General features: G+C 45.6%; 51 protein-coding genes, 5 tRNA genes and 1 riboswitch (1 of these 57 running past the window's edge). Of the genes, 15 read left to right on the top strand and 41 right to left on the bottom strand.

The window, feature by feature from the left end:
• The 7 genes from BS19_RS12355 to BS19_RS12325 all read right to left on the bottom strand — a co-directional run.
• Positions 1–902, bottom strand: partial view of an ABC transporter substrate-binding protein gene (locus BS19_RS12355; RefSeq protein WP_038175599.1) — the 5' portion only. It extends 649 nt beyond the left edge of the window; 902 of the gene's 1,551 nt are visible here — the first part of the coding sequence; its start codon is at positions 900–902; the stop codon falls past the left edge of the window.
• A gap of 86 nt (positions 903–988) precedes the next feature.
• On the bottom strand, positions 989–2,704 hold the full coding sequence (locus tag BS19_RS12350) for a dipeptide ABC transporter ATP-binding protein (RefSeq protein WP_038175598.1): 1,716 nt from the start codon (positions 2,702–2,704) through the stop codon (positions 989–991).
• A gap of 788 nt (positions 2,705–3,492) precedes the next feature.
• Positions 3,493–3,569 (bottom strand) — tRNA-Pro (locus tag BS19_RS12345).
• Positions 3,570–3,692: 123 nt separating this feature from the next.
• A tRNA-His gene (locus tag BS19_RS12340) sits at positions 3,693–3,768 on the bottom strand.
• A 79-nt stretch (positions 3,769–3,847) separates the two neighbouring features.
• Positions 3,848–3,924, bottom strand: a tRNA-Pro gene (locus BS19_RS12335).
• 153 nt (positions 3,925–4,077) lie between these two features.
• Positions 4,078–4,153: transfer RNA gene (locus BS19_RS12330), tRNA-His, on the bottom strand.
• Between the two features lie 34 nt (positions 4,154–4,187).
• Positions 4,188–4,264 (bottom strand) — tRNA-Arg (locus tag BS19_RS12325).
• Positions 4,265–4,574: 310 nt separating this feature from the next.
• On the opposite strand from BS19_RS12325, the gene BS19_RS12320 reads away from it, so the two are divergent.
• Positions 4,575–4,988 (top strand): c-type cytochrome, encoded by a 414-nt coding sequence (locus BS19_RS12320; protein ID WP_038175597.1) that lies wholly within the window; start codon positions 4,575–4,577, stop codon positions 4,986–4,988.
• An 81-nt stretch (positions 4,989–5,069) separates the two neighbouring features.
• Here the strand turns inward: BS19_RS12320 and rep are convergent, their stop codons facing one another.
• Entirely contained in the window at positions 5,070–7,088 is a 2,019-nt protein-coding gene (gene rep / locus BS19_RS12315) for a DNA helicase Rep (RefSeq protein WP_038175596.1), read from the bottom strand.
• 230 nt (positions 7,089–7,318) lie between these two features.
• Here rep and BS19_RS12310 point away from each other — a divergent pair, with 230 nt between their 5' ends.
• From BS19_RS12310 to ubiK, 4 genes are all read left to right on the top strand, one after another.
• Positions 7,319–7,885 carry a TetR/AcrR family transcriptional regulator gene (locus tag BS19_RS12310; RefSeq protein ID WP_038175595.1) on the top strand — a complete coding sequence of 189 codons (567 nt, stop codon included), beginning with the start codon at positions 7,319–7,321 and terminating at the stop codon, positions 7,883–7,885.
• An 18-nt stretch (positions 7,886–7,903) separates the two neighbouring features.
• Positions 7,904–9,010: an efflux RND transporter periplasmic adaptor subunit gene (locus tag BS19_RS12305; protein WP_038175594.1), complete on the top strand. Its 1,107-nt coding sequence runs from the start codon at positions 7,904–7,906 to the stop codon at positions 9,008–9,010.
• Between the two features lie 11 nt (positions 9,011–9,021).
• Positions 9,022–12,144: a multidrug efflux RND transporter permease subunit gene (locus BS19_RS12300; RefSeq protein ID WP_038175593.1), complete on the top strand. Its 3,123-nt coding sequence runs from the start codon at positions 9,022–9,024 to the stop codon at positions 12,142–12,144.
• Between the two features lie 161 nt (positions 12,145–12,305).
• Positions 12,306–12,557 (top strand): ubiquinone biosynthesis accessory factor UbiK, encoded by a 252-nt coding sequence (ubiK, locus tag BS19_RS12295; protein WP_038175592.1) that lies wholly within the window; start codon positions 12,306–12,308, stop codon positions 12,555–12,557.
• A gap of 112 nt (positions 12,558–12,669) precedes the next feature.
• Here the strand turns inward: ubiK and ilvC are convergent, their stop codons facing one another.
• Positions 12,670–14,154 carry a ketol-acid reductoisomerase gene (gene ilvC / locus BS19_RS12290; protein ID WP_038175591.1) on the bottom strand — a complete coding sequence of 495 codons (1,485 nt, stop codon included), beginning with the start codon at positions 14,152–14,154 and terminating at the stop codon, positions 12,670–12,672.
• Between the two features lie 143 nt (positions 14,155–14,297).
• Between ilvC and ilvY the strand changes: the two genes are divergently transcribed.
• Positions 14,298–15,188: an HTH-type transcriptional activator IlvY gene (gene ilvY, locus BS19_RS12285; protein ID WP_038175590.1), complete on the top strand. Its 891-nt coding sequence runs from the start codon at positions 14,298–14,300 to the stop codon at positions 15,186–15,188.
• 92 nt (positions 15,189–15,280) lie between these two features.
• On the opposite strand, the gene hemN is transcribed toward ilvY, so the two are convergent.
• From hemN to BS19_RS12260, 5 genes are all read right to left on the bottom strand, one after another.
• Positions 15,281–16,669 (bottom strand): oxygen-independent coproporphyrinogen III oxidase, encoded by a 1,389-nt coding sequence (hemN, locus tag BS19_RS12280; protein WP_038175589.1) that lies wholly within the window; start codon positions 16,667–16,669, stop codon positions 15,281–15,283.
• Between the two features lie 175 nt (positions 16,670–16,844).
• The gene (locus BS19_RS12275) at positions 16,845–17,333 is read right to left on the bottom strand and encodes a DUF2489 domain-containing protein (protein WP_038175588.1); all 489 of its coding nucleotides are present in this window, start codon (positions 17,331–17,333) and stop codon (positions 16,845–16,847) included.
• Between the two features lie 9 nt (positions 17,334–17,342).
• The gene (gene yihI, locus BS19_RS12270; RefSeq protein WP_038175587.1) at positions 17,343–17,903 is read right to left on the bottom strand and encodes a Der GTPase-activating protein YihI; all 561 of its coding nucleotides are present in this window, start codon (positions 17,901–17,903) and stop codon (positions 17,343–17,345) included.
• Entirely contained in the window at positions 17,903–18,541 is a 639-nt protein-coding gene (locus BS19_RS12265; RefSeq protein ID WP_038175586.1) for a class I SAM-dependent methyltransferase, read from the bottom strand. Before BS19_RS12265 ends, yihI begins: the two co-directional genes overlap by 1 nt.
• A gap of 712 nt (positions 18,542–19,253) precedes the next feature.
• Positions 19,254–19,871, bottom strand: a complete 618-nt coding sequence (locus tag BS19_RS12260) for a c-type cytochrome (protein ID WP_038175585.1) — start codon at positions 19,869–19,871, stop codon at positions 19,254–19,256.
• A 148-nt stretch (positions 19,872–20,019) separates the two neighbouring features.
• On the opposite strand from BS19_RS12260, the gene yihA reads away from it, so the two are divergent.
• Complete coding sequence (gene yihA, locus BS19_RS12255) at positions 20,020–20,712, top strand: ribosome biogenesis GTP-binding protein YihA/YsxC (RefSeq protein WP_038175584.1); 693 nt, start codon at positions 20,020–20,022, stop codon at positions 20,710–20,712.
• A 502-nt stretch (positions 20,713–21,214) separates the two neighbouring features.
• Here yihA and spfP read toward each other — a convergent pair.
• The 4 genes from spfP to hemB all read right to left on the bottom strand — a co-directional run bounded on the left by spfP (position 21,215) and on the right by hemB (position 26,422).
• Complete coding sequence (spfP, locus tag BS19_RS20785) at positions 21,215–21,262, bottom strand: small protein SpfP (RefSeq protein ID WP_438356636.1); 48 nt, start codon at positions 21,260–21,262, stop codon at positions 21,215–21,217.
• Positions 21,263–21,455: 193 nt separating this feature from the next.
• Complete coding sequence (polA, locus tag BS19_RS12250) at positions 21,456–24,251, bottom strand: DNA polymerase I (RefSeq protein ID WP_038175583.1); 2,796 nt, start codon at positions 24,249–24,251, stop codon at positions 21,456–21,458.
• Positions 24,252–24,871: 620 nt separating this feature from the next.
• Positions 24,872–25,306, bottom strand: coding sequence for a GNAT family N-acetyltransferase (locus BS19_RS12245; protein WP_038175582.1), 435 nt, complete (start codon positions 25,304–25,306; stop codon positions 24,872–24,874).
• Positions 25,307–25,372: 66 nt separating this feature from the next.
• Positions 25,373–26,422, bottom strand: a complete 1,050-nt coding sequence (gene hemB, locus BS19_RS12240; RefSeq protein ID WP_038175625.1) for a porphobilinogen synthase — start codon at positions 26,420–26,422, stop codon at positions 25,373–25,375.
• A gap of 149 nt (positions 26,423–26,571) precedes the next feature.
• On the opposite strand from hemB, the gene BS19_RS12235 reads away from it, so the two are divergent.
• Together BS19_RS12235 and BS19_RS12230 are read left to right on the top strand one after the other, a co-directional pair.
• Entirely contained in the window at positions 26,572–27,342 is a 771-nt protein-coding gene (locus tag BS19_RS12235; RefSeq protein WP_038175581.1) for a TatD family hydrolase, read from the top strand.
• Positions 27,343–27,378: 36 nt separating this feature from the next.
• Positions 27,379–28,581: a cation:proton antiporter gene (locus BS19_RS12230; RefSeq protein WP_038175580.1), complete on the top strand. Its 1,203-nt coding sequence runs from the start codon at positions 27,379–27,381 to the stop codon at positions 28,579–28,581.
• A 58-nt stretch (positions 28,582–28,639) separates the two neighbouring features.
• On the opposite strand, the gene tatC is transcribed toward BS19_RS12230, so the two are convergent.
• From tatC to rmuC, 7 genes are all read right to left on the bottom strand, one after another.
• Positions 28,640–29,392 (bottom strand): twin-arginine translocase subunit TatC, encoded by a 753-nt coding sequence (tatC, locus tag BS19_RS12225; RefSeq protein ID WP_038175579.1) that lies wholly within the window; start codon positions 29,390–29,392, stop codon positions 28,640–28,642.
• A gap of 63 nt (positions 29,393–29,455) precedes the next feature.
• Positions 29,456–29,887, bottom strand: coding sequence for a Sec-independent protein translocase protein TatB (gene tatB, locus BS19_RS12220; RefSeq protein WP_038175578.1), 432 nt, complete (start codon positions 29,885–29,887; stop codon positions 29,456–29,458).
• 3 nt (positions 29,888–29,890) lie between these two features.
• Positions 29,891–30,145 (bottom strand): Sec-independent protein translocase subunit TatA, encoded by a 255-nt coding sequence (gene tatA / locus BS19_RS12215; protein ID WP_038175577.1) that lies wholly within the window; start codon positions 30,143–30,145, stop codon positions 29,891–29,893.
• Between the two features lie 50 nt (positions 30,146–30,195).
• A complete protein-coding gene (gene ubiB, locus BS19_RS12210; RefSeq protein WP_038175576.1) occupies positions 30,196–31,830 on the bottom strand; it encodes a ubiquinone biosynthesis regulatory protein kinase UbiB in 1,635 nt (544 codons plus the stop codon).
• The gene (locus tag BS19_RS12205) at positions 31,827–32,432 is read right to left on the bottom strand and encodes a ubiquinone biosynthesis accessory factor UbiJ (protein ID WP_038175575.1); all 606 of its coding nucleotides are present in this window, start codon (positions 32,430–32,432) and stop codon (positions 31,827–31,829) included. The genes ubiB and BS19_RS12205 overlap by 4 nt, the downstream gene beginning before the upstream one ends.
• An 11-nt stretch (positions 32,433–32,443) precedes the next feature.
• The gene (ubiE, locus tag BS19_RS12200) at positions 32,444–33,226 is read right to left on the bottom strand and encodes a bifunctional demethylmenaquinone methyltransferase/2-methoxy-6-polyprenyl-1,4-benzoquinol methylase UbiE (RefSeq protein WP_038175574.1); all 783 of its coding nucleotides are present in this window, start codon (positions 33,224–33,226) and stop codon (positions 32,444–32,446) included.
• Positions 33,227–33,281: 55 nt separating this feature from the next.
• The gene (rmuC, locus tag BS19_RS12195) at positions 33,282–34,832 is read right to left on the bottom strand and encodes a DNA recombination protein RmuC (protein WP_038175573.1); all 1,551 of its coding nucleotides are present in this window, start codon (positions 34,830–34,832) and stop codon (positions 33,282–33,284) included.
• Between the two features lie 167 nt (positions 34,833–34,999).
• Between rmuC and BS19_RS12190 the strand changes: the two genes are divergently transcribed.
• Positions 35,000–35,905, top strand: coding sequence for a DMT family transporter (locus tag BS19_RS12190; protein WP_038175572.1), 906 nt, complete (start codon positions 35,000–35,002; stop codon positions 35,903–35,905).
• A gap of 25 nt (positions 35,906–35,930) precedes the next feature.
• Here the strand turns inward: BS19_RS12190 and BS19_RS12185 are convergent, their stop codons facing one another.
• The 4 genes from BS19_RS12185 to ftnA form a co-directional block, all read right to left on the bottom strand.
• Positions 35,931–36,755, bottom strand: coding sequence for an HDOD domain-containing protein (locus BS19_RS12185; RefSeq protein WP_038175571.1), 825 nt, complete (start codon positions 36,753–36,755; stop codon positions 35,931–35,933).
• Between the two features lie 86 nt (positions 36,756–36,841).
• Positions 36,842–38,035, bottom strand: a complete 1,194-nt coding sequence (locus tag BS19_RS12180) for a BaiN/RdsA family NAD(P)/FAD-dependent oxidoreductase (RefSeq protein ID WP_038175570.1) — start codon at positions 38,033–38,035, stop codon at positions 36,842–36,844.
• Positions 38,036–38,140: 105 nt separating this feature from the next.
• The gene (uspB, locus tag BS19_RS12175) at positions 38,141–38,464 is read right to left on the bottom strand and encodes a universal stress protein UspB (RefSeq protein ID WP_038175569.1); all 324 of its coding nucleotides are present in this window, start codon (positions 38,462–38,464) and stop codon (positions 38,141–38,143) included.
• A gap of 74 nt (positions 38,465–38,538) precedes the next feature.
• On the bottom strand, positions 38,539–39,066 hold the full coding sequence (ftnA, locus tag BS19_RS12170; protein WP_038175568.1) for a non-heme ferritin: 528 nt from the start codon (positions 39,064–39,066) through the stop codon (positions 38,539–38,541).
• A 156-nt stretch (positions 39,067–39,222) separates the two neighbouring features.
• Here ftnA and uspA point away from each other — a divergent pair, with 156 nt between their 5' ends.
• Both uspA and BS19_RS12160 read left to right on the top strand, forming a co-directional pair.
• Positions 39,223–39,648 carry a universal stress protein UspA gene (gene uspA, locus BS19_RS12165; RefSeq protein WP_038175567.1) on the top strand — a complete coding sequence of 142 codons (426 nt, stop codon included), beginning with the start codon at positions 39,223–39,225 and terminating at the stop codon, positions 39,646–39,648.
• Positions 39,649–39,720: 72 nt separating this feature from the next.
• Complete coding sequence (locus tag BS19_RS12160) at positions 39,721–40,602, top strand: carboxylate/amino acid/amine transporter (RefSeq protein WP_038175566.1); 882 nt, start codon at positions 39,721–39,723, stop codon at positions 40,600–40,602.
• A 49-nt stretch (positions 40,603–40,651) separates the two neighbouring features.
• On the opposite strand, the gene BS19_RS12155 is transcribed toward BS19_RS12160, so the two are convergent.
• The 3 genes from BS19_RS12155 to BS19_RS12145 form a co-directional block, all read right to left on the bottom strand.
• Positions 40,652–41,221, bottom strand: a complete 570-nt coding sequence (locus BS19_RS12155; RefSeq protein WP_038175565.1) for a hypothetical protein — start codon at positions 41,219–41,221, stop codon at positions 40,652–40,654.
• Between the two features lie 100 nt (positions 41,222–41,321).
• A complete protein-coding gene (locus BS19_RS12150; RefSeq protein ID WP_038175564.1) occupies positions 41,322–42,101 on the bottom strand; it encodes a class I SAM-dependent methyltransferase in 780 nt (259 codons plus the stop codon).
• A gap of 63 nt (positions 42,102–42,164) precedes the next feature.
• Positions 42,165–45,302, bottom strand: a complete 3,138-nt coding sequence (locus BS19_RS12145; protein ID WP_038175624.1) for an EAL domain-containing protein — start codon at positions 45,300–45,302, stop codon at positions 42,165–42,167.
• 101 nt (positions 45,303–45,403) lie between these two features.
• Between BS19_RS12145 and asnC the strand changes: the two genes are divergently transcribed.
• Entirely contained in the window at positions 45,404–45,868 is a 465-nt protein-coding gene (gene asnC / locus BS19_RS12140) for a transcriptional regulator AsnC (protein WP_038175563.1), read from the top strand.
• Between the two features lie 50 nt (positions 45,869–45,918).
• On the opposite strand, the gene tsrA is transcribed toward asnC, so the two are convergent.
• Both tsrA and BS19_RS12130 read right to left on the bottom strand, forming a co-directional pair.
• A complete protein-coding gene (gene tsrA / locus BS19_RS12135) occupies positions 45,919–46,206 on the bottom strand; it encodes an H-NS-like global regulator TsrA (protein WP_038175562.1) in 288 nt (95 codons plus the stop codon).
• A gap of 83 nt (positions 46,207–46,289) precedes the next feature.
• Positions 46,290–47,483 (bottom strand): multidrug effflux MFS transporter, encoded by a 1,194-nt coding sequence (locus BS19_RS12130; protein WP_038175561.1) that lies wholly within the window; start codon positions 47,481–47,483, stop codon positions 46,290–46,292.
• A 110-nt stretch (positions 47,484–47,593) separates the two neighbouring features.
• Here BS19_RS12130 and BS19_RS12125 point away from each other — a divergent pair, with 110 nt between their 5' ends.
• The gene (locus tag BS19_RS12125) at positions 47,594–48,562 is read left to right on the top strand and encodes a LysR family transcriptional regulator (RefSeq protein WP_038175560.1); all 969 of its coding nucleotides are present in this window, start codon (positions 47,594–47,596) and stop codon (positions 48,560–48,562) included.
• A 70-nt stretch (positions 48,563–48,632) separates the two neighbouring features.
• Positions 48,633–50,423 (top strand): aminopeptidase P family protein, encoded by a 1,791-nt coding sequence (locus tag BS19_RS12120; protein ID WP_038175559.1) that lies wholly within the window; start codon positions 48,633–48,635, stop codon positions 50,421–50,423.
• A 78-nt stretch (positions 50,424–50,501) separates the two neighbouring features.
• Here the strand turns inward: BS19_RS12120 and thiH are convergent, their stop codons facing one another.
• The 7 genes from thiH to crcB form a co-directional block, all read right to left on the bottom strand.
• Positions 50,502–51,614, bottom strand: a complete 1,113-nt coding sequence (gene thiH, locus BS19_RS12115) for a 2-iminoacetate synthase ThiH (RefSeq protein WP_038175558.1) — start codon at positions 51,612–51,614, stop codon at positions 50,502–50,504.
• A 14-nt stretch (positions 51,615–51,628) separates the two neighbouring features.
• Positions 51,629–52,393, bottom strand: a complete 765-nt coding sequence (locus BS19_RS12110; protein WP_038175557.1) for a thiazole synthase — start codon at positions 52,391–52,393, stop codon at positions 51,629–51,631.
• 4 nt (positions 52,394–52,397) lie between these two features.
• The gene (thiS, locus tag BS19_RS12105; RefSeq protein ID WP_038175556.1) at positions 52,398–52,607 is read right to left on the bottom strand and encodes a sulfur carrier protein ThiS; all 210 of its coding nucleotides are present in this window, start codon (positions 52,605–52,607) and stop codon (positions 52,398–52,400) included.
• Between the two features lie 3 nt (positions 52,608–52,610).
• The gene (locus BS19_RS12100) at positions 52,611–53,378 is read right to left on the bottom strand and encodes a HesA/MoeB/ThiF family protein (protein ID WP_038175555.1); all 768 of its coding nucleotides are present in this window, start codon (positions 53,376–53,378) and stop codon (positions 52,611–52,613) included.
• Entirely contained in the window at positions 53,368–54,630 is a 1,263-nt protein-coding gene (locus BS19_RS12095) for a thiamine phosphate synthase (protein ID WP_038175554.1), read from the bottom strand. The genes BS19_RS12100 and BS19_RS12095 overlap by 11 nt, the downstream gene beginning before the upstream one ends.
• Positions 54,630–56,570 (bottom strand): phosphomethylpyrimidine synthase ThiC, encoded by a 1,941-nt coding sequence (gene thiC, locus BS19_RS12090; protein ID WP_038175553.1) that lies wholly within the window; start codon positions 56,568–56,570, stop codon positions 54,630–54,632. Before thiC ends, BS19_RS12095 begins: the two co-directional genes overlap by 1 nt.
• A 125-nt stretch (positions 56,571–56,695) precedes the next feature.
• A riboswitch (TPP riboswitch) is annotated at positions 56,696–56,794 on the bottom strand.
• Between the two features lie 68 nt (positions 56,795–56,862).
• Positions 56,863–57,246 carry a fluoride efflux transporter CrcB gene (gene crcB / locus BS19_RS12085; RefSeq protein ID WP_038175552.1) on the bottom strand — a complete coding sequence of 128 codons (384 nt, stop codon included), beginning with the start codon at positions 57,244–57,246 and terminating at the stop codon, positions 56,863–56,865.
• Positions 57,247–57,671 lie beyond the last annotated feature (425 nt).

Genomic DNA, 57,671 nt, shown 5'->3' with positions numbered 1-57,671 from the left:
TCGTTGTTGATTGCGTGAACAATCGCTTGACGAACGCGAACATCTTTCAGTGCTTCGTTGCTGTTTTGGTTCATTTGGAACGTGATGATACGAGTACCAGGCAGCGTGACTAGATCAACATTTTTTGCGTCTTTCACACGTTTGTGGTCGTTAGGCGCTACAGGTGCGATCATGTCCACATCACCAGATAGAAGCGCGGCAACACGCGTTGCGTCTTCTTTGATTGGTACCAGCGTAAGCTTGTCGACATTACCTGTGTTTTTATCCCAGTAATCGCCAAAACGCTCGAACGTGACTTTTACGCCCTGTTCACGTTGCGTGACGATAAATGGGCCAGTACCAGAAACGTTAGTGGAAGCGAATGAGTTACCGTGCTTAACCACTTCGCCTTTCTCTTTACCGTCTTCTGTCATGCCCGAGTAGAACTTGCTGTCCATTGGGAAGATATAAGTAGCGGTTTGAAGTACCAGAGGGTAAGCCCCTTTTGATACTAGTTCGACTGTGTAGTCATCCACTTTTACCATCTTCTCATATGGTTCGAAGATAGCTTTAAAGTCTGGAGAGTTCTTTAGACGCTCAAAAGTCCAAACAACGTCATCTGCAGTTAGCTCGTTACCAGAGTGGAACTTAACGCCTTTGCGTAAAGAGAAGCGGAAAGTCGTGTCATCAACACGTTCCCATTTTTCAGCCAAGCGAGGTTCAAAATCTAATTTTTGTGTGTAACGAACTAGTGGATCAAATACCATGTGAGACATTTGCAGTGTGCCGCCAGACAGCTGCTCGTGTGGATCAAGTGACACTGGATCAGCATCATAAGCGACGGTGATATCTGCTGCTGCTGCACTAAAACTTAGGCCAGCTGCCATTAAAGCCACTGCTAGTTTGCTTTTCATGGTTTTCATTGCATAACTCCTTATGCGGGATTCATCCCTAGTTGTTGTGTTTGCTTCTGTTTATTCACCCAAAAGCTCTGGGTAAGATCGACGACTTACGCCGTTTCTACATCTTCTCTTAAGCCAGTAAATTCCGGCATTAAAGAAATCAGTTGTTTGCTATATTCATGCTGAGGCGTCTTAAACAGCTGTTCAGTTGGAGCGACCTCTAATAAGGTCCCCATTTGCATCACACCAACGCGATCACACATTTGGCGAATCACAGGTAAATCGTGACTGATAAACAGCATGGTTAGATTAAGCTCATCTTGTAAATCTTTGAGCAGGTTAAGAATTTGAGCCTGTACCGACACATCAAGTGCAGAGGTCGGCTCATCACAAATCAGCAAACGAGGACGTGTTGCCAGCGCGCGTGCAATCGAAATACGCTGGCGCTGACCGCCCGAAAACTCATGGGGATATTTAAGCCCAGCCATACGCCCTAGACCGACGTGATCCAGCAGATCATTAACGATCTGACGCGTCTCAGTTTCATTCTTGGTTAGCTTATGAAATCGAATTGGCTCTGCGATGATATCCAGTACCTTCATGCGCGGATTCATCGATGTATAAGGGTTTTGGAACACCATCTGCATCTGACGACGCATTGGACGACGTTCTTTTTCTGATTTCAGTGCGGTAAGGTCGATACCTTCAAAGGTCACTCGCCCTGAATTCGGCGAATAAAGACCAGCAATGACACGAGCAATGGTTGACTTACCAGAACCTGACTCACCCACCAGACCAAAGGTTTCACCTTCAAACACTTCAAAACTCACATCGTTCGAGGCCTGAACGTACTCGCGACGACTTTCGAACAGAGAATCTTTGGTCACAAAACGTAGATTGACGTTTTCGACATTGAGCAAAGGACCACTGTATTCGCGCTCATCTTGACTCTGTCCTAACCAGTGGTTTTTCACATCAAGAGGCTTCATCTCTGTCGCTTCTTCGATATAGCTCACCAGAGGGAATCGATCGAGTTTCATGTCTGAACGAGGAACCGCAGAAATCAAACTACGGGTATAGGTATGATCAGGGTCGCCCAAGACTTTGGCGGTTGGGCCAAACTCAACCAAATCACCGCGGTACATTACCGCAACGCGATCGGTCACATTCGATACCACGCCCATATCGTGGGTAACGAGCATACAACCGACATTGTTCTTGATACACAATTCACGAATCAAACTCAGGATCTGATCTTGAATCGACACATCGAGCGCGGTCGTTGGTTCATCGGCAATGATAAGATCTGGCTCACCAGCCAATGCAATCGCGATAACCACACGCTGACGCATACCACCAGAAAATTGATGCGGATACTGCTTAAGACGGTTTTCTGGCTGGGGAATTCCCACTTGCTGCATCAATGACAGCGCACGCTGGTACGCTTCTTCATCCGATACCTTCATATTGGCGTGGATGGTCTCTTTCAACTGCTGCTCTACGGTGAACAGAGGATTTAGAGAGGTCATTGGATCTTGGAAGATGAATCCAATTTTAGAGCCGCGTACTTTACGCATTTGCTCTGGGCTCAAACCAGAAATAAGCTCGCCATCAAGGTAGACATCGCCAGTAGCGATACGTCCCGGAGGGCTAAGTAGATCGATGACTGCATTGCCGACTGTCGATTTACCAGCGCCAGATTCGCCAACCACACCAACGATTTCACCGCGTTCAATATTAAATGACAGCGATTTGACTGCGGCATGCACCCCATGACGCGAAGGGTATTCAATGCGAAGGTTTTTTACTTGTAAAAGTGACATTAACCAGACCTCTACTGCTTTGGCAGCTTTCTGCCCTGTCTGAAAAGTGAATCCATTCAAGCCAGAAGAATAGTGTTCCGGCAATTTATAAGGTCATCAATTTGGCAAATAATTCACACAAAAGCAACAAATATAGAATAAAAAGTCGAAATCGCATAAAAACCAAGCACTATAGCCAAATAAATATGCAAACAAGCTAGATCATCATTTGGTCATACCTGTGGTATAAATGATTTAAAACACGGATAAAACAAGAGTTTTAGTTATTAAATACTGCTTTTAGTTATAAGCCCCCTCCACTAACAAAAAGAATAAAAATTCACTTAAAACACAGCAAGTGGCTTTAACAAAAAAAACACATAAGACTGTTAAAGATGACTTATTAAGACAATGATTCGATATTGATCACATATACGCCAAACTATATTCTAAATAAATGCGATATTTATAGATTTATCAACCTAAGAATTTTTGTAGTCAAAGATTGTACTAGCGCCAAATTCATGCAAAAAGGTCAAACAACGGCACTCACTTTCAATAAATAGCCAATATCAACCCAAAGATCAGTCACTTCACTAGGAGAATAAAGACATAAACAGAGTAATAAAGGTGGATATTTCTAGACTTGAGAGGGGAGGAGACAAAACGGCAACCTTACTGTTGCTGCTCTTTAACGTTGTTCAGTGGATGAGGAATTCGGCTAGGCTTCTGACCCCGAACCTCAGATTCAAGTCGCTAGTCGCTAAACGCAAAAAAGGCTCTGCATTTCTGCAGAGCCTTTTCAAAGATGGTCGGTGAAGAGGGATTCGAACCCCCGACCCTCTGGTCCCAAACCAGATGCGCTACCAAGCTGCGCTATTCACCGATAATATATTTTTTTACTTGGTCTACGTTTCTGAGGTTCAACCCTCTGGTTCCGCTTATTCCAAGTGCCGAGATGCGCTACAAACACGCTATTCACGGAAATTTCATTCTTTCTAAGGAAGAATGGGGTGGCTAACGGGACTTGAACCCGCGACAACCGGAATCACAATCCGGGGCTCTACCAACTGAGCTATAGCCACCATCAAATTGTTGTCGTTTACTGCCAAGTCTAGCTATAAACCCAACTCTAATCCCGCTGATGCAGAATTATAGTAATAGTGGTCGGTGAAGAGGGATTCGAACCCCCGACCCTCTGGTCCCAAACCAGATGCGCTACCAAGCTGCGCTATTCACCGACGATATATTTTTTTACTTGGTTTACGTTATAGAAGGTCAACCCTCTGGTCCCGCTTATTCCAAAAGCCGAGATGCGCTACAAACGCACTATTCACCGACTTATATTTTTTCTCGATCTTGAATCAAGAAAGGAAGCAAAGCTACCTGAATAATGGGGTGGCTAACGGGACTTGAACCCGCGACAACTGGAATCACAATCCAGGGCTCTACCAACTGAGCTATAGCCACCATTGAAACTTCTACCGATTAAACCTTTGGCGAATGGTACGCCCGAAAGGATTCGAACCTTCGACCTTTGGCTCCGGAGGCCAACGCTCTATCCAACTGAGCTACGGGCGCATGCCCCATCGGCGGAGTGGAATAATACGTAGTTCACACTATGCCGTCTAGTACTTTTTAAAGTTTTTTTATCGTTTGGTGCCTTTTTGGGCAATTAAAGTGTGATAAACCCCTATTTCCCATTAGATAACCGCCATAAAGCAAGTAACTTGTTGTTTATTGCAACAAGTTAACAGGATATAATCACCCATTATTTACATTGATTTAACAGCAACACTGGTGTTTTACGCACTTTGGTTCGATGTTGATCAAATCCCACTCTAATAACGGGTAAGCACGCACTTACCTTCAGGAATGTAAAGTGAGTTTAATGGATATGTCTCGAAAAATGTTAACCGCTTTGGTCGCTGCAATCACCTTTTCTAGCGCCTCTTTTGCAGCCAATGTAAGCCAAGAACAATATGACGCTATTGCAGAACGCATTAAACCTGTCGGTGATGTTTACCTAGCCGGTGCAGAGCCAGTGAAAGCGGAACCAACAGGGCCACGTGATGGCGCGACCGTTTACGGTACCTTCTGTATTGCTTGTCACGCATCAGGCGTTAGCGGCGCACCGAAAACAGGTAACGCAGAAGACTGGGCTCCACGTATTGCGCAAGGTAAAGATGTATTGGCTAACCATGCAATTAATGGCTTCAACGCTATGCCAGCGCGCGGCTCATGTATGGATTGTTCCGATGATGAAATCATCGCGGCCATTGAGCATATGATTGCCGACCTGTAACTGCCTTCTATATCTATAATAGATAGGTAGAAGAAAGATAGAGCAGAAAGGCTTGGTGTTGTCACCAAGCCTTTTTATTGTCTATTTCTTATTAAACATCGCTCTTAGGTTGGCAATATGTGCCTGCCCTTTCGCCATCCGCTCTTCTTGAGTCACGGGCTTTTTGGTCTCTTCCCAGTCAACATCGTCAAATGGCAGCTCATCTAAGAATCGGCTCTGACTCGGTTTAATCAACTCACCAAACTGACGGCGCTCTTTACACATAGTAAAAGTCAGTTCGCGTTGAGCACGGGTGATACCGACATACATCAAACGGCGCTCCTCTTCGACATTCTCTTCATCAATGCTGGTTTGATGGGGCAAGATCCCCTCTTCTGCACCGATTAAGTAAACGTAAGGAAACTCCAAGCCTTTTGAAGCATGTAGCGTCATTAACTGCACTGCATCACTGTCTTCATCGTCTTCGCCACGTTCCATCATGTCACGCAGGGTCAATCGCTGAACCACCTCTTTTAAACTCTTCTCTTCTTGGTCGTAGTTGTCACCCTCAAGATCAGCAACAATCCAAGAATAGAGGTCCGATACGTTTTTCATCCGCATTTCTGCAGCTTTTGGACTGGTTGATGTCTCATACAGCCAATCTTCATAATTAATATCACGCACGAGTGAACGTACCGCCTCAACGGTGTCGCCTCGCTCCGCTTGATCAGCAATTTTCACCAGCCAAGTGGTAAAACGGCGTAAGTTTTCTAGGCCGCGCCCCGATAAGCTCTGTTCAAGCCCCATCTCAAAGCTGACTTCGAACAAACTCTTACCACGCATATTGGCATAACTACCGAGTTTCTCTAAGGTGACTGGGCCAATTTCGCGGCGCGGCGTATTTACAATACGCAGAAACGCATTATCGTCATCCGGGTTCACCAGCACACGCAGATAAGCCATGATGTCTTTTATCTCAGCGCGAGCAAAGAAAGAAGTACCGCCCGACAGCTTATAAGGTACGCGGTTTTGCATCAGCGACTTTTCAATCAAACGCGATTGATGGTTACCACGATAAAGCACGGCGTAATCTTTATAATCGGTGCGGTTGAGGAACTTGTGGGCGATAAGCTCCCCTGTCACACGTTCAGCTTCATGCTCTTCATTTTTAGCCAACAGTACTTTGAGTTTCTCACCATCAGGAATTTCGGAGAACAGCGACTTCTGGTACACATGGGGGTTATTGGCAATCAAGATATTGGCAGCACGCAGAATACGGCTGGTTGAGCGATAATTTTGTTCCAATTTAATCAAGCGCAAATTCGGGTAATCTTCGCCGAGCAAGACTAAATTTTGCGGTTTAGCACCACGCCATGAATAGATCGATTGGTCGTCGTCACCTACCACCGTCAAGCGTCCGCGCTCACCGACAATCAACTTCACTAATTCGTACTGAGTGGTGTTGGTATCTTGATACTCATCGACTAATAGATAACGAATACGGTTTTGCCAACGCTGACGCACCTCTTGATTGGTGCGCAACAAGAGTACTGGTAGCAAAATCAAGTCATCGAAGTCGAGTGCGTTATACGCTTTCATCTGTTTTTGGTACATTTCAAAACAGAAAGCAAATAACTGTTGCTGCTCGCCTTGAGCCTGTGCTTTAGCCTGATCAGGCGTCAGCATATCATTTTTCCAGTTGGAAATCGTACTGAGCAATTGACGCAGTAAATCTTTATCACCATCGAGCTGTTGCTCGGTGAGCTCTTTGAGCAGTGCCAGTTGGTCTTGGTCATCAAACAGCGAAAATCCAGACTTTAAGCCCAGCACCTTATACTCTCGCTTAATGATATTGAGCCCCAAGGTATGAAACGTCGACACCATGAAGCCTTTCGATTCGCTTTTGCCCAGCGTCTGGCCGACACGTTCTTTCATTTCTCGCGCCGCTTTATTAGTAAACGTCACCGCAGCAATGTTACGTGCCTTGTAACCACAGTGCTGAACCAAGTACGCCATTTTGTTGGTGATAACACGCGTCTTGCCTGAGCCAGCACCCGCAAGCACAAGGCAAGGTCCAGATACGTATTTAACAGCTTGATCTTGATTGGGGTTCAGCTTCATGACTATCTCAGAAGTGGGAATAAAGTGGCGACTATAATAATAGTGCAACCATTAGATTGCTATGTTTATACCCGATAGACGTATACCTAAGTTGTGGCAAAGTGTCTCCTTGAGAAAATTTCACTCATCTCATGCAAAATTTTGTTGCATATTTGGTATGCTTTTCAGTTATAATGAATGAACGTTCATTCACTGGCCATTCTATATAGACCATGTCTAGGTTTCATCCTATGGAAGATAAAAGACAAAAAATTATTGATGCTGCTGAAAAACTGATCGCCGAATCAGGCTTTCACGGCCTATCAATGCATAAGCTAGCTAGAGAGGCTGGGGTTGCTGCAGGCACCATTTATCGTTATTTCTCAGATAAAGAAGACTTATTGCAACAAGTTCGTTTGACGGTTTGTCAGCGCAACGCTGAAATTATTCAGCGCGATGTTGATGACAACATGCCACTGAAACAACGCTTTCGCAAAATGTGGTTAAACATTTTCGATCTTTCAAGGTCTAACATCGAGTCATTAAAGAATCGAGCTCAATACGATTCTTTGCCATGTGTTCGCAGCCATGAAACCAAAGAGATCGAAAGTCAGATGTTCCATAAAGTCGATAAAATGTTTTCAGAAGGACGCGATCAGCGAGTATTCAAATCTTTAGATAACTCGGTGTTAGCAGCACTGAGTTTGGAAGTGAGTGTCACATTGGCACGTAAACAATCTCTCGGATATTACCATCTGGACCAAGAGGCCATTGAAGCGGCCATTGAGGCCAGTTGGGATGCAATTACAACACACTAATTTGGAGTTCTAGTCAGAATGAAAAAGTGGACTTTTTTTATGTTACTTATCGCAATACTGCTTTTTGGCAGTGTGATAGGTTTTAATCTCTTCAAACAACAGAAGATCGCTGAATATATGGCGAACCGACCTGAACCTGAATTTCCCGTGACAGTGACTCAGGTCGAAGCGGTAGATTGGGTACCCGTTATTGAAGCGATCGGCTTTATCGAGCCAAACCAAGGCGTTACAGTAGCCAACGAAACCAGCGGTGTGATTAATAAGATTACCTTCGAATCAGGCACCCTAGTAGAAGAAGGCCAACCTCTGGTTCAACTCGATTCTGAAGTCGAAAAAGCGAACCTCAAGAGTGCACAAGCCAAATTGCCTGCTGCCGAGGCCAAATACAAACGCTATCAAGGTCTATTCAAGAAAGGCTCAATTTCTAAAGAAGCTTACGATGATGCAGAAGCTAACTATTTCTCTTTAAAAGCCGACATTGAAAGCTTGAAAGCGGCTATCGATCGCCGTGAAATCAAAGCGCCATTTGCTGGTGTGGTTGGTATCCGCAATGTGTATTTAGGTCAATATTTACAACCAGGTACTGACATTGTTCGTCTTGAAGATACCAGTGTAATGCGCCTACGATTTACGGTTCCACAAACCGATATCTCTCGCATTTCAATCGATCAAGAAGTTGATATCTTTGTTGATGCTTATCCAGACTCACCATTTAAAGGCTCAATCACAGCTATCGAGCCGGCGGTCAGTGTTCAAAGTGGTTTAATTCAAGTTCAAGCTGATATTCCCAACAATGATGGCAAGCTTCGCAGCGGCATGTTTGCCCGTGCGAACATCATTTTGCCTAAATTAACAAACCAAATCACACTGCCACAAACGGCGATCACCTTCACGCTCTACGGTGATAATGTTTATATCATCACAGAAGAAAATGGTGAAAAACGCGTGAAACAAAGCGTTGTGAAAGTTGGAGAACGAACAGCAGACATCGCGCACATTCTTGAAGGTGTGAAAGCTGGAGACGTGGTGGTGACATCAGGTCAAGTTCGTTTAAGTAATGGAGTCAAAGTACGCGTTGTAGAAAGTGATGCAACCACTCCACCAGCTGAAACACCAATGCTTTAACCGGAGGAATCATGCGCTTTACTGATGTTTTTATTAAACGTCCAGTTTTGGCGGTATCTATCAGCTTTTTGATAGCCTTGCTCGGTTTGCAAGCAATGTTCAAAATGCAGGTCAGTGAATACCCTGAAATGACGAATACGGTAGTAACCGTCACCACCAGTTACTACGGTGCAAGTGCTGACTTGGTTCAAGGCTTTATTACTCAGCCATTGGAACAAGCTGTCGCACAAGCCGATAACATTGACTATATGACTTCATCGTCCGTACTAGGTAAATCAACCATTACGGTCAATATGAAGCTCAATACTGACCCAAATGCGGCCTTATCTGACGTATTAGCCAAATCGAACTCGGTTCGTTCTCAGCTACCAAAAGAAGCTGAAGACCCAACCGTAACCATGTCGACCGGCTCAACAACGGCGGTAATGTACATTGGCTTTACCAGTGATGATTTAAAGTCGAGCCAAATTACCGACTACTTGGAACGCGTTGTTAACCCTCAGCTATACGCCGTCAATGGTATTGCCAGTATCGACCTTTATGGTGGTCTGAAATATGCGTTACGTGTATGGCTTGATCCTGAAAAAATGGGCGCATTGAAACTCACTGCAACAGATGTGATGGGTGTACTCAACGCCAACAACTATCAATCCGCGACGGGGCAAGCAACCGGAGAGTTCGTTCTCTATAATGGTAGCGCCAATACTCAGGTATCCAATGTTACTGAGCTTGAAAACTTAGTGGTTAAATCCAATGATGGCCAAGTCACCCGTTTAGGTGATATTGCCAAAGTCACATTGGAAAAAAGTCACGATGTTTATCGCGCCACGGCAAATGGTAATGAAGCCGTAGTAGCAGCGATTAACGCGGCACCTAGTGCCAACCCCATTAATATCGCCGCCAGCGTACGGGATATGTTGCCGCACTTACAACGCAACCTTCCTAGCAACATCACCATGAACATCATGTATGACTCAACCATTGCTATTAACGAGTCTATCAATGAAGTAATTAAGACGATTGCGGAAGCCGCTTTGATCGTTTTGGTGGTTATCACGCTATTCTTAGGGTCACTTCGTGCCGTTATCATCCCTATTGTCACTATCCCGCTATCACTTATTGGTGTAGCGATGGTTATGCAAACGATGGGATTTTCGTGGAACCTGATGACTCTACTGGCGATGGTTTTGGCTATCGGCTTGGTCGTTGATGATGCCATCGTTGTTCTTGAGAACGTCGATCGACACATTAAAGAAGGTGAATCACCGTTCCGCGCTGCGATTATTGGTACCCGTGAAATTGCAGTACCCGTTATTGCGATGACACTAACCCTAGGCGCGGTATATGCTCCGATAGCATTAATGGGTGGTATTACCGGTTCACTGTTTAAAGAATTTGCTCTCACTCTCGCAGGTTCGGTGTTTGTCTCAGGTATTATTGCATTAACACTGTCACCAATGATGTGTTCAAAAATGCTTAAAGCAAACGAAAAGCCAAGCAAGTTTGAAAGCACCGTTCATTCAGTATTGGAACGCATGACCAATCGCTACGAGGGAATGTTGCGCGCGGTTCTTGCTCACAGACCGGTGGTTTTAGCGTTTGCTGTTATCGTGTTTATGAGTTTACCTTTATTGTTTAAATTCATTCCAAGCGAGTTGGCACCTTCCGAAGATAAAGGCGTGGTGATGATGATCGGTACGGGTTCTTCAAACTCGAACTTAGATTACATGCAAAACACCATGAATGACGTCAACGAGATTCTGTCTGCTCAACCAGAAGTTGCATTTGCGCAGGTATTTACTGGTGTTCCAAATTCCAACCAAGCGTTTGGTATCGCTTCGATGGTTCCATGGAGTGAGCGTGAAGCAAGCCAGGCAGAAGTGACCAATCGCATTGGCGGGTTAGTCACTAACATCCCAGGTATGGCGGTAACGACCTTCCAAATGCCAGAATTACCTGGTGCAGGTTCTGGATTGCCGATTCAGTTTGTTATTACCACACCAAATGCGTTTGAAAGCTTATTTACTGTTGCCTCTGATGTACTTGCAGAAACAACAGCAAGCCCGCTCTTCGTTTATTCAAACCTCGATTTAAACTACGATTCGGCAACGATGAAGATTAATATCGATAAAGATAAAGCGGGAGCTTATGGCGTGACCATGCAAGATATCGGTATTACTTTAAGTACCATGATGTCTGATGGCTACGTTAACCGTATCGACTTAAACGGTCGTTCTTATGAGGTTATTCCTCAGGTTGAACGTAAGTGGCGTCTGAACCCAGAGTCAATGAACAACTACTATGTTCGTTCAGCAAATGGCGAAGCCGTACCACTGGGCAGTTTAATCTCGATTGATGTGGTAGCAGAGCCATTATCACTGCCTCACTTCAACCAGTTGAATTCAGCAACCGTGGGCGCAGTTCCATCCCCAGGTACTGCCATGGGCGATGCCATTGATTGGTTTGAAAACACCGCCCAAACCAAACTGCCTGCTGGCTACAACCATGACTACATGGGTGAAGCTCGTCAATTTGTGACAGAAGGAAGTGCGCTGTATGCGACCTTTGGTCTGGCACTGGCGATCATCTTCTTGGTATTGGCTATTCAGTTTGAATCACTCAAAGACCCATTGGTGATCATGGTATCCGTACCGCTTGCTATTTGTGGGGCATTAATTGCTCTGGCATGGGGCGCTGCGACGATGAACATCTACTCTCAGGTCGGTTTGATCACACTGGTAGGTCTGATTACCAAGCACGGTATTCTTATTTGTGAAGTAGCGAAAGAAGAGCAGCTACATAACAAAAAGTCTCGTATGGAAGCGGTAACGGAAGCGGCGAAAGTTCGTCTTCGTCCAATTCTTATGACAACCGCGGCGATGATTGCAGGTCTTATCCCGCTGATGTACGCAACAGGTGCTGGCGCAGCGCAGCGTTTCAGCATCGGTATTGTTATCGTGGCGGGTCTAGCGATTGGTACCATCTTTACCTTGTTCGTATTGCCTGTTATTTACAGCTACCTAGCAGAAAAACACAAACCATTACCAGTGTTTGTGGAGGATAAAGACCTCGAAAAGCTAGCAAGAATTGATGAAGCAAAAGCCGCGTGTCGCGACTTAGCCGACAATCGTTAATCCCTTGCTCGACAAAGGCCACTTCGGTGGCCTTTTTTATACCTATCACAACTCGCCCCACCTCATTGCTCAACGTTGGTTCGCTTTTTTGCTATCCAAGTAGCGACTTTCCCGTATCAATTACTTAGAATTAGAGCAAATTGAAAGGAGTTTTAGACACTATGTTTGACCCAAAGAAGTTAGAACAAATCGCTAAACAGATTCATGACTCAATGCCAGCGCCAGTTAAAGAGCTTGGCGCCGATGTTGACCAGAAAGTACGCCAAGTTATTCAAGGCCAACTGAATAAATTGGATGTGGTAAGCCGTGAAGAGTTCGACGTACAAACTCAAGTGCTATTGCGTACACGCCAAAAGCTGACAGAGATGGAGCAGAAACTGGCGGCTCTAGAAGAGAAGCTCGCGGATAAGTAATGCAACGCTAGAATAACAAAAGGCTTGGTCAACGGTGACCAAGCCTTTTTATTAGATGTTGTGTTTTATTATGTATTTATTGACCCCAATCTGGCTGGAGTTGTTGCCTAATTTAGCCACCTACCGCGATATTTTTCATATCCGTCATATAACCACGAAGTTCTTCACCAATGTACTCAACAGGGTGGTTACGGATAGTATCGTTTACGGCGATGAGAGTTGCGTTATCCACTTGGTTAGACGTTTCGCCCAGACCTTTACCAATCACATCCGTTGATACCGAAGGCATGAACTTCTCACGCAATAGCGGAGTTGCGACGTTGGCAAATAGGTAGTTACCGTACTCTGCGGTATCTGAAATAACTACATTCATTTCGTATAGGCGCTTACGTGCCACTGTGTTAGCGATAAGTGGAAGCTCATGCAATGACTCATAATACGCTGACTCATCAATGATGCCTGATGCGGTCATGGCTTCGAACGCAAGCTCAACACCCGCACGAACCATCGCTACGAGTAGGATGCCGTTATCGAAATACTCTTGCTCTGAAATTTCGATATCTGACTCTGGGTAATTTTCAAACGCAGTTTCACCCGTCTCTTCACGCCAACCAAGTAGGTTCGCATCGTCGTTGGCCCAGTCAGCCATCATGGTGCTTGAGAACTCACCCGTGATGATGTCATCCATGTGCTTGTTGTACAGTGGACGCATTAGCTCTTTCAGCTCTTCAGACAGTTCAAAGGCTTTCACTTTAGCTGGGTTTGATAGACGGTCCATCATGTGTGTAATGCCACCGAACTTCAGTGCTTCAGTGATGGTTTCCCAACCGTATTGCAGTAATTTACCGGCATAGCTTGGGTCAATACCGTCAGCAATCATCTTCTCGTAAGAGACAATAGAACCCGCTTGCAGCATGCCACATAGAATCGTTTGTTCACCCATCAAGTCTGATTTTACTTCAGCAACGAATGAAGACTCTAGACAACCAGCACGATGACCACCTGTACCCGCAGCCCATGCTTTAGCGATATCCCAACCTTCACCTTGTGGATCGTTCTCTGGGTGAACCGCAATCAGGGTTGGAACGCCGAAGCCACGTTTGTACTCTTCACGTACCTCGGTACCTGGACACTTAGGTGCTACCATCACAACCGTGATGTCTTTACGAATTTGCATGCCTTCTTCAACCACATTGAAGCCATGCGAGTAACCAAGTGCAGCGCCTTGTTTCATCAGTGGCATCACCGTTTCTACCACATTAGTGTGTTGCTTATCTGGTGTTAGGTTGATAACCAGATCCGCTTGTGGGATCAGAGTTTCGTAGCTTGCCACTTCAAAGCCGTTCTCTTTGGCGTTTTTGTATGATTGACGCTGCTCATCAATCGCAGCCTGACGCAATGCATACGCAACGTTGAGGCCTGAATCACGCATATTTAGGCCTTGGTTTAGGCCTTGAGCACCACAACCAACAATGACAATCTTCTTACCTTTAAGGTAATCCGCTTCCGTGGCGAATTCGCTGCGGTCCATAAAACGACAACGACCAAGTTGGTCAAGCTGCTCACGAAGGTTTAAAGTGTTGAAATAGTTAGCCATTAGGCGCTCCTTTAAGAATTTGTCCATTGAAGGTCGGTCGCTTTGTACCGAATGAGTTCATACTAAATCAGACAGTAAGTTGCTTAAAGTGATATATTCACAATTAGTTATTGCAATAAATGCAACAAGGACATGACGCTTTTATGAACATTAAGAGCCTGCAGCTATTCATTCATCTGTGTGATAGTAAAAGCTTTGCTAAAACCGCCTCTGCGATGCACATCAGCCCGTCAGCACTCAGTCGCCAGATTCAAAAATTGGAAGCGGACACCAAGCAAGTACTGTTCGTGCGCGACAACCGTAGTGTTGAGCTGACACCTGCCGCGAAAAAACTGCTCCCTGTCGCACTCAACATTTTAGGTGAATGGCAAGATTACAACGCTCACATTAAGGGCCATGAGCAGGAATTACGTGGTGAGATTCGCCTGTTCTGTTCCGTGACCGCCAGCTATAGCCATCTGCCTGAATTGCTGTCTGAGTTTCGCCTCCAGCACCCTTTTATTGAGTTTAAACTTTCGACAGGTGACCCGGCTCAAGCCATCGATAGAGTGCTTGCCGATGATGTCGATATGGCAATAGCGGCGAAGCCGGAACAACTTCCCGCGCGAATAGAGTTTGAGGCCATCAGCGAAATTCCACTTTCGGTAATCGCGCCAGCTGGAGTCAGTAATTTCGCCAAAGTGCTGCAACAAGATAAACCTGACTGGTCATTAATTCCGTTTATTGTGCCAGAGTCAGGTACCGCGCGAGAGCGGGCCAATACGTGGTTTAAGGCAATGAAAATTAAGCCCAATATTTATGCGCAAGTCTCTGGTCATGAAGCGATTGTCAGTATGGTTGCGCTTGGGTGCGGGGTCGGCATCGCGCCAGATGTGGTGATCAATAACAGCCCAGTAAAAGAGAAAATTGAGCGTTTAAAAGTTGCTTCGATTAAGCCCTTTAGTCTCGGCGTATGTTGCAAACGCTCTCAATTGGATAACCCGCTGGTCAAGGCATTGTGGGACACCGCCCACGATACCTATATCGCTCCATAAGCCCACACCAGATACAACAAAGCCACCGTTTTTTCAGAGATAGAGAAAGACGGTGGCTTGTGATGCTTGCAATTTTCAAATACGCAGAAGATTTAGATAACGCGAGAGAACTGCTGCTGTCTCGCCTTCGCTCTTAGATACTTATCAAAACACATACAGATGTTGCGAATCAACAAACGTCCACGCAAAGTCACGCGAATTTCGTTATCGTCAATCTCAACCAATTGGTCATTGATAAAGGTCTGCAGCAACTCGAGATCTTGCTTAAAGTAAGCATTAAAGTTAACGCCAAACTCAGATTCGATCGCCGTTTTGTCGAGCTTAAAGTTACAAATTAGCTGCTTAATCACTTCACGACGAAGTAAGTCATCACTATCTAGAGCCACCCCTTTCCATAATGCGTGGCGCTGATCGCTGACTTGCGCGTAGTACTTTTTCAGCTCTTTCTGGTTCTGCGCATAAGCATCACCCACCATAGAGATGGCCGACACGCCGAAACCGACCAAATCCGCCTCACCTTGAGTGGTATAGCCTTGGAAGTTTCGATGCAAAATACCCTGACGCTGAGCAACCGCGAGTTCATCATCCGGCTTAGCAAAGTGGTCCATACCAATAAATTGGTAACCATCATTGGTCAAAGTGGCAATGGTATCTTGAAGAATCGCCATTTTTTCATCAGCCGCAGGGAGATCCTCATCTTTAATCTTACGCTGCGCTGCAAACAGTTGCGGCATATGAGCGTAGTTAAAGATCGATAGACGACCTGGCTGCATCTCGAGTACTTGTTCTAGTGTCTTCGCAAATGACTGCTTGGTTTGCTTAGGTAAACCGTAGATAAGATCTAGGTTAGTCGAGCGGAAACCGAGCTGATTCGCTCGCTCAACCATGGCAAAAATGAACGCTTCATCTTGCTCTCGGTTGACGAGCTTCTGCACTTCTTTGTTGAAGTCTTGGACACCAATGCTCAAGCGGTTGAAGCCTTCACTACGCAAATGGTCAAGGACATCGAGATCAATCTCACGTGGATCGACTTCAATGCTGATCTCCGCATCGGCCTCAAAGTAGAATTCACCACGTAAAATGGCCATCAAGCGGCTAATCTGCGTTTTACTGAGGAATGTGGGCGTACCGCCACCGAAATGAAGCTGAGTAACTGTGCGTTGTTGTATCAAAGCCGCGCGAGTGCGGATCTCAAGTTCAAGCGCATCTAAATACTCATCCGCTTTATGGGCGTGACGAGTGATCACCTTATTACAACCACAGTAGTAGCAAAGCTGGTGGCAGAAAGGGATGTGAATATACAACGACAGTGGCCTGTCCGGATACTGAGCACATGCCATGTCATAGTCCGCTACCGTAAACGCCTCGTGAAACTCTAAGGCAGTCGGATATGAGGTATAACGAGGACCTGAATAGTTGTACTTATCTAGGATGGCTTGATCCCAGACGATTTGCTGGCTTGCGACGACAGGCTGCGACATGTTGGTATTTCCGTTTGGGCTATGGTGCTTATTGGGCGCAAGGCGCCATGTCATTAGCAGGCTATTTTGCCACACCTGATGCGAACGCGAAGGTGGGCAGTCTGCTTTTTAACAAGCAATACTCAGAAGTGATAACTCGATCACTACCCTTTTAGAGTGAGTGATCGAGACACGCTTAGATCATTTGAATGTTGATCTGATTGTTCAGTGGCTGAATCTTTTTCTGCAGGCGCTTAAGTTCTTCAATAATGTCTTGTTGAAGGCGCGCTTCTGCTTTGTGGCGCTCAAGGTTGTGCTTCATGCGCTGTTGCTTGTCAAGTTGCTGCCTTTCTTCGCCGCGTGGCATATCTTTAACGATATGGAACAGCTCTGAAGTCGCTGGAAACTCTTGGTCGAAATCGACACGGTCTTCACCCTGAACATAGTCCATGATGTTATAAACACGAATACTGATTTCTGACAGGTCACACTGCTCTTGGATACCGGCTAAGCAAAGAACACTCACGCTTTCAAAGATATTGGCATTACGCTTCTCAATGGCAAGCTTGTGGTGCTGCAACTGCAAATCCTTTTGCTTCTTAAGCTGGAGCAGAAGGTAACCCGCATAAACGGCCAGACCGAGAATAATCGCTCCGCCAGCAATGGCTAATAAGGTTACATTCATAGTGCTCTTTTACCCTTTAAATTGATTCAGGTCTAAACTCTCGAACTGAGACAATAATGCTTCATCAGAGTCGGCTTTTTTGCTCGGTTTCTTTGCCGCAGCAGGCACGACGACTTCTGGTTCAATCTCGTCTTGTGATTCTTCTTGGTAAATACCAAGTTGTCTCATCAATACTTCGATACGAGCAAGCTTCTCGTCAACGTACTTCTGCAGACCCATACCGAGCTTGTCACCATTGTCTAAACGATCAAGCAATACGTTGAGCTGTGCATCGTTTTCCAATATTTCCAGCTCTTTCTCTGCACTTATACGACGTTCAACCTTAGTTGGTTTCTTCGCCGCTTCAACAATCAGTGGAATTTTTTTCTTGCTGCCCAAACGTGGGTCACGTTTTTGGCCTGCAGAGTTCTGCTGTTCATTTTGTGCGTCAGAGTGACGGTTACCCGTTTTTAAACCTTTGCGCTTTTTATCTTTTTTACGCAAACGACCTTCAACGTCGGCTTGCGAGCGGTTACGTACTACGACTACGTCGCCATTACCGCCTGATCTTGCTTTTTTACTACGGCTCATTACTGGGCTTTCCTCAGTAAAATTACATCATTACCAATAAATTCAAGCTCGAGCTGATCCCGCTCTGCCAGAAAGTGAAACGTTGCTCGGCTAAAGAACACCACGTGGGTGGGATCATTCTTATAATGCCATGCCGCAAACGCTTCTACATCCTTAACCATCTTGGTCATTAGACCAATCCAGCCTCCTGGCTTAACTAAATTCAACCATTGCTGCCACACTTTGTTGGGCTCATATAAGTGCTCGATGACTTCGGTGGCAGTCATAAAGTCATACGTTTTCTGCAATACCTCAGTATCTGAGTGATAGTAGATATCGTACAAACTCATGGTGTGTCCCTGCTCTTGCAACATTAACGATAATGTTGGACCAGGACCACAACCAAAATCTAACCCGTGAGAATGTGGCTCAATGCGCGTTAATATCGGGTCGGCAACTCGTGATAAAAAGCCTCGATACCCAGCGTCATTTGGATCATTCTCATGCAAATCGTAGTGTGCTTTCTCTTGCTTTGCATCAAGACGTTGCTCTGGATTGACAAACACCAAAGCACATTGCTGACATTGAAGATAGGCACGACGCTTATCTGCAAAATAGTGCTCTGTGTCCAAGCTTTGACAAAGGGGACAATTGTGCATGAATACATCCTCAAACAGGGATGCGAAACATACCAGAAAGTCAGGTCAGAGTGGAGTACTATTGCGCAAATAATCAGCGATTATTAAAAAATAGCAATAAAAAAAGCGATAGAGTATCTCTATCGCTTCCTAAATGCCGATTGGCAAAACTGTGTTGCACAGACTTGTGTGCATCAATATTCCATTTGTTTTTTGTGCTTTCCCTGCCAAAAGGTGTTGTTTGCCACCATCCTGGTGAATTTTGGCTTTCCTTTTACTTCCTGATACCTGGGCTATCCCTTAGCCTGATCCGTTACCTGTCTGAACCATTAGACGAGTTGACCATCCGTATCGAGACAGCTTCCTGCTGACTCTTAATCCTTTAATGCTATCGAATCTCCGTGACTCGCAATCCTTGGAGACGTCCTAGTCTGAATTCCTCTATCAGCGCCCTGCCGATGACTTCACTTTATCGCGTTACCAACTTGATGCAATCCACGAATAGCAAAAAACCGCTATTTTTTTCAGCCGAATCTTAGACCTTTATTTTTCAATCATTTATCAATCGAAGCGCGTCGTATCAAGCAACAAGTATGGACGATCTCTTACAAGTACAATCGCTAGATTGCTCACCGCGAGGACCCTCTAACTGTGAGCGAGCACGCATGAAAAAGCCCAAACCTAAGTTTGGGCTTTTTCAGTACAACTTTGTGCTCGAACGAATAAGTAGGGCTTAGTGTAGGCCACCAACGTATTTAGAAAGAGTATCGATATCTTCATCAGTCAGCTTCTTAGCGATATCACGCATCATCGCGTTCATATCGTTGTCACGATTTCCATCGCGGAATTTTTCAAGCTGAGCCTTGATGTAGTCGGCGTGTTGGCCAGAGATTTTAGGAAAACCTGAAAGCTCAGTACCATTACCACGAGGACCATGACAAGCGATACATGCGGCTAAACCACGCTCTGCATCACCGGCTGTGTAGAGGGCCTTACCTTTTTTGACAACATTTTCTGGCGTTGAGTTGCTAGAAATTGGCAAAGAAGCGTAATAAGCAGCAAGGTCTTGCATATCTTGCTCAGACAGTGGCATAGCCATACCACTCATCACAGGATCGTAACGACCTTGCTTACCATTGCTAGTCATACCTAGCTTGAGATCTTTGAGCTGCTTTTCTAGGTATTTAGCATGCTGACCTGCAAGTTTAGGGTACATAGCGAGTTGACTGTTGCCATCAGCACCGTGGCAGGCAACACACGTTTGGGATTTTGCTTTACCAGCTTCGATGCTGCCTTGGGCCCACACAGAGCAGCTGGCTAAAAGACTCAAGATTAGCGCTAATTTCTTCATGACATTCCATTATAATTATCAAGCTTCCGGTACCACTCTGCGTTAACACTCATGGTACAATAGGCGACCTTATGCCGAGCACGGTTATTTTACACAATTTCACAAAAAAGTAATCAATCGACTACACAAAGTCGAGATGGAGTTAACAGTGAGCGTAAAAATTCATTATCAAAACACGCATTTCATCACCAGCGCACCTGATATTCGTCATTTGCCTGAAGATGAAGGTATCGAAGTTGCGTTTGCAGGGCGCTCCAACGCCGGTAAGTCAAGCTCTCTAAATCGCCTGACCAATCAGCGCAACTTAGCTAAAACCAGTAAAACCCCTGGTCGTACTCAATTAATCAACTTATTTAAAGTGACTGAAGGTTGCCATATTGTTGATTTGCCGGGCTATGGCTTTGCGCAGGTCCCGCTCGAAATGAAAAAGAAATGGCAAAAATCTCTCGGTGAGTATTTACAAAAGCGCCAGAGTTTAAAGGGCTTAGTGGTATTGATGGATATCCGTCACCCAATGAAAGACCTCGACCAACAACTGATTTTCTGGGCAGTCGACAGCGGTATTCCAGTCCAGGTGCTATTAACGAAAGCAGATAAGTTGAAAAGCGGCGCACGTAAAGCACAGGTGCTAAAAATTCAGCAAGAGGCCATCGGCTTTGGTGGCGATGTCAACGTTGCCCCATTCTCATCACTTAAAGGCATCGGCGTTGATGTGTTACGCAATAAGCTTGATACTTGGTTTGCACCCGCGATTGCTGCGCAAATGACTGATGATGTCATCGAAGCAGAGTCAGTGGATCAAACAGAGTCAGTGGATGTAGATAGCGACGAACAACAATAACGCTATGCAATAGAATCTTAGCCCTGCCAATTTTGGTGGGGCTTTTTTTGTTGCTCATTTTTATTGCTGAAGAAATAAAGAGCCCCACCATCCTGGCGGGGCAATGGGAGAGAAATAATCGTTATTAGTTATTATCTGCTAAGCATTATGCATCTCGCGATGTAAATCAATCACCTAGACTAAACCACCCTCACGACAAACCTCTTCATTATTTGTAGACTAACCCACTGATAAATTTATCTTTATTTATGGTTTGCGACTTTTCTTGCCGATTGAGCCACTTTGATTTTCGAATCAAAATAACCAAAGTGTGATTGGTATAAAGTTACAAAGTTTTGCAAAATTACACATTCACACTGACCAGGAGTCGACATTAGAAAAAGTAAATAAACGTTGAATAACGTGGCGTTAAAAGAGGGAAATCGCGGTGAAAAGTAGCATGAAAAATTTTCTTTGGCCCAATAAAAAACGCCCCAGTCAAAAGCTGACTGGGGCGGCTGAATCAGCCTAATCCAATAACGTGAAACAAAAGGTCTGAAAGATAGAACATCTTACCTCTGTACCCTACGTCGAATAATGTACAACAATTGGTCAGAAATGAAAACCACTTTTGTAACTTTTTTTCATGATAGTTTTGTTAAACTACATATCAACCAGCAGGTGCGTAACTTCTTTTAGGTGTAAAAAAAGCCAGTGTTTGTGCACTGGCTCATGTTATTGCGTTGTTTTTGCGACTTTTATGTCTAGTGGGCCTGATCCCAGTTGTCACCGTGGCCTGACTCAGCCACCAATGGAACGTTTAGTTGGGCGGCAGACTCCATCAATTGTTGTACTTTACTTTCAATTTCGGCCAAAGCTGACTCTTTAACTTCAAAAACCAGCTCATCGTGTACCTGCATCAGTAACTTCACTCGACCATCGCCATGTTGCTCAATCCAGTCAGCAACCAGCAACATCGCCTTTTTAATGATATCCGCTGCCGTTCCCTGCATGGGAGCGTTAATCGCCGCGCGCTCAGCCGCTTTGCGACGCATGCCATTACGTGACTTAATTTCTGGCAGGTGTAAACGGCGACCAAAAATGGTTTCAACGTAACCTTGTTCCGATGCTGCGCTGCGCGTGTCTTCCATATAGTGCATAACACCAGGATAACGTTCAAAATAGGTATCGATATAGTGCTGCGCTTCACCGCGTGGAATGCCCAACTGTTTGGCCAGACCGAACGCACTCATGCCATAAATCAAACCAAAGTTAACCGCTTTAGCACGACGACGCTGTTCGCTGGTGACCTGTTCAATATCAACACCGATGATCTCAGCGGCGGTGGCGGTATGAATATCTTTACCTTGTTGGAACGCTTCCAACAGTGCCTTATCGCCCGATAAGTGGGCCATAATGCGCAGTTCAATTTGCGAATAGTCGACGGCCATGATCTTATAACCATGCGGGGCAATGAATGCTTGGCGAATGCGGCGCCCCTCTTCATTACGAATTGGAATATTCTGCAAGTTTGGATCGGTCGATGAAAGACGCCCAGTCGCTGTAACCGCTTGATGATATGAGGTGTGAACACGCCCAGTTTCAGGGTTAATCATCTTCGGCAATTTGTCGGTATAGGTCGACTTTAGCTTGGCTAAACCACGATATTCTAAAATCAGCTTTGGTAGTGGGTAATCAAGTGCTAACTCTTGCAACACCTCTTCGTTGGTCGATGGCGTACCTGATGGCGTCTTCTTCACCACGGGAAGTCCCATTTTCTCAAACAAAATCGCTTGCAGTTGCTTGGGAGAGTTCATATTGAACTCTTGCTCGGCAACCTCGTAAGCCTTTTGTTCAAGCTGGTCAAGACGCTGAGCTATCTCTTGTGATTGCGTGGCCAGCTTCATATCATCAATCAATACACCAGTACGTTCAATACGTGAAAGCACAGGCACTAAAGGGACTTCGATTTGCTCATAAACCGCTTTGAGTTTTTCGTCCTGGTCGATGTTTTCCATTAAGCGCTTGTGCAAACGTAGCGTCACATCTGCATCTTCGGCCGCATAAGGCGCAGCTTGGTCGAGTTCAATTTGATTGAAGGTGAGCTGCTTTTTGCCTTTGCCTGCGATTTGCTCGAAAGAAATACAGCTATGTTGCAAAAAGCGCAGTGCTAAGCTGTCCATGTCATGTTTACCGCCAACACTGTTGTAAACATACGAAGCCAACATGGTGTCGTATTTGATACCTTTCAATTCAATGTCGTATCGAGCCAATACGCTTGCATCATATTTGAGGTTTTGTCCTACTTTGGCTTGCGAGTCATCTTCTAAGATCGGCTTGAGTTGTGCTAGAACCCAATCACGGTCAAGCTGTTGCGGGGCATCTAGGTAGTCGTGCGCCACAGGTACATACGCTGCCACCCCCTCTTCGACCGCAAACGAGACCCCGACGAGATTAGCCACCATGTAGTTGAGGCTATCGGTCTCGGTATCGAAGGCAAACACATCCGCCGCTTTAAGCTTATCGAGCCAAATATTGAACGTCTCTTGATCTAAAATCGTTTGGTATTGGCTACGATCGATGTTGACTGCTGAGACATTGAGCTCAGGCGCGTTTGTCACTGACCCCGAGTTACGCATTGCGCCTGACTTTTCGTCGGCTTCGACCACACCAGTGCCACCTTCAAGTAGCTCGTTGAGCCATGACTTGAATACCAACTCACCGTACAATTTAACCAGCTCGTCTTTGTTCGGCACGCTCTTGAGCAACGCGTCGTAGTCTTGCTCTAGCTCAACATCCAATTTGATGGTCGCTAGCTCATACGAGAGCATCGCATTGTCTTTATTGTCGATGAGTTTTTTCGCCATGGTCTTGGAACCACGGAAACCAAGCGCAGCAATATCATCGAGATTTTGATAAATTTTCTCTAGGCTGCCAATGCCCTGTAACAAAGCCGTCGCGGTTTTATCGCCGACACCCGGAACCCCCGGAATGTTATCGACTTTATCGCCCATCAAGGCTAGATAATCGATGATCAATTCGGGAGGAATACCAAACTTCTCAATCACCCCTTCACGATCAAGCACAACATTCGTCATGGTGTTGATCAAAGTAACGTTCTCATCCACCAGCTGGGCCATATCTTTATCGCCAGTACTGATCAGCACAGGGACACCATTTTGAGATGCTTGATGGGCTAAAGTACCGATCACATCATCCGCTTCAACGCCTGGAACACAAATCAAGGGAAGCCCCATGGCACGGATAACATTATGTAAAGGCTCGATTTGGCAACGTAGATCATCCGGCATCGGCGGACGATTGGCTTTATATTCCGGATACATATCATCACGGAAAGTTTTACCTTTTGCATCAAACACCACGGCCATACGATCCGACGCAAATTGACGCATCATACTGCGCAGCATATTAACCACACCGTAAACGGCGTTGGTCGGTATATCACCATTACTCATGGTGCCAGGATAAGCATGAAAAGCGCGGTAAAGGTAAGAAGAACCGTCGATGAGTATTAACGGATTATCAGGGATATGAGCCATAGTCTTTACGTATCCAAAGAAAATGCAAAAAGATCTGCCTAGAATGCCATGACTGCGTCAGTGAATCCATTTTAACTCTGTCACCGTTAGCTCTCTTGTTGGTTGATTCAGCTCTCGAACAACGCCACCCATTGTGGATAACTCTGTTCATACTATTTATCCACAGGATATAAAAACGGGTACAAAGCAATGAAATCAAAACATAAACCACTGAAATAAAGCAATAAATTACAAGATCGATCCCGTTAAGATCGATCTTATTTTGATCTTGGATTGTGGAAAAGACTATTGGTGTCCTTTTGTTCATTACCAAATCGCAGACATAAAAAAAGCGACATCGAAAGATGTCGCCTAGCAAAAAGGGTTAAAGCAAATACATAGTGAGGTGCTTTACCATAAAGCTATAAATTACACTGGAAGCAATGTGAGCAATGTCGTGTCAAAAAGAACTGGGGTAAGTCCGTAAAGTGCCGTGTCATTACCAAGCTCAATAATGAATTGGGTAATTCGACGTCTTTGTGAACTTCTCTCATTCCCTAAGACGATATAAATAATAACCATTCTCATTTAATTGTTCAAGCATTAAATGAGAAAAAGTCTCATTTAATTTTTAAGACTGTTTAAAATGACTTAATAAAATGAATTCGGCTGTCACTCAAAGGCTGCTTATGCTCAAAATGTTCAATCAAATAACCGTTGCGCAGCAGCAGCCTCAACATTGCTGGAAACTGATTGCTCGACTTCACTTTGAGTTGCTGATAACCCTGCTGCTCGACCCATTGCTGTTGAAATTCAAGTAAGGATTGGGCAACGCCTTTATTCCTCGCCATCGGCGAAACGCCACCGAACCAACTATAAAAAGTCTTACTATCGAGTTGATAGCCAATTTTGAAACCCAAGATCTGACCAGCTTGCTCGGCAACTTGAATCAAATGGCGTTTTTGTTGCAATCGTATCGATAGCGTTTCAATGGTCTCTTTACGTCGAAACTCATCGATCTGTTCGACAACTTGCACACACTCAGACAGAGTGCCTTGGCGATAGGTTATGCTCATGCCTACTCCTAAAACGAATAAAGGCTGACAATCGTCAGCCTTTGGAATGTCGGTTAACTCGCGATGTTAGTCGTGATCGACTTGCAAAAACGTGGCGGCTTGCGCGTTTTCTTGTGCTAGCCACTCAGCGACATCTTTCGCAAAGTAGGTCAAAATACCGTCGGCACCAGCGCGCTTAAAGCACAATAGTGATTCCATCACAGTATCACGCTCACTAAGCCAGCCATTAGCAAAGGCCGCTTTATGCATCGCATACTCACCAGAAACTTGGTAAGCAAACGTCGGTACTTCGAGCTCAGATTTCACTCGGCGCACAACATCTAAATACGGCATGCCCGGCTTAACCATCACCATATCTGCACCTTCGTTGATGTCCATCGCGACTTCATGAATCGCTTCATCACTATTGGCAGGATCCATCTGGTAGTTTTTCTTGTTGCCACCTTTAAGGTTGCTGGCACTGCCGACCGCATCACGGAAAGGACCGTAGTAGCATGACGCGTATTTCGCTGAGTAAGCCATGATCTGAGTATTAATATGACCAGCATTCTCTAGTGCTTGACGAATCGCACCGATACGGCCGTCCATCATATCCGATGGCGCAACCACATCAGCACCCGCTTCAGCATGAGACAGCGCCTGTTTAACCAATACCTTGGTGGTTTCGTCGTTCAACACGTAGCCGTCTTCATCAATGATGCCGTCTTGGCCATGCGTGGTGAACGGGTCAAGCGCAACGTCAGTAATCACACCAATTTGTGGTACATGCTCTTTCAGAGAACGAACGGCACGCTGAACTAAACCTTCCGGGTTATAAGCTTCAGCAGCGCATAAGCTTTTCGCATCTTGGTTTACGACAGGGAAGAGAGCAATGGCTGGTACACCCAGTTGCGCGAGATACTGCGCTTCTTCTAACATCAAGTCGATCGATAGACGCTCGATACCCGGCATTGATTCGATGCTTTCACGGCGATCCTTGCCCATCAAAATAAACATTGGGTAGATGAGATCATTAACAGACAATTGGTTCTCAGCCATCAAACGGCGGCTAAAGTCATGTTTACGCAAACGGCGCATACGACGGCCAGGAAACTGACCTTGAATCGATACTGACACTCTATTCTCCTTGTCTGGTGCAAGTGCTTTTGCCTGCATAATATCACTCCTTACAAGTGACGCTAGCGACAAAGCAGAAAAATGCAAAAAATGACCCAAAGCTCACACTGCCGTATACTGACGACCTCTCATCAACCAAGAGATTTACCATGATTGATAGCCATGCTCATATCTATGCCAGCGAATTTGATAATGACCGTGATGACGTTGTTGCTCGCGCATTAGCTCAAGGCATTGATAAAATTCTGCTGCCCAACATCGACTTAGAGTCGATTGAGCCCATGCTAGCTACGGAAACCAAGTACCCAAATATCTGTCGTTCGATGATGGGTTTACACCCCTGTTATGTCGATGGCAACGTCAAACAGACGCTCGATATCATTCACTCTTGGTTTGCCAAACATCACTTTATTGCCGTTGGTGAAATTGGCATTGATCTCTACTGGGACAAAACCTTTAAAGCCGAGCAAGAGATGGCATTTATCACCCAACTCAATTGGGCCAAAGAGATGCAACTGCCAGTGGTGATTCATACCAGAGACTCAATACAAGAGACCTTAACTCTACTGAGTAAAGAACAAGATGGGACACTGTCAGGCGTGTTTCACTGCTTCGGCGGTAGCCTTGAAGAAGCGCATGCGATCAACGGCTTAGGGTTCCACCTTGGGCTTGGTGGCGTCTCTACGTTTAAAAACGGTGGTATGGATAAAGTAATCCCTGAGCTTGATATGGATTATGTGATTCTCGAAACAGATTGCCCTTACTTGGCCCCAGTTCCACACCGAGGTAAGCGCAATGAGCCCGCTTACACTCATTTGGTTGCCGAACGAGTGGCAACTCTACGTGATATCAGCATTGATGATGTTGATAGACAAACGACCGCCAATGCTGAGGCTCTATTTAACTTAAGCAGCCGATAATGAAGATAAAGCTCGCTTCAAATTAAGGAAGTTTACATGGATTTAGAACATATTTACGCCGTGATGAGCCTTATCGCAGGGATTGTTTTTTTCTACACGCTGATTGCAAAACGTATCGAGAACTCTGGAATTTCAGGCCCGATCGTCTACGTGATCGTGGGCCTGTTACTTGGCGAGTATGGTTTTGCCATTATTGGTGAATCCTTAGAAATGAATCAATTAAGGTTGTTCGTCGATCTAACTCTCGCTTTAATCTTATTCTCAGACGCGGCGCAATCCAATCTGACTGTGTTAAAACAAAAGGCCATGTATCCAGTAAGAATGCTACTGCTTGGTTTGCCAGGGGCGATTGTCTTGGGCACCCTGTTTGCCGTTGTCTTATTGGATGTGTTGTCTTTGGTCGAAGCCGCTATCCTCGCCACTATGTTGGCAGCCACTGATGCTGCCTTAGGCAAGGCGGTGATTTCAAATCCGAAAGTACCAGCGCCTGTCAGCGAAGGCTTAAATGTAGAAAGCGGCCTCAATGACGGCATGTGTGTGCCTATTTTGCTCTTACTTATCGCGATAGCGACCAGTTCCACTGATTCGCAACTCACGACTAGCCATGCATTAATGGTGTTTGCCGAAGAGCTGGGAATTGGGATGGTCGTCGGGCTCTCGTTGGCCTATATCGGCGCAAAGCTGTTGCAGTGGAGTGCTAGCAAAGATTGGCTGAGTGAAGTTTGGTCTCAACTGACCGTCGGGGCCATCGCCCTTAGCAGTTTTGGCTTAGCGCAAACCCTTCATGGTAGTGGTTACATCGCCGCTTTTACAGGAGGTCTGTTATTCGGCCATTTGGCGTCTCGTCATAAACACAAACTAGTGTTAACCACTGAAAGTATGGCTGAACTATTAGCAATGCTAACTTGGATACTGTTTGGCGCGGCAGTCATTGGTCAAGTGATTGGCCTATTTTCAGCCAACATGATTGTTTATGCACTCATCAGCCTCACGCTAGTGCGTATGCTACCCATCTACCTTTCGTTCTTAGGCACCTCAGTACCAAAGGGTCATCGATTATTTATGGGTTGGTTTGGTCCACGTGGCCTGGCAAGTATCGTGTTCACCATTATTGTGCTGGATGCGGATTTGCCTGGCGGTCAGTTTATAGCACTCACAGTCACTTGTACGGTGATACTGAGTTTAGTCTTGCATGGCATTACGGCCCGTCCACTGGCTGAACGAATAGGCAAAGACTAACGAAAAAGAGCGGGATAGTACCCGCTCTTTTGTTTTATTGTTTTATTGTTTTATTGTTTTAAACCTGTTCGTCGTCGACTTCATCTTGTTCTTTGCGCACATAAAAACGGGCAAAGAACAGGCCGACTTCGAACAGTAAACACATCGGAATCGCCAGTAAGGTCTGCGAAATCATATCGGGCGGAGTCAGCATCATGCCGACGACAAACGCGGCCACCACAATATACGGGCGCTTCTCACTTAAGCTTTTCGGATCAGTCGCGCCTGTCCAACACAATAAGATGATCGCGACTGGCACTTCAAACGCAATCCCGAACGCCAAGAACAGCGCCAGAACAAAGTCGAGATAACTTGAGATATCAGTGGCAAACTCGACCCCGCCAAGTGAAATTGCCGTGAAGAAGCCAAACACCAACGGGAATACGACAAAATACGCAAACGCCACACCGCAGTAAAATAGCAGTGAACTCGAGAACAGCAGTGGCATGACTAAACGACGTTCATGTTTGTATAAACCGGGTGCAACAAAAGCCCACACTTGATACAAGATAAACGGCACCGCAACAAAAATAGACGCGATCAGCGTCAATTTTAACGGCGTAAAGAAAGGCGATGCGACATCGGTGGCGATCATTGTCGCCCCCTCAGGTAGCCTGTCGACTAAAGGCGCCGAAACAAACTCATAGATGTCATTGGCAAAATAGATCAGCCCCAAGAACACCACTAACACTGCGACAATAGCACGCAGTAAGCGATTTCTTAGCTCAAGTAAATGGCTGATCAAAGGTTGTGTCTGCTCAACAGAAGACATGGAAACCTCTACGGTAAAAGATCGAAAAGGAGCTACTGGTTAGCAGCTCCTCCTAATGCGAGACTATTCGGCTTTTTTATCTGCCTGTGACAACGGCTGAACATCAAGTTGTTCAGTCGGTTGCTTGGAGTCATCAGCACTGTCAGCGCTATCTGCTAGCTCGCTGTCAGTCTCAACACGCTTACTGGTTGAGTCGCTTTTGCTCGCATACGGGCGTTGAACGTCTTGCGCTGCTTGTTTGAGCTGTTCGACGGAAGATTTCAGTTCAGGTGATAAATCTTCCATGCCCATTTTCTCAGCTTTACGCAAGTTGTCTTGTAGCTCTTGAACTTTCAACTCATGTGACAGTTCGTCTTTCACGCTATTGGCCATGTTTTTCGCCGCACCAATAAACTTGGAAACACTGCGAATGGCATGAGGTAAACGCTCAGGACCAAGCACTACAAGCCCAACGACAGATATTAATACCAGTTCCCAAAAACCGATATCAAACACCGGTTATGCCTGCTCTTTGTCTTTCTTAGTGTCAGCAGTCGACTCGGTTTTCTGCTGCCCTACACTCTTTTGCTGATCGAGATCTTTTTGCTCGAAGTCAGCGTCTTTCTTAGCCGCGTCGTCTTCGCTCATGGCTTTCTTAAAACCTTTGACTGCACCACCAAGATCGCCACCAATACCGCGCAGTTTTTTAGTACCAAAAAGAAGCACGACAATCACAGCAATAATCAAAAGTTGCCAAATACTAATACCACCCATTCTTTTTACCTCGGGTCTTATTAAACAAATTCATTTCAAGAGTTTAACGTCTATTGACGGTAAGCTCGCCAACTAAGCAACCAAAATGTGACACCACCAAAGGCACTGGCCAATGAAAGTTGCTCATAGGGGCTGTTAACCAATATTGCCGAGCATACGACTAATGTGGCTCCAACACCAAATAAAAATTTTCCGGTCGCCTGTTGTCGCTTTGTTGAGCGATAACCTTGGTAAAGCTGATCAATGCGTTGATTCATCATTTTACCTTGGCGTAAGCTATCATACAGTAGCTCTGGTAGTTCTGGCAGTTTCTCTGCCCAAAATGGCGCGCGGTCTTTCACCGCGTTGATCACCGCTTTAGGGCCAACCTGATTCATCATCCACTCTTCCAAGAAAGGCTTCGCGGTTTCCCATAAATCAAGTTGTGGGTAGAGCTGGCGACCTAAACCTTCGACATAAAGTAAGGTTTTTTGCAGCAATACCAACTGAGGCTGCACTTCCATATTAAAGCGACGCGCGGTGTTAAATAGATTCAACAACACATGGCCAAACGAAATTTCGCACAGGGGTTTAGCGAAAATAGGCTCACACACGATGCGAATCGCAAACTCAAACTCATCGACATTGGTTTCACGTGGAACCCAACCGGACTCTACATGCAACTCAGCGACGCGGCGGTAATCGCGATTAAAAAAGGCTAAGAAGTTTTCCGCTAAATAACGCTTATCTTCACTGTTTAACGTACCAACGATACCGCAGTCCAAACCAATCCAACGTGGATTTTCAGGGTGCTTCGGCTCAACAAAAACATTACCCGGATGCATGTCAGCATGAAAGAAGCTATCACGAAAGACTTGGGTGAAAAACACGCTCACGCCACGTTCCGCAAGTAATTTCATGTTGGTACCGTTTGCGACCAGTCCTTCGATGTCAGACACCTGGATGCCATATATTCGCTCAGAAACCATGACATTTTTATTACTAAAGTCAGTAATAATCTCTGGAACATACAGTTCTTCACTGCCTTCAAAGTTGCGTCTAAGTTGAATCGCGTTGGCCGCTTCTCGTCTTAAATCAAGTTCATCGAGCAAAGTTTTCTCGTACTCACGAACCACTTCAACCGGTTTTAAACGGCGTGTTTCAGGCGTTGCTTTGGCGACTATACGCGCCATGCGATACATCAGTTTTAGATCTGCATCAATGACTGGACGAATATCCGGCCTGATGACCTTTAATACCACTTCTTGGTTAGTCGACTTCAGCGTGGCAGTATGAACCTGAGCGATTGATGCTGACGCAAGCGGCTCTATGGCAAAATCATCGAACCAGGTTTCCAGCGGGCCACCAAGCGCTTGCTCAATTTGTTGTTTGGCCAACTGACCATCAAAGGGCGAGACCTGGTCTTGCAATAAAGCCAGTGGATCCGCGATGTGCGGTGGGAACAGATCGCGCCTTGTCGACATCATCTGACCAAATTTAATCCACACCGGCCCTAGCTCTTGCAACGCAAGACGTAAGCGTTCACCAAGCGGCTTGTCAGCATGCTTATTTTTAATCCAGAACAGGCTTTTTCTGACTAATATTGGCGCTTTGGTCAGTTGATGAGTCGGTAGCAACTCATCCAAACCATACTCTAATTGGACGCGAACAATATGATAGAGGCGACGCAGCTCGGAAAGTGTCATGCACGCTCCAGTAGTTGATTGAGCTTAGCTTCAATACGCGCCGCCTGGCTTTTAACCTCATCCACTTGATCGCAAAAATGCGCGACCTCAAGTGGTGGCGGAGCGATTCTCCACTCTTCGGTAAAGACTTGGGCCAGATGATGCTGGTGCTTACTGGCCTGCGCTTTAACCAAATGACCAAGGTTAGTCACCCCTTGCACAACCGTATGTGCCACCACATCGCCAGTCACTCTTGATAGCCACTCTTCGATATCAGGCTTACAGTCCGTCATCAACTGCGAGAACTTCTGCGCCAACTGAATATCCCCTTCCAACACCAACTTGTCTTGTTTGATCAATTTAGTGATATTGGATTGGTCGCGCAGTTCAGGTAAGACAGAGAGATTGAGTGACAGGTAGCAATCGGGCTGACCTTCATAGTGGGCTAACACATCAATCTGCTGACTAAAGATGAAGGTCAGCGTTTTATTCACTTCCTTAAGATGGACTTGAATCACCTGACCTTTTAGACGAGCAAGACGACGACCCAATTCAGGGTCATCGTTAATTAATGTATTCAGCGTAGTTTCAATCACAGCAGTGACAAGCGGTTCAAATGGCATAACACCCTACCTTAGAATTTGTAACCACGGTGCAGCGCAACAATGCCACCAGTTAAGTTGTAGTAGCTAGTTTGCTCAAAGCCAGCTTGATCCATCATGCCTTTCAAGGTTTCTTGGTTAGGGTGCATGCGAATAGATTCGGCCAAATAACGGTAACTTTCACCATCGTTGGCCACCAGCTCACCCATTTTAGGCAGTAGATGGAACGAGTAGGTATCGTAGATTTTTGACAGCGGCTCTAAGACTGGTTTGGAAAACTCCAACACCAATAAACGCCCACCGGGCTTAAGTACTCGATACATCGAGCGCAACGCTTTATCTTTATCGGTCACGTTACGTAGACAGAAGCTGATGGTGATAGCATCAAAATAGTCATCAGGGAACGGCAGCTCTTCGGCATTCGCTTGAACGTAGTGAACATTACCAACAATACCGCTATCACGTAGCTTGTCACGACCAACATTGAGCATCGAATTGTTAATATCCGCCAACACGACATGACCTTTCTCGCCGACGATGCGTGAGAATTTAGCCGTTAGATCGCCAGTACCACCACCGAGGTCTAACACTCGCTGACCAGGACGAACACCACTGCAGTCGATGGTAAAACGCTTCCATAGGCGATGAATACCACCCGACATCAAATCATTCATGATGTCGTATTTGGCTGCCACAGAGTGGAATACCTGAGCGACCTTAGCCACTTTCTCTTCTTTCGCTACGGTGGTGAAACCAAAATGCGTGGTTTCATTTGATTCTAAAGCTGTATTCGATTGCACGCTTGTATCCGTCATGATGATTCCTCTTCAAGCAGTGCGTTGTATTATGAAGGCCTCGCACTGCGGGCGATTAGTTTACTTTATCCTCATCCGGATGTCTTTGGGCGAAAGAGTCATTTTTCTCTGGCAACGACTTTTCTGTGAAATGGTCCTGCTGAGCCAACTGAGTCAAATCACTTGAAATCGGTTTTTTGACCTCAACCCCTAGCTGTTTAAAACTTTCCGCTTGGCGAATCACATTACCCCGCCCCGTGGCTAGCTTGTTCATTGCCCCTTGGTAATTTTGATTCGCTCTGTCGAGTGCTCCACCCAAGCTTTCCATATCATCGACAAATAACCGCAGTTTGTCATACAGCTTGCTGGCACGTTCAGCGATAATTTTAGCATTTTGATTTTGTCGATCATTGCGCCACAAATTATCAATAGTGCGTAGTGCCACCAGCAAGGTGGTCGGGCTGACTAAAATAATATTTTGCTCCATCGCATCTTTAACTAAGCTTGGATCTGCTTGAATCGCGACTTGAAATGCGGGCTCGACCGGAATAAACATCAAGACATAATCTAAGCTCTGAATACCTTTGAGCTGATGATAATCCTTTTGAGATAATCCTTTGATATGAGCACGAAGCGCAAGTAAGTGATCACTTAGCGCCTTGTCTCGCTCAACATCGGTTTCGGCATTAAAATAGCGTTCAAAAGCGACCAAGGCCATTTTCGAATCAATCACCACTTGCTTATCTTGCGGTAAATGCACAATTACATCCGGTTGATAACGCTTTCCCGCTTCATTTTGCAAACTCACTTGGGTTTGATATTCATGACCTTCGCGCAGCCCCGATTCGGCCAACACGCGCGCGAGCACAACCTCGCCCCAATTACCTTGCTGTTTGTTATCGCCTTTCAAGGCTTGAGTTAAGTTAAGCGCTTCTTTGGTCATCTGTTCATTGAGGCGTTGCAGGTTTTTCAGCTCGTGAACTAAGGTGTGGCGCTCTTTCGCTTCTTGATTAAAACTGTCGTTGACCTGCTTTTTGAAACCTTCGAGCTGCTGACGCAATGGCGATAATAGACCATCGAGACTCTGACGGTTCTGTTGATCCACTTTAGCGGTTTTCGCTTCAAACAGTTGATTGGCCAGTTGTTCAAATTGCTGTTTCAGTCGCTCTTCCGCCTGCTCAAGCAACTGGAGTTTTTCTTGATTAGCACTGTTTTTCTGCTCGTGACGCGCCTCTTGCTCACGCAGTTGCGCCTCGAGCTGAGACTTTTGTTCACGCACCTGATTGAGATCATCAGCATACTGTTGGCGCTCTTGCTTGACCGCTTCAAAGTAACGCAGCTTCTCTAAGACCGCCATCAACTTGCCATGGGATTGTTTGAGCTCGTAGGCGGCTTTATCTCGTTCACTATCTAATTGATCGAGCTCTTGCTGTGCTTGACGTAGCTCTTTTTCCAACTGCGTAATTTGGCTAGTGGCGAACTGCTGATTGGAGGAGAGTTGTTGCTCCAGAAGCTGATTATCAAAACGCATTTTCTGTTTGACCCACCAGCCAACGGCCAAACCGCTAACCAATGCACTGACTACCCCGCTAGTGAGTAGGCTTTGATGCTCAAGAATCCATTGCATAATAATGATTTAACTATTCAAACTAAGATACATTCAATGGTATTTTAGCACTGGATAAATGTCCAGTTTGTCGGCTAGATATCAAGCAGCTAGACTAGGCGCTTTATACTGACCCACTCAACTGACTGACGTATTTGGCAAAGTTAGCAACAAGCATAAGGAACACCATGAACGAGCGCCGCGCTTTAGGATTCGCTTTATCGGCCGTATTACTCTGGTCAACGGTAGCCACTGCCTTCAAACTAACATTGGCAGAATTCTCGCCGATTCAGATGTTGACGGTCGCGAGTATAGTGTCGTCGATCGCGCTGCTGGTAATTTGTGCCATCCAAGGCAAGCTGAAACAACTGCCAACTACGTTTATGTCTAATCCGTTTTACTACCTATTACTTGGCCTGATTAACCCACTCGCCTATTATATTATTCTGTTTAAAGCTTACGACCTGTTGCCTGCCTCTCAGGCCCAAGCCATCAACTACAGTTGGGCCATTACGCTGACCCTAATGGCAGCGGTGTTTCTCGGTCAGAAGATTCGTAAACAAGATTGGCTTGCCTGCACATTGAGTTACTTTGGCGTGATTGTCATTGCAACCAAAGGCGATGTGCTGGGGTTAAACTTTGACAGCCCACTAGGGGTCGGTTTAGCGCTATTGTCGACGCTACTTTGGGCTGGGTATTGGATTCTTAATGCTAAAAACAAAGCGGATCCTGTGGTTGGTGTGTTACTCGGCTTCTTGGTTGCTGTCCCTTGCGCGATCGGCCTAGCACTCTATGAAGGTAATAGCTTTAGCCACATCAGCACTCAAGGCTGGCTTGCCGTGACCTATGTGGGACTATTTGAAATGGGGGTGACGTTTGTGCTGTGGCTCAGCGCTCTGAAGCTGACGCAAAATACCGCACGCATCAGCAACCTGATCTTTGCCTCGCCTTTTATCTCTTTGATGCTACTTGCAACCATTATCGGTGAGCATATCCATCCGACCACACTCATCGGTTTATTGCTAATCGTGACCGGATTAGTGATCCAACAGATCAAGTTCAAGAAAAAAGATCTCAGCAAGCAGTCGGCATAGCATGTTGTTAAGCGAGGAGATTAGCCTAGAACAGTTGATAGGCCAATTCACTGCCCTGACCTCGCACCGCATCAATTTTACTCGCCAACTCTGGTGATACGTGTAAGGCTTGCGCCGCTTTACTTTTAGCGAGATAACGCTGTTTATCTCGCGCTTCAAACAGGTTGTCCCAACAGTAATGGGCATCACGCGCAAGATAGAGTAAACACGCCAAACGCTTCGACTCTACCGCTTTGCTCGGGTGATTAACATTGGCAATCGCATCGACCAGTTGAGTAGGAAATTTCCAGCTTTCCGCTAATACAGCACCAAGCTCTTGTGCATCAACCCCCAAAAGTTCTTTTTGCACCTGAGCGGCATTTTCTCCTGCGGCGGTACGCCGGTTGATCTCCACAGCTTTTTCAGGCTCTAAAGTGTGAATCATCAACTCACCAATATTGTGTAAGATACCGGTAGTAAACGCCTCGTTTGGGTCAAGTTTAATGTCTTTCGCCACGGTACTCGCAATGGTGGAAATCTCAAACGTCGCGGCCCAGTAATCTTTAATATTGATGGTGTCGATCTTGGGAAAGCTCGACGCAAGAATCGATGAGGAGATGAGGTTGCGAATGGCACCAATACCGATCCGGACGATGGCATCATTAATATTAGAAATGCCCTTAACACCACCAAACTGGGCTGAGTTGGCCATTCTTAGCACACGTGCCAGTAACACCTGATCCATAGCCATTTTATGTGCCAATTCGCTAAAATCGATGGTGTCACGATTGACCATCTCCAATAGCTCTTGCAGAACACTTTCAATACGCGGTAGCTCATTAATCCGAGAGATCAGTGCTTGTTGACTCATAGAGTTCACTCCTTAGATGCCCTTCACCTTTTTATAGAGTAAGTGTAGTCGCAATGAGTAAACTATTATTTAAAACCGCGGGGAAATTATACCCATTGACCTGCAGCGTAAGCAGAACTCCAGCACCACTGAAAGTTATAGCCGCCCAACCAGCCAGTCACATCCATCACTTCACCAATAAAATACAAGCCTGCTACTTGCTTACATTCCATAGTCTTTGATGAGAGATGATTCGTATCTACGCCGCCCAACGTCACTTCCGCGGTGCGATATCCTTCGGTGCCATTGGGTGTTATTTGCCACTGTTCGAGTTGAGCTGTCACTTCGCTGAGTTGTTTGCTGCTCAATTGCTTAAGTGGCTTATCTTCAAGCAACTTTAATTCAATCAATACTTCTACTAGACGCTTAGGTAACACTTTCGCGAGGGTATTTTTCAAACTCTGATTAGGGTGTTTGGCCAATGAACGCTCGAGCAACTCATCAACATCAACCTCTGGAACTAGGTTGACCGTCACCTTTTGCCCAGCGCGCCAGAATGACGAGATCTGCAGCACTGATGGGCCAGACAAGCCACGGTGAGTGAACAACAAGGCTTCTTTAAACACGGTGCCATCTTGCGCGGTGATTTCGGCAGGCACCGCTATCCCTGACAGCTCGGCTAAAGCTTGTTTGTCTTCTTTATGTAAAGTGAAAGGAACCAATCCTGCGCTGGTTGGTAACACACTTAACCCAAACTGCTCGGCCACTTTATAACCAAATGGCGTAGCGCCCAACTTCGGCATCGACAATCCACCGGTAGCAATGACCAACGATTGGCACTCAATCACACTGCCATTGGCACGCAACACAAAACCCGATGCTGTCTTCTCGATCTGTTGCACATCTTGTTGGTAACGCTGGGTAACGGTTGCTAGATCGCACTCTGCCAGCAGCATTTTTACGATATCTTTCGACGTGTAATCGCCAACACAAAATAACTGGCCATGATCGCGCTCTTCAAATTCAATGCCATGCTTACTCACCAAAGAGATAAAATCCCAGTTAGTGTATTGAGACAGCGCCGATTTCACAAAGTGTCGGTTTTGACATAAATAGTGGTTGGCCGACACCTCATAGTTGGTGAAGTTACATCGCCCCCCACCAGCAATCAGGATTTTTCGTCCTGGCTTTTTAGCGTGATCCAACACTAAGGTCTTGCGACCACGTTTGCCTGCCTCTGCTGCACACATTAAACCTGCTGCACCTGCACCAATAATGACAACGTCAAACTTTTCTGTCATGAACCACTACTCATAAAAACCAATAAAAAAGGATGTGCATACGCACATCCTTTGCAATTCGAAGCCTCATTCTAGCGGTATTTAATCTGATTGCCAATTCAGCAATTAAAGAATAAACGCCGCCAACAGTGTCACAACCAACAGAGAGGTTGATAAGATAAATAGCTCTCGCACCCGATCGCACTTACCCGTGAATACTTCATCATGATGGTGGTGATACTCTTTGCTCTTCAAGTAATGGTACAAGCGGAATTGCTTGGTCACGTTGCCGTGGGTAGTAAAAAAGCCATTACCATCAACCTGTTGATAGAGTAAGGGGTGAGCTTCCCGCATAATGTAAATCAGAGAGCGCAGTGCAGTAAGATAGCGAGCCATATTAACTAAGGTCACCATCATTAGTGCGAATAGAATTGTGTCAGCATTGATCATCTTTTCCTCCCTACATCTTCTAAAATGCCCTGAGAAAAAGACGATCTATCTATTAGAGGGTCTTACGCCGAATACTATTCAGCAGGGGCATCCATGATCGAAGATGAACCTTCTTTTGCTAAAGCCGCTAGATCTTTGTCGATAAAGAACAGTGCTTTACCGTCTTCGCCTACAAGATCCAACTTATCTAAGATCCCTTTAAATAACTTCTCTTCCTCGTGCTGCTCTGCAACATACCACTGTAAGAAGTTGAAGGTTGAATAGTCTTGTGATGTAAAGGCTAAGTGCGCAAGCTTGTTGATCTTCTCTGTAATCATCTGCTCATGCTCAAAGGTTTCACGGAATACATCACCCAGACTGTTAAATTCATGCTTTGGTGCATCAATTGATCCTAAGATTGGCATTGCGCCTGTCTCACTCACATAAGTAAACAGACGCTGCATGTGCCCCATCTCTTCTACGGCATGTGCACGTAAAAATTCAGCTGCACCTTCGAATCCTTTGTCTTCACACCAAGCACTCATTTGTAAGTATAGATTGGATGAGAAAAATTCGAGATTAATTTGCTCATTCAATTGTTCGACCATTGCTTGAGAAAGCATGTACCACTCCTACTAAGTCTATGAAGTTAAATTGACTATATTATTTTCACCACCATAACACTTTGTATGTCAAATGTGGATCTGAGATCACTTTGGCAAAAAATGTTACGCCAAGGTGCTAATCTTTACTCAGTACCCTTACAAGGAGATAGCACTATGAGTTATCAACATATTTTGGTCGCCATCGATCTTTCAGAAGACAGTAAGTTACTGGTCGAAAAGGCCGTGGCCTTGGCCAAGCCACTCAACGCGGCAGTATCGTTCGTTCATATCGACGTCAACTATGCCGAGCTTTATACCGGGCTGATTGATATCAATCTTGCTGAGACGCAGCACCAGGCCATAGAAGCATCGCAAAAGCAGCTGCAAGTACTGGCTGAACACGCTGATTTCCCAATCAAGCATACCTTGGTCGGCAGTGGCGATCTTAGCAATGAGCTGTGCGATACCATCAGTGAATTTAATATTGATTTAGTGATTTGTGGCCACCACCAAGATTTTTGGAGCAAGTTGCTGTCATCAACTCGCCAGCTCATTAACTGCTCGCCGGTTGATATGTTGGTTGTACCACTGAAAGACTGATTCAATAGGTCGTGTTGACCTAACAATATTGTTATACACTGCCCCTATAGTTTTTGATAATGAGTCGTAATTATGGGGTATTTATCTGCGGTCACTTTGCTGTGGGCGTTCTCGTTTAGCCTGATCGGTGTTTATCTCGCTGGTCAGGTTGATTCTTGGTTTTCGGTGCTAATGCGTGTCGCGTTGGCAAGCCTGGTCTTCCTACCATTTTTAAAGTTCAAAGGGGTTGATAAAGGTCTGATTGGCAAATTAATGCTTGTCGGCGGCTGTCAGCTTGGTTTGATGTACTGCTTCTACTACCAATCTTTTTTACTCCTTTCTGTACCAGAAGTATTACTCTTCACCGTGTTCACACCTATCTATGTCACCTTGATCTACGACCTGCTCAAGCGTCGTTTTTCACCTTGGTACTTGGTTACCGCCGTGATTGCCGTGATTGGTGCAGGCTTTATTAAGTTTGCAGGCATCAATGAAAACTTCGTGGTCGGCTTTTTCGTGGTCCAAGGCGCCAATATCTGCTTTGCCATCGGCCAAGTCGGTTACAAGTATCTGATGGAGCGCTATGAGGTTGAATTGCCTCAACATGCCATTTTTGGCTACTTCTATCTCGGCGCACTGTGTGTCGCCACTGTCGCTTTTGCATTGATGGGTAATATCGACAAAATGCCAACCACCCATACTCAGTGGGGTGTATTGATCTACCTTGGCTTGGTTGCTTCTGGCTTAGGTTACTTTGCTTGGAATAAAGGTGCGACCATGGTCAATGCTGGCGCATTAGCGGTTATGAATAATGCCCTTGTACCAGCAGGCCTGGTGGTCAACATCGTTATTTGGAACCGTGATGTCGATTTAGTCCAGCTTGCAGTTGGCGGCGCGATTATTTTGCTGTCACTTTGGGTTAACCAAACTTGGGTCAAACGTAAAGTCGAGCAGAGTTATCATTCTGCAAGTTAGAAATCAGCAAGCACAAGGCTCTCTATATCGGGAGCCTTGTGCTTATCGATTAATGAAGTGCTAGGCCCGTATTGACTGGGTTAATCGAGTTGGGGATCGGCTTGCAAGCTGCCAGTTTTGCCTCTAGCTTAGTTTGTTTATCTAATAACTTGCGCTGTTTTTTGGCAAGCTTAAGTTGTTTCTTTTGCAGCTTGTAATGCTTCTTGAGGGCTTTTTGGGCACGCTTTAACGCTTTTTTATCGAGCTCAGGTATAGCGCCGCTATCAACATCATTGTTTATTTCAATACTGTTCGCCAAGGTCAGCTTATTTGCATTCGCCACGTTCTGTTTGACTCGCTCAACCACTGCTTTGACGGCTTGTGCTTTATCTCTATCTAAAGGTTGGATTGATGAGATTGAATAGCTGGTGGGCTTGGGCGCCGGTTGAACAAAAGAGGTCTGGTTGCAGCTGTTCGAGGCTAGGCTTGCGATAGACGTCGGTTTACACAAGGTATTCTTGTCTGATGATGCACGTGAGCAAGAGCGGCACAAGTACTTAGGCTGAGCCACTAAACGAGAAAGGTCACTCAGATCCTCATCTCTCTGTTTGCGATTCATTTTACACAAACGCTTCGCCATGCTACCCCCAACCAAGAATACGAATAATTCTTACTAAGGTATACTCTATTTCTCTGCGATTAAGCAAGCAAAAATTTGCTCATAACAGTGGCATGTTCGACTAAGTCATTGAAGCATTGACATAAACATCAAAACGATTTTTTTTGGTCACTATTGCCATGGTCGGTTTGTGGTGATTGAGCCAATCGGCATAATCAGGACGTTTCACCACCACCCTTTTACTGGCAAGGGCTAAAGCAGGTTCTAATAGTCCATCAGCGTCCAAGTCGGGTCCCACTAATGATTGAAAGACTCGCATCTCTTTTTTGACCAACGCGCTCTTTTTCTTGCTCTCTGGGTGTGGATACATAGGGTCAAGATACACCACATCTGGGCGAGCAAAGTTAGGGTCAATGGCCAGTTTATCGAGCGCATCATGACTTGAGGCATGAATCAGACTCATGCGCTCAGATACCCACGGGCCGATCTCAGGGTCTTGTTTGGCGCGTTGTAAGCCATCATCAAGCAAGGCGGCGACAACAGGGTGCCGCTCAACCATCTGGACTTTACATCCCAATGACGCCAATACAAACGCATCACGCCCTAAACCTGCGGTACCATCTAGTACCGTTGGCGTTGAACCTTTGTTTAATCCAGCGGCTTTGGCAATCGCTTGACCCTTGCCTCCACCAAACTTGCGTCGATGCGCAACCGCACCCCCGACTAAATCGACATATATCGCACCAAGCTTAGGTTCATCCAGTTTGCGCAGCTCCAAACGTTGCTCGGTAAGAACCAGCGCAAACGGGCTAAGATCGTCATGACTAAGCCCCCAGCGTTGGGTCATCTGTTCAAAACGATCACGTTGAGTCGCATCTTCACATTGAAGCTGTAGTTGCACTGAATGTTCCTAAATAGTCTCTCTAAAGCGATAACGCAGTTTACTGGATTTTGCACCTAGGTACTAAGCTTTCTGTCTCGCAGAGAGCTGCTCTACCAACTCGGCCAGTGGCTTGGGTTTGCCGATGTAATAACCTTGGGCATAATCCACATCAAGCTCAATCAGTTGTTCGATAATGGCTGGGTTTTCAACAAACTCGGCGACGGTCTTTTTACCCATCTTATGTGCCAAATCATTAATGGAGCGTACCATTAAGTGATCCACCTCATTGATGTCCATTTCTTGGACAAAAATACCATCAATTTTGACAATATCGACTGGCAACTTTTTAAGGTAGCCAAACGATGACAGACCAGAACCAAAGTCATCTAACGCAATCTGGCACCCTAACGCTTTCACTTGGGTAAAAAACGCGATGGCTTGATTCATATTACTCATCGCAGCCGTTTCCGTAATTTCAAGACAGATTTTGCTGCACGGGACCGAGCTGTGTTCCAGTGTGTTTAGCAAGTAAGCGATGAATTCCTTGTTACCCATAGAGTGACCCGACAAGTTTATCGAGCACAACGACAGTTTTTCAAGAGCCTGAGGATGGTGCTCAAACCACGCCAGTGTTTGACTTACCACCTGCTTATCAAGTAAATGAGCGATGTTATAGCGCTCTGACGCAGGCATAAAAATTCCTGGTGAAATATAGTCACCCTCGGCGTTCTTGATGCGAATAAGTATTTCAAAGTGCATACCTGCATCATCGTTTGATAGACCTAGAATTTGCTGGGCAAACAGTTCAATACGCTGATTTGCTAACGCATTGTGCACTAGGTTGACGCTATTCATCTCTTGCTCACGCCGGCGCAGCTCCACGTCATCCAAACAATACATGTTAAAACGATTACGTCCCTCTTCTTTTGCCGCATGACACGCGGTGTCTGCTTGAGCATGAACCATTTGAGGTGATGCAGCGGTATGATCTATCAGCCGAATACCAATTGAGCAGGTTAAGTTGAGGCGAATATCTTCCCAAAGAAAAGCGTGTTCACTTAGGGTATTGATGATCATACTCGCCAGCCTTTTGGCGTCGAGCTCAGTACAATCTTTAAGCAGGATCGCAAACTCATCACCGCCCATACGCGCGAGAATGGTGTTGTATGGCAATACCTCTTCAAGCATGCTGGCACAGAATTGGATCGCCGCATCGCCCGCTTCGTGACCAGCGGTATCGTTGAGCACCTTAAGTTGGTCTAAGTCAATGTAAAGCATGGCGTGAGTACGGGTATCATCACTCACATCTTTAAGTGCTTGCTTGAGCGCATTTTCAAAAAAGTTACGGCTATAAGAACCTGTTAGAAGATCGTGTTCGGCCTGATATTTGAGCTGTTCTGCTAATGCGCGCGTTTCCGTTACATCCTCTCCCACAATGAGTAAATGGCCCGTTTCGACCAACGGCCTGATATTTTCGCGAATCCACACGGTCTGACCATCGGCATGGCGATATTCAATATCACGGCGCCACACACCATTGATAGCTTGCTTGGGTTGCAACAACACTTGCCGCGGAATTAAAGCATCGGCATGAAGATAAAACTCCCTGAGGCGATGACCTAAGATGTCATCCGCACAATAACCAAGCAATTGCTCGGCAAACTGGTTCGCTTGTTGAATACGATTATGCTCATCTAGCGTGACCATCATTACTGGCTGTTGATCGTAGTAATGGCTGAGATTAGTTTCGCGCTGGAACAGACGCTCTTCGGTGATTTTACGCGAGGTAATATCCCTTGCCTCAAACAAGAACTGAGCGCCATTTTTCTGCGATGGTATCGGTTTAAGCGATAGCTCTAAGACAATCGCCCCAAGCTCTGCATGCCAGATTTCAACTTCAAATTGCGCATTTTGTACTTGGTGATCTTGATTGAAATACCGCTCGATAGATTGCGCAGAATTATTTTCCCAATGGGGGTGCTGCCAGATCGGGCGGTCAACGCGGAAGCTTTGATCATACAGTAGGTCATGCAATTTTCGGTTACTAGACAGCAGCAAACCCTGACCATCAAGTACTCCAATAAAGTGATAGCTTTGGTCAAACACCATTTCAATTAAGGTTTGGCTCTCTTTGGCGAGTTGTTCACTGCGCTTAATCTGGCGTAAATAATAAACCAATCCCAATATCACAATGATCAATAACGCCATGGTCACGCCAATGGCCTCTAACTGACGATGATATTTTTCAGTGAAGGTTTGTGGTCGGTTAAACAGTGCCGCCGCAGGCTCTCCCTCAACACCAAGCCCCCACTTCTGAACCGCGTTATAATCGAGCTTTATCTCAGAAATACCCATCTCAACTGGCGGTAACGGGCCATTTAAGTTGTTAAGCACTTTCAACAATACCTTTGCTGTTTGCTGACCATGTTGTGTGCCGCCTTGAATGACCCCGCCAACAGCGCCAAACCCCAGCCCATAATCATGCGCCATATAAATCGGTGCTTTGGAGGCTTGATTGAGCTCCTCCCATAAGGTGCTATCAGAAATTACATCACCCGTTCGAGTACGATTGTAAAGCCAAAAAATTACCGCAGCTCGTTGATCAAGCTTGGAGATAAAATCAAGCAGTTGCTCAAAGTCATCAGGAATGTACGACACTAACTTTCCCTCATAGCCAGTGTTTGAAATTAGAAACGCCCCAATGTCAGCACGCGCCGCAGCGCCGGTTACCGAATGATCGCTAATGAAGTAAATCGAATCAATATCGGGTTGGATTCGCTCGATAAGCGCGATGTTGGCGGCAATATCGACGTTCTCGATAACACCTGTCGCATTAAGATTGCGATGTAAGTAAGGTTCGTAATGATTGATGCCACCAAAAATCACTGGCGTATCCCCAATCACGTCACCTAGCTTGTTGATCAGATTGAGGGCATTGTTATCACTGACAACAATCGCTTTAAACGCCTCTTGTTCAAATTTAGTCTTGTACAATAAATAGAGTTGATCTAAATATTGTTCACTCTGCGAGCGTTTGGTGTCGAGGTATAAAATTCGAGTCGAAAGGTTATAAGGGGCGAGCTGTTGTTCAAAGCCATATTGAAATGAGTCTGTCCAAAATAAGCCCTGATGATATGAATGCACCACAAGGATGTCATTTTCATCCGCATTCGCCGAGACGGTGCAAAAAGCAATAATGAGTAGAAGGCAGAAACGCAGCAAAATAGCTCTCTAAAACAATCGAGTATAGATATAATTGTATCACCTTGGTGATAATTTGTACTTAACCCAACCAGCAAACTTAAATAACAAGGACTTCCATGCAAGCTCAACACACCAAACTGGATGATTTAGACAAAGCTATTTTAAAAACCTTGATGGAAGATGCTCGTACGCCTTATGCAGAAATGGCAAAGCAGTTTGAAGTAAGCCCAGCGACGATTCACGTACGAATAGAAAAGATGAAGTCTGGCGATATCATTCAAGGCACCGAAGTGATCGTCGATACCAAAAAGCTTGGCTATGACGTATGTTGCTTTATCGGCATCAACCTTAATGCGGCGCGTGATTACCACTCTGCACTGGAAAAGCTCAACGCTTTAGAAGAAGTCGTCGAAGCTTACTACACCACAGGTGCTTATAATATTTTCGTCAAATTAATGTGTCGCTCTATCGAAGAGCTACAGCATGTCTTGATCGATAAGCTCCAAGCCATTGATGAAGTACAGTCAACTGAGACCCTTATCTCACTGCAAAATCCTATCAACCGCAATGTGAACCCATAAAAAAGCTCGCCTATTTTCGATAGGCGAGCTTATCAGTCTTTACTGTCGAGCTATTTTTTATTGGCTAAGTAGAGCTTGAGATCGTCAACCGAGATGCCTTGCTCGGCGATCTCTTTGGCGAGTGAATCAACGCGCTCATCTTTACGTGATTCAATCACTTGTTGAAACTGATACACCATATCGCGTAGTACTGGTAAAGGAACTTGCTTGGCTGCGCTGCGAATACGCTCACCACTTTGACTGCCTAACTCGTTTAAGATTCGACCAAACATTACTTTTTCTGGAGCTTGTTCAAGTTGCTCCAAAATACGAGCCATCTCGTAGGTTGTCATTGACATCGTTGTGTTGTTTCCACATAACTCGATATTTGAAGCTCAAATATACAGCGTTTATATTGTTTATCAAGGCTTGTCTAACCAGATTATGCCACCGCATAATGCCAAGTTTTGCCGGCTCTCGACCATAAGATTGCCAGCGCAGGTGCTACAATTAGCATTAAAGTGGCAATCACTATTTGCGGTTCCATACCAAGACGCTGCACGGTTCCAACAACAAGGCCCGAACCACTCATCTGGAATAAGCCAAGCAGTGCCGCTGCAGTACCCGCTTTATCACCAAATGGGGCTAATGCTTTGCCTGCCGCCGCACCTAGAATCCAAGCAAAGCCAATCGAAGAGAAGAAGATTGGCAACATAAAGGCCAGCGCTGTCGCATATTCCATTAACGCGAGCATCATAAATCCAGCGATGACCAAGGTAACAATACCGACTGTTAGCGCTAAGTGAGTGCCAAAACGGTCCATAAACCTAGGTGCAGCCATACAAGCAATAATGTTGATCACGGCGTTAATCCCAAACCAGAAGGTGAATTGGTTCATCGTTAAACCAAGATTTTCCATCAAAACCACTGGCGCGGATGTTACATAGCCAAGGATGACGGCCATCGCTAACATGCACAAACTCGCATGAAATAGGAATGATGGTGTTTTCACCACATCAAGATAGCGATTTAATTTAAACACCGGCTCTTTGCTCATTTCAGGATTGGTCTCTTTCATCCCAAGCCATAACATCGTGAACACCACAACAGCGAAACCCGCCATAAAACTAAAGTTCGCACGCCAGCCAAATTGTTGAGTCAGCCAACTGCCCAAAATCGGCGCCAGTGCTGGAATAAAGCAGATCGCGCCATTGAGGTAGCTGATCATCTTGCCGCTCTTTTGCGGACCAAACATATCGCGAACTGTTGCAAAGGCTGCTACCGATGTCGCACACGCACCTAAGCCTTGTAGCAAACGGGCTGCGAGCATCCACTCAATGTTTTGAGCACTCCACGCCAATAAAGCGCTCACTGCGTAGATACTAACGCCCCCCAATGCAACAGTTCGACGTCCGAGTTTGTCTGCAAGTGGCCCAGCGAATAACTGGCCGACCCCCATCGCAAACAGAAACCATGTAATTGTGTCTTGTGCCAATGCATGTTCCACGTGGAACGTCTCTGAAATAATTGGCAATGCTGGTAGATAGATATCAATCGCTAATGGACTAAATAGAACCAAAAGAGTCAACAACACTAATTGCTGCTTTTTGGGTACTGGGTAATGGATCGATTGCACTTCTATCTCCGCTGAATAATGACTAATGAAAACGGCTTGATAGTAGTCTAAACTAGATATGCCCACCAATGATAATTAGTCATCAGCATTATTCCGGTAGAGAATTTCTTATGAATATTGAAAAGTTGGCGCGAATTGACCTCAATTTGCTGGTTTGTTTACGCGTTTTGATTGAAGAGCTTAATGTTACCCGCACTGCGCATCGACTGTGTCTTAGTCAGTCGGCGGTCAGTAAAAACCTGGCCAAACTGCGCAACCAATTTGATGACGCACTCTTTATTCGCCATGCCCACGGATTAAAGCCGACACCCAAAGCTCTGTTCTTAAAACCCAAACTCGAAATCATTATCAATCAATTAGAGCAACTGACTCAACCAGAGGTGTTTCTGCCAAGTTGCAGCGATTATCGTTACCAAATTGCGGCCGTTGAAAGTGTTTATCCGCTGATTTTGCCACATTTTCTTCCTGAAATTTTCAAACAGGCGCCTCAGGTCACAATTAGTACCCATGCGTGGGCAGATGACACCTTCCGCCGCATTCAACGGGGCGAGATCGATTTAGGTATCACAGGTAAAGATATTGATATCAATGACGCTAAGCTGACCATGCTGCCGCCAAGCGACATTTGTGAGCATGAGATCTATCGTGACCGCCAGATGTGCCTTGTGCGTAACAACCACCCTGCAATCAACCAGCCTTGGACGCTCAATAACTACCTTGCCCAGCGCCACGTTCAAGTGCGCTGCGATGGTAATGAGCGCTGGCTGCTCGATTACCGTCTCGCGGATATGGGCAAAGAGCGTGATATTGGCATTACTGTCCCCGACTTTAATAGCGCCGCGAGTCTGTGTTCTTATACTGATTTTGTTTTCACGGCCCCTAGCCACTTTGTTGAGTTGGCCTCAAAGCAGCTGAACCTCACCATGCTGCCATTACCGATGGAATTTCCTCCCATGGCGTATACCCTATTTTGGCATCGTGATAGAGAGAATGATCCTGCTCTGTCGTGGATTCGACAGATTATCAGTGACAAAACCATCGATTTGAGATCATTTGCAGCTAGCGCGCAAAAAGAGTAGCTTAGTCGCATTGTCCGAGCGATTAGATGTCGTTGATAAGGACGTTATAACAAATGAAGGATTAATTTCGATGCTTACCAATACTGAACAGCGTTTGACAGCCATTCGTCAGTGGCTCGCACAACGTGATATTGATGCCCTACTGGTTCCTCACGAAGATGAATATCTCGGTGAGTATGTTCCGGCTCATAACGAGCGTCTCCACTGGCTCACCGGATTCACCGGTTCTGCGGGCGTCGCTGTTATTACTCAAGATAATGCCGCTATTTTTGTTGATGGCCGTTATACCGTTCAAGTAACAAAAGAAGTACCGGCAGAACAATTCGAGTATCGTCATCTTATTGAAGAGCCCGCTCTCGACTGGGTGATGCAAAAACTCACTAAAGGCGCTTCCATCGCCATCGATCCCCGTATGCATAATTCAGCATGGTTGGAAATGGCGCAAGCAAAACTCGCGGCATCACTAGAGCTTAAGATTCTTGACAGTAATCCCATTGACGAGTTGTGGCACGACCGCCCAGCACCCGTAGTGTCTGACGTTCGATTAATGGCAACCGAAGCGGTTGGTCAATCCAGTCAAAGCAAGCGCCAAGAGATTGCTCAACGTGTTGAAAATGCCGGAGCTGATAGCGCGGTCATCACGGCATTGGACTCCATCTGTTGGCTGCTCAATGTGCGCGGATTGGACGTATCACACTTACCGGTATTGCTCTCTCATGCCATTATTCACGCTGACGCTAGCGTCGAATACTTTTTAGACCCAGCACGTCTTCCAAGTAACTTTTACCAACATGTTGGCAGCAAGGTAACGGTTCATCATCCTGACGCATTGCAAACTCGCCTTGAAGCACTACAAGGTCAGAAGGTCTTGCTTGATCCAACAACCAGCAATGCATGGTTTAAACTGATATTACAAAATGCAGGGGCTAACGTGGTGAACGCGGCCGACCCTTGTTTGATGCCCAAAGCCGCTAAAAACGCCGTCGAAATTGCAGGAATGAAAGCGTGTCATATCCGTGATGGTGTCGCAATGACCAAGTTCCTCTGCTGGTTAGATGCCGAAGTGCTAGCAGGAAACCTTCATGACGAAGCAACGCTGGCTGACAAGCTCGAAGCATTTCGTCAGCTAGATCCAACCTTAATGGATCTCAGCTTTGATACCATTTCCGCAGCTGGGAGCAATGCGGCAATGTGTCATTACAATCATGACAACCAACCTCAGCCAGGAAAGCTCGAGCTTAACACCTTGTATCTTGTCGATTCTGGTGGTCAGTACTTAGATGGCACCACTGATATCACGCGGACCATCGCCATCGGCCAGCCGAGCGATGAAATGATCAAGCAATTTACCTTGGCATTGAAAGGTCATATTGGTGTTGCTCGCGCACGTTTTCCTAAAGAGACCCGTGGCTACCAAATTGATACCCTAGCGCGTCAGCATTTATGGGCTGAAGGTTACGACTATGACCATGGCACAGGCCACGGCGTCGGTCATTTTCTGAGTGTCCATGAAGGGCCTGCAAGTATTTCGAAGCGCCTTATCGATGTGCCACTCACTGAAGGCATGGTGCTATCGAATGAACCAGGTTACTACCGCGCCGATGCATTTGGCATTCGCATTGAGAACCTAGAGTTGGTTGTAGAAACTCCGACCAACGGCGACTTCTCTGTGCTGTCGTTTGAGTCTTTAACGCGTTGCCCTATCGACAAACGAAACATTAACGTTGATATGTTGACCCGACCTGAACTAGCTTGGCTCAACGACTACCATCAAAAAGTATGGGACGACATCAGCGCGCTGGTAGAAGGTGACGTGAAACAATGGTTACACGCAGCAACCCAGCCGCTAGTCCATAACTAAGGCTTTCTTTATTTAAGATATGCAAAAGGGATTGATGTGTACATCAATCCCTTTTTTATGTTTCACGTGAAACACTAACTAGCCGGAGTATGCCGAATGCCAATCTCGCCATACCGGATCAAACCCTCTTGAACGAATTATTGATTCGACCGATGCGGCACTCCGTTCATCACTGATCTCAAACTGTTCCAGCTCAGTGGCATCATTCGCATACCCGCCAGGTTGCGTTTTCGATGCCGCTGACATCGACGTAATTCCAAGCGGCAACACATTATCACGGAACTCTGGCGACTCTCGAGTTGATAGAGATAACTCCACTTCAGGGTTAAACAAACGATATGCGCAAATAAGTTGGACCAGTTGCTTGTCACTCATTACCGATTTTGGCTGCAGTGCTCCTGCACACGGCCTTAAGCGAGGAAATGAAATCGAATATCGAGTTTGCCAGTAGGTTCGTTCCAAATAATCGAGATGCGCAGCGGTAAAAAAACAATCAGTGCGCCAGTCCTCAAGCCCAATCAGTGCGCCGATACCAATCTTATCGATCCCTGCTTTCGCTAAGCGATCAGGAGTATCGAGCCGAAACTCAAAATCCATTTTATTACCACGTAAATGGTGCTGAGCATAAGTTGATGGATGATAGGTTTCTTGATAGACCATCACCGCATCTAAGCCTAAGGCTTTCAACTCTGCATACTCTTCTTGCTTAAGCGGTTGAACTTCCATCGCAAGATAATTGAAGCGTTGTTTGATCTGCGGTAACACCTGACGAAAATAGTTCATTCCTACTTTAGTTTCGTGTTCGCCTGTTACCAGTAGCACGCTATCAAACTTCATTTGCTTAATAGCATCAATCTCTGCATCGATCTCTTGTTGATTGAGCGTTCTACGCTTAATGCGGTTCTCCATCGAAAAGCCACAGTAGGTACACGCATTAGCACAAAGGTTAGACAAGTACAGGGGAATATAAAGCGACATGGTATGGCCAAATCGCTTACGAGTCAGAGCAAACGACTGTTGTGCCATTTGTTCAAGATAGCCTTCCGCTGCCGGAGAAATCAGTGCTTTAAAATCCTCCAAATCGCGCTTGGGTTTACTTAATGCACGCTCAACATCAACGCTGGTTTTGCTGTTAATTGATAAGTTGATATCGTCCCAATCCAACTGTTTAAAGTGTTCGACGAAACTCATGTCCAGCTCTCACTCTAGTTATTCAGAAACGAAGTCAACGGACTCGAGGCAACCGCGTGTGACACCTTACCAGCCAAACCGGCTTGATACGCGATGCTCCCTGCTTCTACTGCCAATTTGAACGCTCTCGCCATAGCAACTGGATCTGCGGCAGCGGCAATTGCAGTATTGACCAGAACAGCGTCGGCACCCATCTCCATCGCCCTTGCCGCATGAGAAGGAGCTCCAATTCCAGCATCAACAATGACCGGAATCTTAGCTTGGTCGATAATAATCTCAATGAAGTCATGAGATGCTATTCCCTTGTTTGAGCCTATTGGCGCACCTAGCGGCATGACTGCGGCGCAACCAACTTGTTCTAAACGTTTGCACAAAACCGGGTCAGCATGGCAGTAAGGTAACACCACAAAACCATCTTTAACCAGTTGCTCGGCTGCCAATAGGGTCTCAATCGGATCTGGCATTAAGTATTTTGGGTCAGGATGAATTTCCAATTTCAACCAGTTGGTACCAAGCGCTTCACGCGCGAGGTGAGCTGCAAAAATGGCATCTTTGGCGTTCCTCGCCCCTGACGTATTTGGCAATAAATCAACTCCCATATCGACAAGCGGCTTAAGAATGTCATCTTGTTGATTGTTCACGTCGACGCGCTTGAGTGCCATTGTTGACAGCTGAGAGCCCGAAGCTTTAATCGAATCTGCCATTATTTGGCTATTAGCAAACTTACCCGTTCCCGTGAACAGGCGTGACTGAAAGGTTTTGTTAGCAATCGTCAACATCCAATTACCCTCCTGCGATAGCTTGAAAGAGTGAGATAGCATCACCTTCATTTAAGTGCGTAATTGACCATTCACTACGCGGTATAACCGTATTGTTAATCGCAAATACGCAGCCAATTTCGGGTAACGAAAGCTGTTCAATAATCGCGGTAAGCGATCGGTTTGGTTGCACATGATGAGCTTGGTCATTTATCAGAATTCGAACCGTTTCCATATTTCAACTCGCTTTTTTATGCTGTGCACATACTCTACATTCAGTGTCAGACCTAATGGTTAAGGTTTGCCATTTGAGGCTCTTACCATCGAATAGATGTAATTGATTGGATTTGAAACCGACGTCATCTAACGCCAACACTTGCAACGTAGCTAACGCTTGATAGTTACCTATCGTGCCAACGACTGGGCCGATAATACCGCTATCACTGCACTTTAATGCGCGGTCAAAATCTTCCTCGGGAACCAAACACTGGTAGCAACCCGTTGTGGATTGGACGAAATTAAATACGGCAAATTGCCCCCGCCAACCAATTGCTGAGCCGGAAATTAGCGGTTTAGCTTGACGATGACAGATCCGGTTAATCAAATGCCGCGTTGGTAAGTTATCGCTGCAATCTAACACCGCATCAGCCATCATCACTTCTAAATTAAGTTGGTCCTCATTCAATCGCCGATTTAACTTACGTACATTGAGTTGACCGTTGATGCTCTGCATCTGATTTGCCATTGCATCGACTTTGTTGCTGTTGATGTCACTTTCTCTATAGATGACTTGTCGCTGTAAGTTACTGGTTTCAACAATGTCATCATCGCTGATCACTAAATTGCCAACACCAGCAGCAGCCAAATACATACCAGCAGCACTGCCCAATCCGCCACAACCGATGATCAGAACCGAACAACGGTTTAGCCTTGATTGCCCAACCTCGCCAATCTCTGGCAACGCGATTTGTCGTTGGTATCTTAGAAACGCACTATCACTCAACATAACTTAACTCCTTGCTATGCGCACGAGTGGCCATAACATGGTTAAATGCTTGAATCACACTTTGCGGTTCAGGAGATAAGGTAATCGCCCTAACCACAGCTAAGCTCGATACACCACATTGCCATACATTACTGGCGTTGGTTAGGTCGATACCACCAATCGCAACGGTTGGCACACCAACATCGTCAACATAAGGTATGCTATTGATTAGCTTTTGATACAGAGCCAAGCGCACCAGTCCTTGAGGTTCAGACGGCATTTGCTTGGTTGTGGTAGCAAAGATATGGCCCAATGCGATATAACTCGGCGCAATCTGAACAATTCGAAGCAGCTCGTAATAGCCGTGTGTCGAAAGTCCAAGTCTAATACCAGCATCGTAGAGTAGTTTTAGATTAGATTGTTCTAAGTCTTCTTGACCCAAGTGAACACCGTATGCACCGTGCTCTATTGCAAGCTTCCAATAGTCATTGATAAAGACTTGTGCCCCATACTGCCTTCCAAGTTCAATCGTTCGCTTTATCTGTTGCTCCAAGTCCTCTTGATCTGGGTTCTTAATCCTAAGTTGAATGGTTTTTACACCTAGTTGCAGCAATCGTTCTACCCAATCAACACTATCAACGACAGGATAGAGCCCCAAGTTGCGATCCGTTACAGTTTTAAATTGAATCTTATGTTGATTTACTCCCCAGCCCACTTTGATGCCTAGGCGTGAATCTTCAATAACTGGCGTGGGGAATTGTCTGTAGTCATGAGCCCATGTTTCACGTGAAACATTGCTCATTGCACGCGCCAAGGTCAAACAGTCTTCAAGCGGAAAATCGAGAGCAAACAGGGTCGTAACCCAAGCCAAGTGATGAGTATTGTTCGCTTCATTAACTGAATCAAAATATAGAGCTCGAGTTTCATTAGTTAATGGATGATGCCAGATATCTAGGTAACGGTTACCGTCTCGAACAGCTAAACACACTGTGTTTATCGCTTGCTCGGAGCAATGCGACAACGGAATAGTACTGTTATAGCTAAGGACGTAAGAGGATAAATAGTCTTGGCTTTCACAAGGAGCCAAATCTGTATACAGATCTGCCAACAAACCAATAGTGCCATTGTGCTTAGCGACTAAAATGGTATGAGTTGGACTTACGCCCAACTCAATACCATCGACTATAAATCCTTGTTGATTCGCTCGTAATAAGCATTGCTGAACAATACCTGTAAGCTCAATACAATCAGCAGGAATAAGGATTTTAGTCATCACTCCTCCACTTGAGCCGTCACAGCTGGGTGATATAGTTCTGAACCCGTAGCGAGAAATTCTTGTGATTTCTGACGCATACCTTCAAGCGGGTCATCCAACATCTTGATAGATACAGCATGGTCTGCAGCAACTTGCTCAGTATCTTTGGCGTACTCTCGCACCTCTTGTGATATTTTCATCGAGCAAAACTTGGGACCACACATTGAGCAGAAATGAGCGACCTTACCTGACTCCTGTGGCAAGGTCTCATCATGGAAAGCTCGCGCAGTTTCAGGGTCAAGGGCAAGGTTAAACTGGTCTTCCCACCTAAATTCAAAGCGAGCTTTAGACAGTGCATTATCACGCACTTGTGAACCAGGATGGCCCTTGGCTAAGTCAGCGGCATGTGCTGCAAGCTTATAAGTAATCAAACCGGTCTTTACATCTTCTTTGTTCGGTAGCCCCAAGTGCTCTTTAGGTGTGACATAACAAAGCATCGCACAACCGTACCAACCGATCATTGCAGCGCCGATCCCGGAAGTAATGTGGTCATAACCAGGAGCGATATCAGTGGTCAAAGGACCAAGGGTATAGAAAGGCGCTTCATGACAGTGCTCAAGTTGCTCCTCCATATTCTCTTTGATCATATGCATAGGTACATGGCCAGGGCCTTCAATGATGACCTGTACATCGTATTCCCAAGCGATCTTAGTCAATTCACCTAAAGTACGTAACTCTGCAAACTGCGCTTCATCGTTAGCATCGGCAACTGAGCCCGGACGCAGTCCATCACCGAGAGAAAGTGCTACATCGTACTTAGCACAGATTTCGCAAATTTCACGGAAGTTGGTATATAGGAAACTTTCCTGATGATGGGCCAAACACCATTTAGCGATGATTGAGCCACCGCGAGAAACGATGCCAGTGACACGTTTCGCCGTCATTGGCACATAACGTAACAATAACCCTGCGTGAATAGTAAAGTAGTCTACCCCTTGCTCAGCTTGCTCAATCAACGTATCGCGCATCACTTGCCAATTAAGGTCCTCAGCGACACCGTTAACCTTTTCTAGTGCTTGATACATAGGAACCGTCCCAATTGGCACAGGACTGTTCCGCAGTATCCATTCTCGAGTTTCGTGAATATTACGCCCGGTCGACAAATCCATTACGGTATCGCCACCCCAACGCGTTGCCCAAACCAATTTCTCCACTTCTTCTTCAATTGACGACGATACCGACGAGTTACCAATATTGGCGTTCACTTTGACTAAGAAGTTCCGGCCGATAATCATTGGTTCGGACTCAGGATGGTTAATATTGGAAGGAATAATTGCCCGACCTTGTGCGACTTCTTGTCGAACAAATTCAGCAGTAATGTCTTTAGGTAGGTTAGCACCAAAGCTGTGCCCTGGATGCTGTTGGTTTAATACCTCGTCGCGATATTTAGCTCGGCCCATATTTTCACGTAGCGCGATATATTCCATCTCTGGCGTGATAACACCTTTACGTGCGTAATGGAGTTGAGTGACACAATGGCCAGCCTTAGCACGTCGTATATGGGGTAGATTGCCATAGCGCAGATCATCAAGCGTCTCGTCTTCCAACCTTTCTTTTGTGTATACAGAGCTAACATCATCAAGAATTTCAGTATCTGCTCGCTCTTCAATCCAGCCCTCTCTAAGCTTAGGTAAGCCACTGTAAAGGTCGATAGAGTAATCAGGGTCTGTGTATGAACCAGAGGTATCATAAACACGTACAGGCTCGTTTGGCTCGAAGCTTGGGTTATCTTTTGTGCCACCGACTAAACTGTCAGCGAGAGTGATTTCGCGCATCGGTACACGAATATCAGCACGACTTCCTTCGACGTAGATTTTTTTTGAATTTGGGTACGGCTGTACCGATAGAGTATCAATGAATTGTTTTGCTTCCAGTCTCGCTTGCTTGCGACTCGACATAGCATTTTTCCTTATTATGAATAATTTTGGATAAAAATGCTTGGCGGAAAGATGCGACAAGAGGAATCGAAAATAGGGAAGAACCCTAAATCAATTTTGGATAGACGATCAGCATGATGCTGATGGAGATATCTTCTCTCGTTCCCTTCGCAGATACTAATCTGATCAGGTTCAACGGATCCCGAATTAACGGTCTCAGCCTTTAGGCACTCCGACAAGTGAAATCAGTATATAAAAACGGCTTGGTTAAACCAAGCCGTAAGTTCTAAAAATAGTCAGATGTGATAACTGGTTAGCTTTTAATCAAAACTTGAAAGCCAATCCAAGCAGCAGAAATACTCAAAAAGACATTTAATAGTATGTTTAGCCCCATTTTAACAAAGGCACCTTGCTGCATAAGCAGAACATTATCCATAGAAAAAGTGGAAAATGTCGTTAGTGCGCCGAGAAAACCTAAGCCGATAATTTGCCGCCATGGCTCAGGAGCAAGGATCTCATTTTCAAATGCAGCGACCAGTAGACCCATAACAAAAGAGCCAATAACGTTAACGGTGAGCGTTCCGTATGGAAAGCCCCGGCCGAATAACTGAACACACAACTCGGATATTAGGTAACGAGAACATGCGCCAAAAGCCCCACCCAGAGCAATAAAGCTCAATATTGAAAATTGACCCATTAGTCTCTCCTAAAAGTGATGACATGATTCTACCGATAATGAGTGAATTTTCGACAAAAAATTCAGCAATATCGTCCCATCAACAGGATTACTTTAAAAAAGTTACAGCTGTCACGTAAATCAACCTTGAACATAAAAATCATTCCCCCTACTGGATATGAACCGCTACAAGTTTTGGAAAGCAGTATGACGTGATTCTTATGACAGTTTGGGGCGGAAATCCTAAAGTATCTATCTTTGTTGACGCTAGATAGCAAAAAACCTCAACCGAAACTGAGGCTTTCTAACCCAAAAGGGAAATATGGCAAAGGCGGAGAGATTCGAACTCCCAACACGCGCTGATTTTCGGTATTGGCGGGATCCGCTGCTCTGCCAATTGAGTATTACAGTAAACTAATCCAAACGGCAGATGTAAAAAAGCCCCA

This window comes from Vibrio pacinii DSM 19139 (assembly GCF_000711795.1).
GTDB lineage: Bacteria > Pseudomonadota > Gammaproteobacteria > Enterobacterales > Vibrionaceae > Vibrio > Vibrio pacinii.
The sequence above is the reverse complement of the archived record's forward strand: the minus strand, read 5'-3'. Positions and strand labels throughout refer to the sequence as shown.

Excerpts from the sequence above, each read along its gene's own strand:
- BS19_RS12350 (WP_038175598.1), bottom strand. The coding sequence starts at position 2,704 with ATGTCACTTTTACAAGTAAAAAACCTTCGCATTGAATACCCTTCGCGT.
- BS19_RS12320 (WP_038175597.1), top strand. The coding sequence starts at position 4,575 with ATGGATATGTCTCGAAAAATGTTAACCGCTTTGGTCGCTGCAATCACC.
- rep (WP_038175596.1), bottom strand. The coding sequence starts at position 7,088 with ATGAAGCTGAACCCCAATCAAGATCAAGCTGTTAAATACGTATCTGGA.
- BS19_RS12310 (WP_038175595.1), top strand. The coding sequence starts at position 7,319 with ATGGAAGATAAAAGACAAAAAATTATTGATGCTGCTGAAAAACTGATC.
- BS19_RS12305 (WP_038175594.1), top strand. The coding sequence starts at position 7,904 with ATGAAAAAGTGGACTTTTTTTATGTTACTTATCGCAATACTGCTTTTT.
- BS19_RS12300 (WP_038175593.1), top strand. The coding sequence starts at position 9,022 with ATGCGCTTTACTGATGTTTTTATTAAACGTCCAGTTTTGGCGGTATCT.
- ubiK (WP_038175592.1), top strand. The coding sequence starts at position 12,306 with ATGTTTGACCCAAAGAAGTTAGAACAAATCGCTAAACAGATTCATGAC.
- ilvC (WP_038175591.1), bottom strand. The coding sequence starts at position 14,154 with ATGGCTAACTATTTCAACACTTTAAACCTTCGTGAGCAGCTTGACCAA.
- ilvY (WP_038175590.1), top strand. The coding sequence starts at position 14,298 with ATGAACATTAAGAGCCTGCAGCTATTCATTCATCTGTGTGATAGTAAA.
- hemN (WP_038175589.1), bottom strand. The coding sequence starts at position 16,669 with ATGTCGCAGCCTGTCGTCGCAAGCCAGCAAATCGTCTGGGATCAAGCC.
- BS19_RS12275 (WP_038175588.1), bottom strand. The coding sequence starts at position 17,333 with ATGAATGTAACCTTATTAGCCATTGCTGGCGGAGCGATTATTCTCGGT.
- yihI (WP_038175587.1), bottom strand. The coding sequence starts at position 17,903 with ATGAGCCGTAGTAAAAAAGCAAGATCAGGCGGTAATGGCGACGTAGTC.
- BS19_RS12265 (WP_038175586.1), bottom strand. The coding sequence starts at position 18,541 with ATGCACAATTGTCCCCTTTGTCAAAGCTTGGACACAGAGCACTATTTT.
- BS19_RS12260 (WP_038175585.1), bottom strand. The coding sequence starts at position 19,871 with ATGAAGAAATTAGCGCTAATCTTGAGTCTTTTAGCCAGCTGCTCTGTG.
- polA (WP_038175583.1), bottom strand. The coding sequence starts at position 24,251 with ATGGCTCATATCCCTGATAATCCGTTAATACTCATCGACGGTTCTTCT.
- BS19_RS12245 (WP_038175582.1), bottom strand. The coding sequence starts at position 25,306 with ATGAGCATAACCTATCGCCAAGGCACTCTGTCTGAGTGTGTGCAAGTT.
- BS19_RS12235 (WP_038175581.1), top strand. The coding sequence starts at position 26,572 with ATGATTGATAGCCATGCTCATATCTATGCCAGCGAATTTGATAATGAC.
- BS19_RS12230 (WP_038175580.1), top strand. The coding sequence starts at position 27,379 with ATGGATTTAGAACATATTTACGCCGTGATGAGCCTTATCGCAGGGATT.
- tatC (WP_038175579.1), bottom strand. The coding sequence starts at position 29,392 with ATGTCTTCTGTTGAGCAGACACAACCTTTGATCAGCCATTTACTTGAG.
- tatA (WP_038175577.1), bottom strand. The coding sequence starts at position 30,145 with ATGGGTGGTATTAGTATTTGGCAACTTTTGATTATTGCTGTGATTGTC.
- ubiB (WP_038175576.1), bottom strand. The coding sequence starts at position 31,830 with ATGACACTTTCCGAGCTGCGTCGCCTCTATCATATTGTTCGCGTCCAA.
- BS19_RS12205 (WP_038175575.1), bottom strand. The coding sequence starts at position 32,432 with ATGCCATTTGAACCGCTTGTCACTGCTGTGATTGAAACTACGCTGAAT.
- ubiE (WP_038175574.1), bottom strand. The coding sequence starts at position 33,226 with ATGACGGATACAAGCGTGCAATCGAATACAGCTTTAGAATCAAATGAA.
- rmuC (WP_038175573.1), bottom strand. The coding sequence starts at position 34,832 with ATGCAATGGATTCTTGAGCATCAAAGCCTACTCACTAGCGGGGTAGTC.
- BS19_RS12190 (WP_038175572.1), top strand. The coding sequence starts at position 35,000 with ATGAACGAGCGCCGCGCTTTAGGATTCGCTTTATCGGCCGTATTACTC.
- BS19_RS12185 (WP_038175571.1), bottom strand. The coding sequence starts at position 36,755 with ATGAGTCAACAAGCACTGATCTCTCGGATTAATGAGCTACCGCGTATT.
- BS19_RS12180 (WP_038175570.1), bottom strand. The coding sequence starts at position 38,035 with ATGACAGAAAAGTTTGACGTTGTCATTATTGGTGCAGGTGCAGCAGGT.
- uspB (WP_038175569.1), bottom strand. The coding sequence starts at position 38,464 with ATGATCAATGCTGACACAATTCTATTCGCACTAATGATGGTGACCTTA.
- ftnA (WP_038175568.1), bottom strand. The coding sequence starts at position 39,066 with ATGCTTTCTCAAGCAATGGTCGAACAATTGAATGAGCAAATTAATCTC.
- uspA (WP_038175567.1), top strand. The coding sequence starts at position 39,223 with ATGAGTTATCAACATATTTTGGTCGCCATCGATCTTTCAGAAGACAGT.
- BS19_RS12160 (WP_038175566.1), top strand. The coding sequence starts at position 39,721 with ATGGGGTATTTATCTGCGGTCACTTTGCTGTGGGCGTTCTCGTTTAGC.
- BS19_RS12155 (WP_038175565.1), bottom strand. The coding sequence starts at position 41,221 with ATGGCGAAGCGTTTGTGTAAAATGAATCGCAAACAGAGAGATGAGGAT.
- asnC (WP_038175563.1), top strand. The coding sequence starts at position 45,404 with ATGCAAGCTCAACACACCAAACTGGATGATTTAGACAAAGCTATTTTA.
- tsrA (WP_038175562.1), bottom strand. The coding sequence starts at position 46,206 with ATGTCAATGACAACCTACGAGATGGCTCGTATTTTGGAGCAACTTGAA.
- BS19_RS12125 (WP_038175560.1), top strand. The coding sequence starts at position 47,594 with ATGAATATTGAAAAGTTGGCGCGAATTGACCTCAATTTGCTGGTTTGT.
- BS19_RS12120 (WP_038175559.1), top strand. The coding sequence starts at position 48,633 with ATGCTTACCAATACTGAACAGCGTTTGACAGCCATTCGTCAGTGGCTC.
- thiH (WP_038175558.1), bottom strand. The coding sequence starts at position 51,614 with ATGAGTTTCGTCGAACACTTTAAACAGTTGGATTGGGACGATATCAAC.
- BS19_RS12110 (WP_038175557.1), bottom strand. The coding sequence starts at position 52,393 with ATGTTGACGATTGCTAACAAAACCTTTCAGTCACGCCTGTTCACGGGA.
- thiS (WP_038175556.1), bottom strand. The coding sequence starts at position 52,607 with ATGGAAACGGTTCGAATTCTGATAAATGACCAAGCTCATCATGTGCAA.
- BS19_RS12100 (WP_038175555.1), bottom strand. The coding sequence starts at position 53,378 with ATGTTGAGTGATAGTGCGTTTCTAAGATACCAACGACAAATCGCGTTG.
- BS19_RS12095 (WP_038175554.1), bottom strand. The coding sequence starts at position 54,630 with ATGACTAAAATCCTTATTCCTGCTGATTGTATTGAGCTTACAGGTATT.
- thiC (WP_038175553.1), bottom strand. The coding sequence starts at position 56,570 with ATGTCGAGTCGCAAGCAAGCGAGACTGGAAGCAAAACAATTCATTGAT.
- crcB (WP_038175552.1), bottom strand. The coding sequence starts at position 57,246 with ATGGGTCAATTTTCAATATTGAGCTTTATTGCTCTGGGTGGGGCTTTT.